At 48.4% G+C, this 45,060-nt stretch carries 46 protein-coding genes; 30 read left to right on the forward strand and 16 right to left on the reverse strand.

Going from position 1 to position 45,060, the window contains the following annotated elements:
- Window positions 1–493 precede the first annotated feature (493 nt).
- From ACJ2PR_RS19570 to ACJ2PR_RS19580, 3 genes are all read left to right on the forward strand, one after another.
- The gene (locus tag ACJ2PR_RS19570; protein WP_446878219.1) at window positions 494–2,116 is read left to right on the forward strand and encodes a cyclic peptide export ABC transporter; all 1,623 of its coding nucleotides are present in this window, start codon (window positions 494–496) and stop codon (window positions 2,114–2,116) included.
- A 156-nt stretch (window positions 2,117–2,272) separates the two neighbouring features.
- Window positions 2,273–2,602, forward strand: coding sequence for a hypothetical protein (locus ACJ2PR_RS19575; protein WP_446878220.1), 330 nt, complete (start codon window positions 2,273–2,275; stop codon window positions 2,600–2,602).
- A 13-nt stretch (window positions 2,603–2,615) separates the two neighbouring features.
- Entirely contained in the window at window positions 2,616–2,876 is a 261-nt protein-coding gene (locus ACJ2PR_RS19580) for a hypothetical protein (protein ID WP_446878221.1), read from the forward strand.
- Window positions 2,877–2,976: 100 nt separating this feature from the next.
- Here the strand turns inward: ACJ2PR_RS19580 and ACJ2PR_RS19585 are convergent, their stop codons facing one another.
- Window positions 2,977–3,174: a hypothetical protein gene (locus ACJ2PR_RS19585; protein WP_446878222.1), complete on the reverse strand. Its 198-nt coding sequence runs from the start codon at window positions 3,172–3,174 to the stop codon at window positions 2,977–2,979.
- A 177-nt stretch (window positions 3,175–3,351) separates the two neighbouring features.
- On the opposite strand from ACJ2PR_RS19585, the gene ACJ2PR_RS19590 reads away from it, so the two are divergent.
- The 8 genes from ACJ2PR_RS19590 (at window position 3,352) to ACJ2PR_RS19625 (ending at window position 8,636) form a co-directional block, all read left to right on the forward strand.
- Window positions 3,352–3,777 (forward strand): hypothetical protein, encoded by a 426-nt coding sequence (locus ACJ2PR_RS19590; protein ID WP_446878223.1) that lies wholly within the window; start codon window positions 3,352–3,354, stop codon window positions 3,775–3,777.
- A gap of 602 nt (window positions 3,778–4,379) precedes the next feature.
- Window positions 4,380–5,240: a ferredoxin:protochlorophyllide reductase (ATP-dependent) iron-sulfur ATP-binding protein gene (gene bchL / locus ACJ2PR_RS19595; protein WP_446878224.1), complete on the forward strand. Its 861-nt coding sequence runs from the start codon at window positions 4,380–4,382 to the stop codon at window positions 5,238–5,240.
- An 85-nt stretch (window positions 5,241–5,325) separates the two neighbouring features.
- Entirely contained in the window at window positions 5,326–5,724 is a 399-nt protein-coding gene (locus ACJ2PR_RS19600; RefSeq protein ID WP_446878225.1) for a DUF5331 domain-containing protein, read from the forward strand.
- 219 nt (window positions 5,725–5,943) lie between these two features.
- Window positions 5,944–7,350: a ferredoxin:protochlorophyllide reductase (ATP-dependent) subunit N gene (locus tag ACJ2PR_RS19605; protein WP_446878226.1), complete on the forward strand. Its 1,407-nt coding sequence runs from the start codon at window positions 5,944–5,946 to the stop codon at window positions 7,348–7,350.
- 80 nt (window positions 7,351–7,430) lie between these two features.
- Window positions 7,431–7,574, forward strand: a complete 144-nt coding sequence (locus ACJ2PR_RS19610) for a hypothetical protein (protein ID WP_446878227.1) — start codon at window positions 7,431–7,433, stop codon at window positions 7,572–7,574.
- Window positions 7,575–7,662: 88 nt separating this feature from the next.
- A complete protein-coding gene (locus ACJ2PR_RS19615) occupies window positions 7,663–7,905 on the forward strand; it encodes a hypothetical protein (protein ID WP_446878228.1) in 243 nt (80 codons plus the stop codon).
- A 286-nt stretch (window positions 7,906–8,191) separates the two neighbouring features.
- On the forward strand, window positions 8,192–8,389 hold the full coding sequence (locus ACJ2PR_RS19620; RefSeq protein ID WP_446878229.1) for a hypothetical protein: 198 nt from the start codon (window positions 8,192–8,194) through the stop codon (window positions 8,387–8,389).
- Window positions 8,358–8,636: a CopG family antitoxin gene (locus tag ACJ2PR_RS19625; protein WP_446878230.1), complete on the forward strand. Its 279-nt coding sequence runs from the start codon at window positions 8,358–8,360 to the stop codon at window positions 8,634–8,636. Before ACJ2PR_RS19620 ends, ACJ2PR_RS19625 begins: the two co-directional genes overlap by 32 nt.
- A gap of 39 nt (window positions 8,637–8,675) precedes the next feature.
- On the opposite strand, the gene ACJ2PR_RS19630 is transcribed toward ACJ2PR_RS19625, so the two are convergent.
- Together ACJ2PR_RS19630 and ACJ2PR_RS19635 are read right to left on the reverse strand one after the other, a co-directional pair.
- Complete coding sequence (locus ACJ2PR_RS19630) at window positions 8,676–8,918, reverse strand: hypothetical protein (protein WP_446878231.1); 243 nt, start codon at window positions 8,916–8,918, stop codon at window positions 8,676–8,678.
- A 103-nt stretch (window positions 8,919–9,021) separates the two neighbouring features.
- Window positions 9,022–10,110, reverse strand: coding sequence for a hypothetical protein (locus ACJ2PR_RS19635; protein WP_446878232.1), 1,089 nt, complete (start codon window positions 10,108–10,110; stop codon window positions 9,022–9,024).
- Between the two features lie 113 nt (window positions 10,111–10,223).
- Here ACJ2PR_RS19635 and ACJ2PR_RS19640 point away from each other — a divergent pair, with 113 nt between their 5' ends.
- On the forward strand, window positions 10,224–11,153 hold the full coding sequence (locus tag ACJ2PR_RS19640) for a metallophosphoesterase family protein (RefSeq protein WP_446878233.1): 930 nt from the start codon (window positions 10,224–10,226) through the stop codon (window positions 11,151–11,153).
- 4 nt (window positions 11,154–11,157) lie between these two features.
- Here ACJ2PR_RS19640 and ACJ2PR_RS19645 read toward each other — a convergent pair whose 3' ends face one another.
- Window positions 11,158–12,009: a DNA adenine methylase gene (locus tag ACJ2PR_RS19645; RefSeq protein ID WP_446861539.1), complete on the reverse strand. Its 852-nt coding sequence runs from the start codon at window positions 12,007–12,009 to the stop codon at window positions 11,158–11,160.
- 49 nt (window positions 12,010–12,058) lie between these two features.
- Between ACJ2PR_RS19645 and ACJ2PR_RS19650 the strand changes: the two genes are divergently transcribed.
- The 3 genes from ACJ2PR_RS19650 (at window position 12,059) to ACJ2PR_RS19660 (ending at window position 14,512) form a co-directional block, all read left to right on the forward strand.
- Window positions 12,059–12,256 (forward strand): DUF751 domain-containing protein, encoded by a 198-nt coding sequence (locus ACJ2PR_RS19650; RefSeq protein ID WP_446861540.1) that lies wholly within the window; start codon window positions 12,059–12,061, stop codon window positions 12,254–12,256.
- Between the two features lie 124 nt (window positions 12,257–12,380).
- Window positions 12,381–12,791 (forward strand): 30S ribosome-binding factor RbfA, encoded by a 411-nt coding sequence (gene rbfA / locus ACJ2PR_RS19655; RefSeq protein ID WP_446878234.1) that lies wholly within the window; start codon window positions 12,381–12,383, stop codon window positions 12,789–12,791.
- A 122-nt stretch (window positions 12,792–12,913) separates the two neighbouring features.
- Window positions 12,914–14,512 carry a glycoside hydrolase family 3 protein gene (locus ACJ2PR_RS19660; protein WP_446878235.1) on the forward strand — a complete coding sequence of 533 codons (1,599 nt, stop codon included), beginning with the start codon at window positions 12,914–12,916 and terminating at the stop codon, window positions 14,510–14,512.
- Window positions 14,513–14,671: 159 nt separating this feature from the next.
- On the opposite strand, the gene ACJ2PR_RS19665 is transcribed toward ACJ2PR_RS19660, so the two are convergent.
- Window positions 14,672–15,106 carry a hypothetical protein gene (locus ACJ2PR_RS19665; protein ID WP_446878236.1) on the reverse strand — a complete coding sequence of 145 codons (435 nt, stop codon included), beginning with the start codon at window positions 15,104–15,106 and terminating at the stop codon, window positions 14,672–14,674.
- Between the two features lie 225 nt (window positions 15,107–15,331).
- Here ACJ2PR_RS19665 and ACJ2PR_RS19670 point away from each other — a divergent pair, with 225 nt between their 5' ends.
- Entirely contained in the window at window positions 15,332–15,694 is a 363-nt protein-coding gene (locus ACJ2PR_RS19670) for a DUF4864 domain-containing protein (RefSeq protein ID WP_446861545.1), read from the forward strand.
- 362 nt (window positions 15,695–16,056) lie between these two features.
- Here the strand turns inward: ACJ2PR_RS19670 and ACJ2PR_RS19675 are convergent, their stop codons facing one another.
- The 3 genes from ACJ2PR_RS19675 to ACJ2PR_RS19685 form a co-directional block, all read right to left on the reverse strand.
- Window positions 16,057–16,194: a photosystem II reaction center protein K gene (locus tag ACJ2PR_RS19675; RefSeq protein WP_036531950.1), complete on the reverse strand. Its 138-nt coding sequence runs from the start codon at window positions 16,192–16,194 to the stop codon at window positions 16,057–16,059.
- Between the two features lie 58 nt (window positions 16,195–16,252).
- A complete protein-coding gene (gene tgt / locus ACJ2PR_RS19680) occupies window positions 16,253–17,362 on the reverse strand; it encodes a tRNA guanosine(34) transglycosylase Tgt (protein ID WP_446878237.1) in 1,110 nt (369 codons plus the stop codon).
- A gap of 110 nt (window positions 17,363–17,472) precedes the next feature.
- Window positions 17,473–17,925, reverse strand: a complete 453-nt coding sequence (locus ACJ2PR_RS19685) for a hypothetical protein (protein WP_446878238.1) — start codon at window positions 17,923–17,925, stop codon at window positions 17,473–17,475.
- Between the two features lie 131 nt (window positions 17,926–18,056).
- On the opposite strand from ACJ2PR_RS19685, the gene cobS reads away from it, so the two are divergent.
- Window positions 18,057–18,830, forward strand: a complete 774-nt coding sequence (cobS, locus tag ACJ2PR_RS19690) for an adenosylcobinamide-GDP ribazoletransferase (RefSeq protein WP_446878239.1) — start codon at window positions 18,057–18,059, stop codon at window positions 18,828–18,830.
- Here the strand turns inward: cobS and ACJ2PR_RS19695 are convergent.
- Window positions 18,804–19,622, reverse strand: a complete 819-nt coding sequence (locus ACJ2PR_RS19695) for an ion transporter (RefSeq protein ID WP_446861554.1) — start codon at window positions 19,620–19,622, stop codon at window positions 18,804–18,806. The two genes, cobS and ACJ2PR_RS19695, sit on opposite strands and share 27 nt — an antisense overlap.
- Window positions 19,623–19,756: 134 nt before the next feature.
- Between ACJ2PR_RS19695 and ACJ2PR_RS19700 the strand changes: the two genes are divergently transcribed.
- From ACJ2PR_RS19700 to rpoD, 4 genes are all read left to right on the forward strand, one after another.
- Window positions 19,757–21,043, forward strand: coding sequence for an FAD-dependent hydroxylase (locus tag ACJ2PR_RS19700; RefSeq protein ID WP_446878240.1), 1,287 nt, complete (start codon window positions 19,757–19,759; stop codon window positions 21,041–21,043).
- A gap of 541 nt (window positions 21,044–21,584) precedes the next feature.
- On the forward strand, window positions 21,585–21,980 hold the full coding sequence (locus ACJ2PR_RS19705) for a response regulator (RefSeq protein ID WP_446861556.1): 396 nt from the start codon (window positions 21,585–21,587) through the stop codon (window positions 21,978–21,980).
- A gap of 58 nt (window positions 21,981–22,038) precedes the next feature.
- Window positions 22,039–22,716, forward strand: coding sequence for a polysaccharide deacetylase family protein (locus tag ACJ2PR_RS19710; RefSeq protein ID WP_446878241.1), 678 nt, complete (start codon window positions 22,039–22,041; stop codon window positions 22,714–22,716).
- 1,127 nt (window positions 22,717–23,843) lie between these two features.
- On the forward strand, window positions 23,844–24,977 hold the full coding sequence (rpoD, locus tag ACJ2PR_RS19715; RefSeq protein ID WP_446861558.1) for an RNA polymerase sigma factor RpoD: 1,134 nt from the start codon (window positions 23,844–23,846) through the stop codon (window positions 24,975–24,977).
- A 235-nt stretch (window positions 24,978–25,212) separates the two neighbouring features.
- On the opposite strand, the gene ACJ2PR_RS19720 is transcribed toward rpoD, so the two are convergent.
- On the reverse strand, window positions 25,213–25,788 hold the full coding sequence (locus ACJ2PR_RS19720; RefSeq protein ID WP_446878242.1) for a TetR/AcrR family transcriptional regulator: 576 nt from the start codon (window positions 25,786–25,788) through the stop codon (window positions 25,213–25,215).
- 85 nt (window positions 25,789–25,873) lie between these two features.
- Between ACJ2PR_RS19720 and ACJ2PR_RS19725 the strand changes: the two genes are divergently transcribed.
- Window positions 25,874–26,302: an ester cyclase gene (locus tag ACJ2PR_RS19725; RefSeq protein WP_446878243.1), complete on the forward strand. Its 429-nt coding sequence runs from the start codon at window positions 25,874–25,876 to the stop codon at window positions 26,300–26,302.
- A 204-nt stretch (window positions 26,303–26,506) separates the two neighbouring features.
- On the opposite strand, the gene ACJ2PR_RS19730 is transcribed toward ACJ2PR_RS19725, so the two are convergent.
- Complete coding sequence (locus tag ACJ2PR_RS19730; RefSeq protein ID WP_446861560.1) at window positions 26,507–26,683, reverse strand: chlorophyll a/b-binding protein; 177 nt, start codon at window positions 26,681–26,683, stop codon at window positions 26,507–26,509.
- Between the two features lie 194 nt (window positions 26,684–26,877).
- Here ACJ2PR_RS19730 and ACJ2PR_RS19735 point away from each other — a divergent pair, with 194 nt between their 5' ends.
- The 3 genes from ACJ2PR_RS19735 to ACJ2PR_RS19745 all read left to right on the forward strand — a co-directional run bounded on the left by ACJ2PR_RS19735 (window position 26,878) and on the right by ACJ2PR_RS19745 (window position 31,037).
- Complete coding sequence (locus tag ACJ2PR_RS19735) at window positions 26,878–28,341, forward strand: folate/biopterin family MFS transporter (protein ID WP_446878244.1); 1,464 nt, start codon at window positions 26,878–26,880, stop codon at window positions 28,339–28,341.
- 54 nt (window positions 28,342–28,395) lie between these two features.
- Window positions 28,396–29,925, forward strand: coding sequence for a carotenoid oxygenase family protein (locus tag ACJ2PR_RS19740; protein WP_446878245.1), 1,530 nt, complete (start codon window positions 28,396–28,398; stop codon window positions 29,923–29,925).
- A gap of 191 nt (window positions 29,926–30,116) precedes the next feature.
- Window positions 30,117–31,037 carry a TIR domain-containing protein gene (locus ACJ2PR_RS19745; RefSeq protein WP_446878246.1) on the forward strand — a complete coding sequence of 307 codons (921 nt, stop codon included), beginning with the start codon at window positions 30,117–30,119 and terminating at the stop codon, window positions 31,035–31,037.
- A gap of 695 nt (window positions 31,038–31,732) precedes the next feature.
- On the opposite strand, the gene ACJ2PR_RS19750 is transcribed toward ACJ2PR_RS19745, so the two are convergent.
- The 3 genes from ACJ2PR_RS19750 to ACJ2PR_RS19760 all read right to left on the reverse strand — a co-directional run bounded on the left by ACJ2PR_RS19750 (window position 31,733) and on the right by ACJ2PR_RS19760 (window position 33,389).
- Window positions 31,733–32,464 carry a DUF4340 domain-containing protein gene (locus ACJ2PR_RS19750; RefSeq protein ID WP_446878247.1) on the reverse strand — a complete coding sequence of 244 codons (732 nt, stop codon included), beginning with the start codon at window positions 32,462–32,464 and terminating at the stop codon, window positions 31,733–31,735.
- A gap of 7 nt (window positions 32,465–32,471) precedes the next feature.
- Window positions 32,472–32,867, reverse strand: a complete 396-nt coding sequence (locus ACJ2PR_RS19755; protein WP_446861565.1) for a response regulator — start codon at window positions 32,865–32,867, stop codon at window positions 32,472–32,474.
- 123 nt (window positions 32,868–32,990) lie between these two features.
- The gene (locus ACJ2PR_RS19760) at window positions 32,991–33,389 is read right to left on the reverse strand and encodes a response regulator (protein WP_446861566.1); all 399 of its coding nucleotides are present in this window, start codon (window positions 33,387–33,389) and stop codon (window positions 32,991–32,993) included.
- A gap of 158 nt (window positions 33,390–33,547) precedes the next feature.
- On the opposite strand from ACJ2PR_RS19760, the gene gyrA reads away from it, so the two are divergent.
- Window positions 33,548–36,124 carry a DNA gyrase subunit A gene (gene gyrA / locus ACJ2PR_RS19765; RefSeq protein ID WP_446878248.1) on the forward strand — a complete coding sequence of 859 codons (2,577 nt, stop codon included), beginning with the start codon at window positions 33,548–33,550 and terminating at the stop codon, window positions 36,122–36,124.
- Between the two features lie 29 nt (window positions 36,125–36,153).
- On the opposite strand, the gene ACJ2PR_RS19770 is transcribed toward gyrA, so the two are convergent.
- Window positions 36,154–36,405 carry a hypothetical protein gene (locus tag ACJ2PR_RS19770; RefSeq protein ID WP_446878249.1) on the reverse strand — a complete coding sequence of 84 codons (252 nt, stop codon included), beginning with the start codon at window positions 36,403–36,405 and terminating at the stop codon, window positions 36,154–36,156.
- A gap of 113 nt (window positions 36,406–36,518) precedes the next feature.
- Between ACJ2PR_RS19770 and ACJ2PR_RS19775 the strand changes: the two genes are divergently transcribed.
- Both ACJ2PR_RS19775 and ACJ2PR_RS19780 read left to right on the forward strand, forming a co-directional pair.
- Window positions 36,519–37,769: an MFS transporter gene (locus ACJ2PR_RS19775; protein ID WP_446878250.1), complete on the forward strand. Its 1,251-nt coding sequence runs from the start codon at window positions 36,519–36,521 to the stop codon at window positions 37,767–37,769.
- 126 nt (window positions 37,770–37,895) lie between these two features.
- Window positions 37,896–39,107: a tellurite resistance TerB C-terminal domain-containing protein gene (locus ACJ2PR_RS19780; RefSeq protein ID WP_446878251.1), complete on the forward strand. Its 1,212-nt coding sequence runs from the start codon at window positions 37,896–37,898 to the stop codon at window positions 39,105–39,107.
- 5 nt (window positions 39,108–39,112) lie between these two features.
- Here the strand turns inward: ACJ2PR_RS19780 and ACJ2PR_RS19785 are convergent, their stop codons facing one another.
- On the reverse strand, window positions 39,113–39,895 hold the full coding sequence (locus ACJ2PR_RS19785; RefSeq protein ID WP_446878252.1) for a hypothetical protein: 783 nt from the start codon (window positions 39,893–39,895) through the stop codon (window positions 39,113–39,115).
- 968 nt (window positions 39,896–40,863) lie between these two features.
- Here ACJ2PR_RS19785 and ACJ2PR_RS19790 point away from each other — a divergent pair.
- Together ACJ2PR_RS19790 and ACJ2PR_RS19795 are read left to right on the forward strand one after the other, a co-directional pair.
- On the forward strand, window positions 40,864–42,189 hold the full coding sequence (locus tag ACJ2PR_RS19790; RefSeq protein WP_446878253.1) for an ATP-binding protein: 1,326 nt from the start codon (window positions 40,864–40,866) through the stop codon (window positions 42,187–42,189).
- An 83-nt stretch (window positions 42,190–42,272) separates the two neighbouring features.
- Window positions 42,273–44,921: a chloride channel protein gene (locus ACJ2PR_RS19795; protein ID WP_446878254.1), complete on the forward strand. Its 2,649-nt coding sequence runs from the start codon at window positions 42,273–42,275 to the stop codon at window positions 44,919–44,921.
- The last annotated feature ends 139 nt before the right edge of the window (window positions 44,922–45,060 follow it).

Below are 45,060 nucleotides of genomic sequence, written 5' to 3' on the forward strand. Positions count from 1 at the left end.
AAATGCATAGGCGAAATCGCACAGCCAAAAGCCAGCGTTCAATAAGCGCTCTGCCGTTGTCATTACTCCAAATTTAGGTCTCCAAAGAAACCCAAAAAACTAGCCGCCCCGATAAACATCACAAGTCAGAGCGGCCAAAGGAGTGATAAAATCCTCCATTAGCCCTCGAACTGGCTACAGCAGTCTCCTGGGTTAGCTGCCCTTCGTTGGTTCCAAGCAACTTTGGGCGGCGACAGACTAGATTTTTTGGGCGACCAGACAACCTCCCGGTAAAGAAAAGGTGTCCTTGATTTGAGAGAATATCTGGAATTTTGGTTCTCGTCAAGTAGTTAATTCAGCACTTTTTAATTAAGATTTTCGACAAAATGACGGCTACTCCAGAAATCAAAAATCACAAAATTCTGCAAAAAAATAGAGATTTGAGCAGTCATTTTTGCTGAAATTTGCACCATTCAACTATAAACTTTAAGGCTTAAATCCATTTTTCACCCGCATGAAACTGCTTTCTTTTTTGTTGCGTTCTGCTCGTGGCATGATGGCGATCGCCATTCTCACAGGCTTTCTCAGTGGTGTGAGTAGTGCTGGTCTGATTGCGCTGATCAGTCGAGTCATTGGGGCGGCGGGAACGGTAGCTCCAATCGTTTTCTGGGCTTTTATTGGGCTGTCGGTAGTGGCGCTGGTGAGCAGTATTTTGTCTCAGATTTTGCTGGTGCGAATTGCTCAAAATGCTGTGTTTGAGTTGCGGGTGCGGCTGAGTCGGCAGATTCTCGCGTCAGAGTTGAGTCAGTTAGAACAGTTGGGCAATGCTCGAATTACAGCAGCCTTGACGGAGGATGTGAACGCGATCGCTCAAGCGGTTTCTTTGTTTCCTTATATTTGTATTGATCTGGCGACGATCGTCGGTTCGTTTGCTTATATTTACTGGCTCTCGTGGCAAGTGTTTCTAATGGTAATGGCGTTGTTTGTTGCCGCCACTGCAACCACTCAATACTTACTGAATCGAGGGTACAAACTGTTACGATTTGCCCGCGAAGATCAAGATCAATTATTCAAACATTTTCGAGCAATTACTGACGGTGTTAAAGAGTTAAAGCTACACTATCATCGTCGGCAAACATTTTTATCAAATGATTTAGAAGCCTCTTCAGCAAGTTATCGACGGCACAATATTAAAGCATTCATTTTGTTTGCGATGGCGAGTAGCTGGGGTAAATTAATTTTCTTTTTTGCGATGGGCTTCGTTTTATTTTCCCTTCCTAAAATTTTTGCTATCCCCCTACAAACGATGTCTGGCTATGTTTTAATCTTCACCTATTTGATGATGCCGCTCGAAAAGATTGTGGCGAAACTACCGACATTGGGACAAGCTGATGTATCTCTACAAAAAATTGAATCACTAGGCTTATCGCTGACGACCCACTCAGAAACAAACGTCCCGCCCGCAAACATCAATCCTGATTGGCATCGATTAGAATTTCGAGGAATCACACACGAATACTTGAGGGCAGGCGAAGATAGTAACTTTACGTTGGGCCCGATCGACCTGACTTTTTACCCTGGCGAACTTGTCTTTATCGTCGGTGGCAACGGTAGCGGGAAATCAACTTTAGCAAAATTGTTGACTGGACTTTATATTCCAGATGCAGGCGAAATCTGTTTGGATAATCAACTCATTACCTCAACCAATCGAGAATGGTATCGACAACATTTATCCGCAATTTTTGCAGATTTCTATCTCTTCGATCGCCTCTTGGGTATTGATGCTGTCGATCGCGATCTTCAAGCGCAATCTTATCTAAAACAGCTTCAACTCGATCACAAAGTTCAAATCAATAACGGCAAACTTTCTACAACAGAGCTTTCTCAAGGACAACGCAAACGTCTCGCGCTCCTCACCGCTTATTTAGAAGACCGACCCATCTATTTGTTTGATGAATGGGCATCCGATCAAGATCCCGTTTTTCGAGAAGTTTTCTACACAGAATTTTTGCCCAAACTCAAGCACCAAGGTAAAACAATTTGGGTAATTAGTCACGATGATCACTACTTTCGAGTCGCCGATCGCATCATCAAACTCGACTACGGCAAAATTGAGTACGATCGCCTGAATTCATAGTCGGGTTACGAGAGAGAGATAGGTAGGGGTGTAATTCTGACTTCACCACCCGATTTTCCCTCCATTTCTAATTTAATGAGTTGATGCTGTCAAATATGCTGATCAATAGTTTTTGGTAAAGTGTCGTGCGTACATTCATTTAGATAGACTGCACTTGTGGAGAATATTTCAGACGAAGCGATCGTGATTCGAGGTGGACGAAATCGCCCAGAAGACATTCAACGCGGGACTGGAACCCATCCTTCTGGTGTGACTGGGATTTCAGTGGAATGTGGATTAGGATTGTCAATAGCGGAGTTGGCAGCGACGATTCCTCACGGACAAGTTGGTGTCACAACCGTTGGGGCAGTTCGAGAAGCAGGCGGAGATGTTATTCGTACCTCTGGAAGAAGTCCAAATCATGCCACGCTCACGGGTCTGACCCCAGAGAAGATAAGCCGCCTCTTAACCCCGACAATTGCTAATCCGTCCCAGCAAGAGTCCTAATTGGAACATTTCTATGAGCTATCCCAAAATCTTTGCAGATTTCCATAATGCCGACGCAGAAGGGCGACTACGCCTGAACTGTATTGGAACGATTGAGGACTTAGCTCGGCACAACATTGAATTGCAGCAGGGTCAGTTGTTGACGCTCTACAGTGAAGAGTTGGAAGTTGATGGAACTGTGCAATATTCTGAAGCAGAAAAGGTATGGGCCGCAGCAATTGATTGGAATCAAATCAGACCTTTTGAAGAGTGCGTCGCTCAAGCGAGGTCGTGATTGCATTGACGTATCCTTGCCCAATTCGGACAAACAAATTTCAGCATCGGGATGATGAGCCAGCAGCAGATCGGATGCAATGATGCTGTTTTTACCGACTTCAAAGGCTCCGGTTTCGATGTCGTTGCCTTCGGCTCACGCTTTGCGTGTCCGCCACAATCTTGCCGTGATTGCCTTCTTCGACCTGGGGACGCACCTGAGTTTCATAGATCTCATCGCCACGTCGAGCAAACTCTTCTTTGCTGTAGCAGGGTTGCCGAACGGTCATTGGTTCGTCGTGTCGATTGGACGCTCTCATTTTAACTCGGACTGCAATTAGCTCACTTAGAAAACTAAGTTGAACCTTTCTTGTAAAGCGACTGTCTAAGCTTGCGAAGCGACTCAAATGGGAACTGATGAATGGTGAGAAAGCGCAAATTCTGCCTTCGTCCCTGCCACTGAGTTCGTTGACTCAACTAGATAGGACACATATTCAATGAAGAAACTACTCTTTTTGCTACCCGGTGCCATTGCTCTGATCCTGGCTGCAACGCCGATCGTAGCCGTTAATGCCCAAAATTCTGCGCCTGCGCCCACAGGTGAGCGAATGCAGAACAAAAACCGACTTAATCTGTCGGCTGACCAAAAAGCCAAGATGAAAGCGATTCGCGAAACTACTCGCACTCAAATTGATGGCGTTCTCACTGACGCGCAGCGAACCCAACTCCAGTCTGAGCAAGGGCAAGGCATGAAGCGAGGCAGAGGGCTACGATCGCTCAATCTCTCCGCCGACCAAAAAGCCAGAATCAAAACCATTATGGAAGCAGCCCGCCGCGATCGCGAAGCCATCTTAACTCCCGCCCAACTTGAGCAAATGCGCCAATTTCAGTCTCAGCGTCGCGCTAACAGACCTGCTCGCTAAATTTCTGTCATTCAAATCAGTTCGTTGAGGTATCAGCAGGGCACTCTCCGGGGTGCCTTTTTTGCGAATAAGCGGATTACTTTTAGGGAACGACTAAAGTTTCATCATTCTTATTAATTGCAGAAGGTTGGAGTTGAGCGATCGCTGCATTCTTCACAAAGATTTTCGGCAGTCATCTTGATTTGGGTTACGCAAAGAGCAATTGAGGCTGAATTACCTACATTTGGGACTTCGCCAGCGAGTTGAGCGTGATTTTTGCCCGTGGAAAGCGGCGATCGCGAATTCATTTAGCAATCTTCAAGGTTTGTTTTTTGTCCCTGATTCTATAAATTAGTGACCCTAAATTTTGCTTTGACTCTATATTTAAACCTGTCGTCTCTTCTGAACAGTTCTCTTAACCTGGGGTGATTTTCTCTCACCCTGATGCGCTCTAGATATCTTACTTATTGTTATGACGGCTTCCAATTGGCTGAAACATCATCAATAATGCTTCTACAGACCAAACGAAATTTAGACACCTGGGCTTTAAGCTCCCAGTCACCTCGCTTCACAAGAGACAGTTCACAAGAGACAGTTCACAAGAGACTAGGAGAGAAACGATCGTGAAACTCGCAGTTTACGGAAAAGGTGGAATCGGCAAATCAACGACAAGCTGCAATATCTCAGTTGCACTGGCTCGACGCGGCAAAAAAGTCCTCCAAATCGGCTGTGACCCCAAACACGACAGCACCTTCACCCTGACAGGCTTTTTGATCCCCACGATCATCGACACGCTTCAAGAAAAGGACTATCACTACGAAGATGTCTGGCCCGAAGATGTGATCTATAAGGGATACGGCGGCGTGGATTGCGTAGAAGCGGGCGGCCCTCCGGCTGGGGCTGGCTGTGGCGGCTATGTGGTTGGCGAAACGGTGAAGCTGCTCAAAGAACTCAATGCTTTCGATGAATATGATGTCATCCTGTTTGATGTGTTGGGCGATGTCGTCTGTGGTGGGTTTGCGGCTCCGTTGAACTATGCCGACTACTGCATGATCGTCACTGACAATGGCTTCGACGCATTGTTTGCCGCCAATCGGATCGCCGCCTCTGTGCGCGAAAAAGCTCGGACTCATCCCCTTCGTCTGGCTGGCTTGATCGGCAACCGCACCTCCAAGCGTGACCTGATCGACAAATACATCAGCACCGTCCCCATGCCCGTGTTGGAAGTGCTGCCCCTGATCGAAGATATTCGGGTCTCCCGTGTCAAAGGCAAAACTCTGTTTGAAATGGCCGAAACTGAGCCGTCACTCAACTACGTCTGTGACTACTATCTGAACATTGCCGATCAGATTCTCGCCAATCCTGAAGGCGTGGTGCCCAACGACTCACCCGATCGCGAACTCTTTAGCCTGCTCTCTGACTTCTACCTCAATCCCTCTCCCGCTCGCTCCGAAGAAGAAAAGCTCGATCTGATGATGGTCTAAAGAGAGTTTTGAGTTTTGAGTTTTGAGTTTTGAGTTGTTAGACAATAATTCAGGACGCAAAACTCAGACTCTACTCAGGTGATTTGTGAATATCGAGCATCTCCGTCAATCTTTGCGAGAAAAGTGGCTTGGCTACTATCAAGAAAATCGATCGTGGCTGACCCGATTGGGCGTTTGGGTGAACTGTGAAGGCCAAAGACGACCGTCTTCCAGCTTTATTCTCTCTGCCCTGTCGATTTTAGAACCTGACCTGACAACACTTCTCCCACTTGTCGTAGACCTCAACAGCAACCCCGATCGCATCGTGATCGCTCTCGGACTCAACTTTAACCCTGATGAAACCTTAGACCCGCCTGCCAAAGTAGAAGCCGCGATCGAGGATGTCAAGCTACTCCCCGCGGGAAATAAGTCCCACCCGATCGCAACGCGCATTACGACCCGACGCGACGAAGAGTGTCAAGGATCAGGACGCGATCGCAAATAGCGTGAGGATGAAATGTTTGGCTGCGTTGTTGGTCACTTCTGCCCCCTAAATCCCCCATTCTGGGGGACTTCATGCCGAGATTTCCACTTCAAAGTCTCACATTGATGAGGGATTTGGGGGGCAACCCGGATTCGCAATCGTAGTGAAAAAGTTCATCAAATTCCCAATAAACCGCGTTCAACCATTAGCCAAATCCTTACTAGAGAGAACCTTCGACCCATGACTCTTGCTGACACAAAACCTCAAGCCCTAAACTTTGAGTGCGAAACAGGGAACTATCACACCTTTTGCCCGATTAGCTGCGTCGCCTGGCTCTACCAAAAAATCGAAGACAGCTTCTTTTTGGTGATCGGGACGAAAACCTGCGGCTACTTTTTGCAAAACGCAATGGGCGTAATGATCTTCGCCGAACCGCGCTACGCCATGGCCGAACTCGAAGAAGGCGACATCTCTGCCCAACTCAATGACTACGAAGAACTCAAACGACTCTGTACGCAGATCAAGCGCGATCGCAACCCCAGCGTCATCGTCTGGATCGGAACCTGCACCACGGAGATCATCAAAATGGATCTCGAAGGGTTAGCACCCAAGTTAGAAGCAGAACTGGGGATTCCGATCGTCACCGCTCGTGCCAATGGTCTTGATTACGCTTTTACCCAGGGAGAAGATACCGTTTTGGCGGCGATGGCTCAACGCTGTCCCGAAAAAGCGCCCGCGACTGAAACTGAGAAAGAAGAGCGCAACGCCATTTCTAAACTGCTCAACTTTGGCCGCAAAAAAGAAGAGGTCGCGATTACTGAATCTGAATACGTTCAACACACTCCGCTGGTGCTGTTTGGCTCTCTGCCTGATCCCGTCGTCACTCAGCTAACCCTGGAACTTAAAAAACAAGGTATCAAAGTTTCTGGTTGGCTGCCTTCTAAGCGCTATACCGAACTTCCGGTGATTGAAGAAGGCTACTTTGTATCGGGAGTAAATCCGTTTTTGTCGCGCACCGCTACCACATTGATGCGGCGGCGCAAATGTAAATTGATTGGGTCACCGTTTCCGATCGGCCCCGATGGCACCCGCGCCTGGATTGAGAAAATCTGTTCGGTTTTGGGAATCGAGCCGCAGGGATTAGACGAAAGAGAAGCGCAAATCTGGGCCAGTGTCGAAGACTATCTCAAAATCGTGCGCGGCAAGTCGGTCTTTTTTATGGGCGACAATTTGCTAGAAGTCTCGCTGGCTCGATTTTTGATTCGCTGCGGCATGACCTGTCCTGAAATTGGCATTCCTTACATGGACAAGCGCTATCAAGCTGCCGAGTTAGAACTGTTGGAGAAAACCTGTAAAGAGATGGGCGTTCCGCTGCCAACGATCGTCGAAAAACCCGACAACTACAACCAGATCCAGCGCATCAAAGACCAGAATATCGACCTAGTGATCACAGGCATGGCCCACGCCAATCCCTTAGAGGCTCGTGGCATCAACACCAAATGGTCAGTCGAGTTCACGTTTGCTCAGATTCACGGCTTCACCAACGCCCGCGACATTTTAGAGTTGGTGACTCGTCCGCTGCGTCGCAACACGTCGCTCAAAGATCTGGGCTGGGACAAACTGGTCAAAGAAGACGCAAAAGTTTAATCAAGCTTGAGACTCTTCTTCAGGGGCGCGACAACGTGCCCTTTTTTTGCATAATCTGAGAAGTAATCGTCAATCAAACTATGTTTGCAATTTGTGTGGAGAACGATCGCTGCGAAGACCTAGAGCGACTCAAACTATATCGAGTTCTTCCAAATAACATTGCTGCTCAAAAGAATTTTGTTCGGGTCATTGATGAGTCTGGAGAAGACTATCTCTATCCTTAAAGCCTATTTATGTTTTTTGAATTCCCTAAGCCGTGGAGAAAAGTTTATAGTACAATTATTCTACAAAAATAAGGTGGAACGAGAAGCTATGACACAGGAGAATTCTGATATGGAAGGCGATATTCCAGAAGCTTGGAAGTTGGTATTGCAGCAGCAAGAGCAAAATCGTGCGGAGTTCAGAGCTAAGGATTTGAGCCACGAAGAACTAGTAGCGGCATATATGAAGCAATCCAAGAGTTTAGCTCTCCTTAAGGCAGAGATTAAAAGCAAGGATAATCAAATAAAAACGCTTGAGACAGAAATTGCAGAACTAAGAGCAAAAGGGTCTTAATTGTTCAACAAGCTTAATAGACCTGTTGCTTTTTAAGCTAAAAAAGCCATGAAACCCAGCTCAGTTAAACTTTTAGCCGATTTCTGAATCAAGGGCTGCATCCATTACAAAGTAAGCCTCTTGGCGATTTTTCCGTTAAAAAGCAACAGGTCTAATGTCTGGTGAAAGAGGTAGTTTGAAGTTTGGAGATAGGATTTAGTTAGAAATCTTCGATCTAATTTGGCTAGACAGCATCGTTGAGGAGATCGATCGCAAACACAACGTTCAGCTGCTAGAAGTCAGGGAAGTGTTTGAGAAATGTCCAAATTTTCGGTTTGTTGAGAGGGGCAATCGCCAGGATGAGGATGTCTATGCCGCCTCCGGGAGAACAAATGCTGGACGCTACCTGATTGTTTTCTTCATCTACAAACAAGATGGAGACGCTCTAATCTTATCTGCAAGGGACATGGACAATGCTGAACGAAAGCGGTATCGAAGAAAATAAAACCTCTATTTCAAATGCAAACTCTTACGAAGAAATTGGAGAGTTTTGGGATACTCATAGCCTTGACGATTACTGGGAACAGACGCAGCCTGTCGAATTTATTGTCAACTTAGGATCGAACAAAACCTATTACTCTCTAGATGCTAATTTAGCAGAACAAGTTAAAGCGATCGCCCAGCGTCAAGGCATCTCCCCAGAAAAACTTTTAGCTTCGTGGATACAGGAAAAGCTGAGAGAAACTGCTTGAAACCGCCAGAAGAGAGTTTGTCAAATAGGTTTTGAGAATCTATCCTGCTGAGATGTTGGTCACAATATTCTGACGATGAGCTAACTCATTAGCTTCAGACAGCGAATCAAGCGGGTCAGCACCTTCTAAGTTAGGGTCAGACTCCGCTTCACCGAGTTGTTCTTTGGCCGCTTCGAGTTTTTCTTTAGCAGATTCACCACCTGCATTTGGGTTTAGCGCTGTGGGATCAGGTGTTTGAAAAACAGGTTCTTTCGCGTTAGATTCAGCGTTGTTAGAAGTCATTTTTTTGATAGCTTTAACATTAACACTTTTGATCTTTCATTAGTTATCAAAGTGCTGCATCGCTCGATCGACAGACTTCTCGCTCGTTTAGTTTAAGCTTGGATTAAGCTATCTCTTCAGTCAATAATTTGCGTTTCAAAATCACCATCGACGAACCGACTACAGGGCTTCTCGCTAACACAGTTCCGTCTGAATCCGTGATCTTTAACTGACTGAAATCCAGCGATTGAGAACGATTCAGCAGTTTGTCGGCCAATTCATTTTGCTGAGAAGCACTGAGCGTATACCAATTAGGATTAACCTGCACGGTTAGGCGACTGCTGCGAAAATTGGGCTGCACCGATCGAATCAACTCACTCACGTAAGGATCAGCCACTTCCACCACGCCGTTTTGAATGGAAGCAATCAGCTTTTCTTCGGGAGTCAGCTCAGGTAAGGGGGCGACGGGTTCGGGGCTGGGTTCCGGTGTGGGTTCTTCGGCGGCGATCGCTTCAGCAGGCTCTTCGGCAACAGGAACTTCAGCAGGCTCTTCAGAAATAACAGCTTCGGGAGTCGCTTCAGGCACTGCTTCGGTGATCGGCTCTTCAGTCGGAACTTCAGGAATCGGCTCTTCAATCGGAACTTCGGCAATCGGAACTTCAGCAACAGGAACTTCGGCAACCGTGGTGGGAGCAGGAACTTCTTCAACAGGGGCGCTGAGTTCGGTGGGGAATGATGTGGGATCGGGAATCACGCGATCGGGCGCAAGCGTCTCGACTGGAGGATTTTTAGGAGGAGTCGCTTTAACCAGCGCAACTTCGGCAGGCTTTGAAGAAAACAAGCTGGATGTCACCCAAAACAGCCCGATCGCCACACTCACCACCATTCCACTTAACGCCCGATCGCCCAATTTCTGACTGACATCTCCGGGAAGACGAGTGCGAATTTGCCCCAAAAGCTTATTCCAGACGGGGAGAAAACGCTGCCAGAGCGATCGCGCCTGATTCTGAAGTTTGGGCGACACAAAGGGGAGGGAATCGTCCGGAGTCGCTTCGACTTTTGTGGCAATCGTTTCTAGAGCGCGGCTGGTTGATCGCAGCACTTTGATACTGGTCGATCGCACCCGTTGCAGGCTGGTTTGCTTTGAAGATGGGGGCTGTGTCACACTGGGTTGGGATTTGGAATCTGATGGGTTGGGGTTGTCTTGAGACATGAATGGCTCCTCTCAGGCAGCACCCAAATCACAATTTACAAGCGCTGCTTACCGAGGATCAATCTACCATTTCTTGATTCAACGTCTTTGTCAACACTACAGAATTTATTGTCATGAGCTTGAAACGCCGTCGATTTCTCATTCTGGGTGGGCTGAGTGGATTGGGGTTGACCGTTGCGGGAAAGACGCTCTTTGATCGAGCAACCGCCTCTTCTCAACGAGTGATTTCTCAACCAAAACCTGTTATCAGCGAAGTGTCACAATCTGCCAAAGATTTGGTGTTGCGATTTGTGGCAGTGGCGGATACGGGGGCAGGCGATCGCAATCAGTATGCAGTTGCCGAAGCAATGAATCGTCATTACGATCGCGCTCCCTATCCGATCGTGCTTTTGGCGGGCGACAACATCTATACCAATGGCGAATTTGAGAAGATCAAGGACGTATTTGAGCATCCCTACAGCAAGTTACTCAAGCAGGGCACCCAGTTCTACGCGGCACTGGGAAATCACGATATTCGCTACCAAAATGGCGATTTACAGGTCAAGTATCCCGGCTTTCGCATGAAGGGTCGTCGCTATACGTTTCGAGAAAAGTCGGTGCAGTTTTTTGTGTTAGAAACGAATCCGAGCGCCGATTGGAAAGGACAAGTTACCTGGCTCGATAAAGAGTTGATGCGAAGCGATGCACCCTGGAAAGTTGTGGTTGGACATCATCCCATCTATTCGTCAGGCGTTTATGGCACAGATCAAGGATTAGTCTCGCTGTTAACACCGCTATTCAAAAAACATGGCGTTCAACTTTATATCAACGGCCATGAACACAGCTACGAGCGAACCCAATCGATCGACGGCACCACCTATCTAATTACTGGAATTGGCGGGGCCCATCTGCGTCCCGTGGGTCGATCGCTCTGGACAGAATATTCAACCTCTCAGTTTGGCTTCTCGTCAGTTGCAGTGTATAAAGATCGTCTAGAAATCTCCGGCATTGGCACCGATAGTCAAATCTTTGACCAAGGAATCGTGCCCCTCAAGTCTGCTTAGAACATTAATAAGAAGTCACCAAAACTTCAGTAATTTTGCCCCGCTTTTCAGCATTGCAGTTAATGTTTCGAGTAGCCTGAATGGTGCGAATGTTGAAGTTTTGGTATAGATCTCGGACAAACGGACAGTCTGAATTAGAGAGCATCACTTTCACCCCGCGATCGCTCAACTCCACCATCACATCTCGCAGCCTGATCTGATCCGCTTCACTAAACGAATAGCGATTGTAAGCTGTAAACTTACTCGTCGGACTAATCGGATAGTAAGGCGGATCAAAATAAACAAAGTCGTCAGCAGACTTAGCAAACTCTAAAACGACATCAAAATATCCATCCTTAATTTGAGCCGACTTGAGCACCACAGCGTCCGATCGCAAGGTGACAGGATCATAAATTAAAGGCTTTTTATAACTGCCGATCGGCACATTGAAATGCCCTTTAGAATTTTCTCGATACAGGCCATTAAAACAAGTCTTATTTAAATAAATCAGTCGCGCCGCTCGGTCTAAATGATTGCCCTGATGAAACCAATCATCTGAAGTCGTCAACTGAGACCTCACCTGATAAAAGTGGTCAGGACAATGCTGATCTTGATGCGCTTCTAATAACTCAATCAACTCCTCAACCTGGTCACGCACACACCGATAGACATTTACCAACTCAATATTGATATCGACTAATAGGGATTGTTTAGGCTGAAGGTGAAAAAAGATAGCTCCACCCCCCACAAATGGCTCATGGTAATGTTGAAAACTCTCCGGAAAGTGAGGGAGATATTGTTGAATCAGTTGATTCTTTCCACCCGCCCATTTGAGGAAAGGACGAGGACAAATTGCGTCTCGAATTTCTGTGATCATTCAGATATCATAAAAGAGAATTTGTAGTTTGAAGCTGTAAATTAAAGCAATGCAAGAGTTCTGGAATACGATTTCTAAATACCCCATTTTTTTGGTTGGCATCATCGGCGGCGTGATTCTCAATGCCTTTAGGCCGCTCGTGCCTCTGTTTAAGAAGCCTGTAACGGCGATCGCGCTCATCGGGTTTTTCGTGGCAGCCTTTGCCTGTCTGAGTTTTACCCTACAAGCCATGTTGGGATTGACCTAAAGCGGTGAGGTGAGAGGCGTGAGGCGGATTTTTAACCTTGAGTCTTCTTCCTCTTTCTAGATGCTCGACTGAATCACAGTGTTAAGATCGAACATCTTGACCATACAAAAAGGGACAGATTGATATGGCGACCGATCGGCGCATGGCACGAGTTGCCGAGCAGATTAAACGCGAAGTGAGCCTGATGCTGATGAACGGCATTAAGGACGATCGCGTAGGCACAGGGATGGTTAGCGTCACAGATGTCGATGTGTCTGGCGACTTGCAACATGCCAAAATTTTTGTCAGCATCTATGGCACTGATGAAGCCAAAGCCGAAACAATGGCAGGCTTAAAATCCGCAACAGGCTTTGTCCGCAGCGAGTTGGGGCACCGAGTCCGATTGCGTCGCACCCCCGAAGTGATTTTTGTCGAAGACCGCTCGATCGAACGTGGCGATAAAGTTCTCAATCTGATCAGTCAACTGAGCGCCGATCGCAAACCCGACTCAGAAATCGAACCTGTAGAAACCGAAGCCGCAGAAACCGAGGAATAAGCCCACGAACCTTTAACTCATCAACCCGTTGCCAGAAAAGCAAGAGAGGTCGAGGATGGTGAAGGACGATCGACCTATTCCTTTCATCCCTTATCCCTCCTCCCTCCTCCCTCCTCCCTCCCATGCTCCCCTCTCTCACGCTTGCCCAAAAAGTCGCTCAAATGTTGGTGGTGCGGGCTTCTGGCTATTTATTTGACCATCAGATTCGCTATCCAGCTTGGGAGCCACCTGCGGCAACGTTGAGACATTGGCTAGAAGATTTGGGCGTGGGCGGCGTGATTTTGTTGGGTGGAAGTGCTGGAGAATTGGCTCTGCGAACTCAACAGCTTCAAGATTGGGCAACGATTCCTCTATTAGTCTGTGCCGACGTAGAAGAAGGCGTAGGGCAACGATTCTCTGGGGCGACCTGGTTTCCGCCGCCGATGGCGCTGGGTGCGATCGCTCACTCTGATCTCCCAACCGCCTGTCACTATGCTGAACAAATGGGGGCTGTCACCGCTAAAGAATCATTGGCGATCGGTCTCAATTGGCTCCTGTCTCCCACGGTTGATGTCAATAACAATCCAGATAATCCGGTGATCAACGTTCGGGCCTTTGGAGAAACGACGCAAATTGTCAGCGAGTTGGCGATCGCTTTTATTCGAGGGGCCCATTCTCACTCTATTCTGACGACCGCGAAGCACTTTCCAGGTCACGGCGATACGGCGATCGATTCTCATTTAGAGCTACCAATTTTGGGACACGATCGCCCTCGTTTAGAGAAAATCGAGTTTCCCCCGTTTCGAGCGGCGATTCAAGCTGGCGTGGATGCGGTGATGAGTGCCCATCTGAAAATTCCGGCCCTCGACGCTCAGTATCCAGCAACCCTTTCGCCCAAAGTCCTGACTCAAGAACTGCGCCAGCGAATGGGATTTGAGGGTCTGATTGTCACGGATGCGTTGGTCATGGGCGCGATCGCCAACCGCTATGGCACCGAAGAAGCTGCCGTGTTGGCCGTCGAAGCGGGGGCCGACATTCTCTTGATGCCGCTCCACCCAGAAAAAGCGATCGCGGCAGTTTGTACCGCAGTTGAGTCGGGACGCATTGCTTTAGAGAAAATTGAAGCTGCGATCGGGCGCATTTGGTGGGCTAAACAGAAAGTTTGCGCTCCTAATCTCCAATCTGATACGCCTCACGCCTGGGAGATGCAGCCTGTTCAGCCGATCGAGTTATCTTCACTCGGTCAGTCAGAGGCGCTTTGCACCGAAATTCTCAAAAAGTCCCAGAAAGTCCATCGTCCAACGCCTTCTCGCCTCGATCGTTTGCCTAATGCGGGACGAAATCTAATCTTGGTAGATGACCTGATCGACTGTGACTTTTTGACCCGAACGGCTCCCGCGATCGCCTTCCCCACAAAATTTGGATTTACGCAAGTGGAAGTGGTCGATCGACACACGCCTCACCTTCAACTGGTTAATCAAGACTCCCCAACGCTACTGCAACTGTTTATTCGCGGAAATCCCTTTCGAGGCAGTGCAGGCTTGACTCAAACGGCACGCGATTGGTTCGATTTTCTGCTGAAATCTGGACAGCTACAGGGTTTGATGATTTACGGCAGTCCTTATATGTTGGAGCAGTTCGTTTTAGCGTTGCCCTCGGATGTACCTTATGGATTTAGCTACGGACAAATGCCACTAGCGCAAGCGATCGGGCTAAAAGCTTTGTTTAAGGTCACGAATTAAATAAAATCGTTATCTCGCACATGGACAATCTGAGATTTAGCTTGAAATTTAACGTCAAAAAAAGAGACGCGAATAATTCAACGTCTCTTGACAGGAGCATTTGCACGACACAAAACAAAGAGAATTGCTGGTATTCCAGAAACTTAGTATTTCAGAAACCTAATATTCCAGGAATAACGTATTGAATGAAGCCACATCGGGAACTGCTTGTTTAGCGATCGGATAATTTACTCTAGGCGCTTGAGTTCCCAATCTCTCAGCACTTTTTTCGAGTTCTGCAACTTGACTATCTAGAAATGCCAATCGCTTTTCAATGCGCTGACGACGCTGCTCGATCGTTTCTAGCTCATATTGGAGCCGCTTTTTCTCAACCGAAAGCTTATATAAATTTAAGTACGCTGCCGCTTCAGTTTGTTGTCGGGGCATCGTGCTGATTCTAGGACGGGTTTCTGTTTGAGAAGCATAAGGACGCATATGAGTAACCTGTGAACTGGGTAGTTTGAATCTCACGCAGACGTTGCTACAAGTAATCCGCCAAACATTCCACATCGGACGGCGGGCGGGCAGACCTGAGTAAAAATCTTTGGCAGACATTTTGCAGTCTCAAACTGAGTCCAAAAGGGCGATCGGAGTGGTGAGGTGCATCCCCCGACCAGATGGCAATTCTGTCCGGAAGTGTGATGAACGCTCCAATGGCGCTTAAAATCTGAACAAGCTTGAGGGCGTTGCGTCAATCCTAGTTTGAGAATGCCCAGCTTTTTAAAGGAGTAACACTTAAAGCTTCATTCTGTCTTAACAATCGAACCCTTCGCTAGTTCCATGAATCTCAGTGATCTCGATCGCGCTACAATCCGTTCTGTAATTGAGTTTCAGCTTCAAGCCTTTCAGCGAGACGATGCCGATGCTGCGTTTGAGTTTGCCAGTCCCGGCATTCAATCGATGTTTGGCACGGCAGGAAACTTTATAGAAATGGTGAGACTGTCCTATCCGCCTGTCTATCGTCCCCGCTCGGTTTTATTTGAGCAGCTTACCCAACTTCAGGGAATGCCGGCCCAGCCTGTTTTGTTGTTGAGCGAGAGCGGCGTTCCGGTGAGAGCCTTATATCTGATGGAGCAGCAAGCCGATCGCCAATGGAAAATCAACGGTTGCTATCTCGTTCCGGTCGAAGAAAGACGAGTATGAGGTCGATCTCTTCGAGTTACCTACAAGGGGTCGGCTTTAATTGGTTGTTTAGCGCTTCTGCCCCCAACCCCTCAATTTTTGGGAAGATCAGAATTTTTTCTCTCAAATTCATTGGCGGGGAATTTACAAGGATTCTCAACCTGCAACCGAAGTGAAAAAATTCATCAAACTCACAGCAATTCAAAATCCATCCCTCATCCCTCCTCGCGAAGCGGATTACACCCAGAGGGAGAACAGATCATCGAAGTTCTCCCTCATCCACTCCTTACGAAGCAGAACAAAGTTCTCTCACTCCTCCCCACAAAAAAGGGGCAGTCTCAACCACCCCTCTCACATCATTAAGATTCGTTTGATATTGAGAATTATCTAAAACCGACCGCTGCCTGCCAAACGAAAGCCAGCAACAAGAAAAAGACAGGAATCACAGGTAAAACGTCAACCAGGGGATCAAAAATCGCGTAAGCTTCGGGCAGTTTTGCCAAGAGCAGGGCTGCTTCCATACTTGTTTGCCTCTCCAACACAGAACTCATAATTGAAACGTATTTTAACACGATCGCTTCACTCAATTGGCACTAACCACTGAGCAAATTCTTGCTTAAAGGTGCCTTTCAAGATCGCGGCTCGAATTCTCTGCGTAAAGCGTACCAGTTCCGTGATGTTATGAATCGAGAGTAAGGTGTAGGCCAAAAGCTCTTGCGATCGCAGCAGATGGCTCAGATAAGCGCGAGAAAAATTTTGACAGGTATAACAGGGGCAAGACTCATCGAGCGAAGTGAAATCTTCTCTAAATCGGGCATTTTTGAGATTCCAGCGATCGCCCCTTACCAAAGCCGATCCATGTCGCGCCAGACGAGTCGGAATCACGCAGTCAAACAGATCCATGCCAGCAGCGATCGCTCTGACCATTTCTCGATACGTGCCCACGCCCATCAGATAACGCGGCTTATTTTCGGGTAAAAGGGGCGTAGTGGCTTGTACGACCTGATCAATCACTTCGGGCGCTTCTCCGACGCTGACCCCGCCGATCGCATATCCCGGCAAATCCAGATCCGCCAACATCCGAACGGCTTCTGCTCTGAGATCCAAATATTCGCCACCCTGGACAATGCCAAAAAGGGCTTGATCTGATCGTCCATGTGCTTGAATGCAGCGTTTTAGCCATTCATACGTGCGATCGGTAGATTTCTCGACAGCATCGCGACCCACTCCAGGCGGCGGACATTCATCAAACGCCATGATCACATCCGCACCCAGCGCATTTTGAATCTGAATCGATCGCTCTGGCGTTAAGTGAATCATCTGCCCATCTCGCGGCGATCGAAACGTCACTCCCTCATCGGAAATCGATCGCATTTCGCTCAAGCTAAAAACCTGAAACCCGCCCGAATCCGTCAGCATCGGCTGTGACCAATTCATAAATCGATGCACGCCACCTGCCCGTTCTACAATGTCTTCTCCCGGTTGCAGATGCAGATGATAGGTATTTGCCAGCACCATCTGCGCCCCCGTTTCGTTTAGCTGTGCAGGCGTGACAGTTTTGACGTTTGCCAGAGTGCCCACGGGCATAAAGCGCGGCGTTTCGACAATCCCATGAGGGGTAGAAAAGATTCCCGATCGCGCATGAGTATCACAACACTGAGCCTGGCGCTGAAAAGAAAAATTACTCAAAGTCAATTTGGCAGTCAATTTGGGACAATTCGACAAGATCCCATTCTAGTCGTTCCTCAACTGATGACTCACGAAGGTTACTGGGAAGCTTTCCACTCATCCCTCATCCCTCAAAAAGACTCTTCATCGTCGAGATGTACATCCCAACTCGCCGAGAGAACTTCGGCCACCATCGCCTCTAGTGCGGCTGCGTTCAACGTTCTGCCTGACTGGTCTTGGAGCGGATTGGAAAGGGGAATCAATCGAAGCTGACGAGTCTCTTGAATCAAATCAAAAAACGCCTCATGCTCCTCAGACTGGCTTAATTCTAGATAATCAAAGCTGTGGACGTTGAGATAAAGCGCATGGTTGGCAATCAGCGTCGCTCTACAAGGGTCAGCAAAAACCTCTAAAATGCAGCCTTCACCCTCACTCGTGGGTTTGCCATCTTGAGAGTGAATGTAGCGAACCCGATTGAGGTCAGCCAGCAGACGATGCATGTCGCGCTTATCGACGATCGTGCCTGTATCGATGATGCAAGGTGCTGGCAAACCAGCGTTTCGGGAGGGTTGTTCGTGACTCATAGCAAGAAAAGCCTTCTGTTTCGCAGACCCTGGTGATAACTTTCTACCGTCATTATGGCTGGAAAATCAGATCTCCAGCTTTAAACAGAATATGAAGAGTTCAAATTCTATAAAAGGGGGGATGTGGAAAAATGTGGACAGCTTGCAGCAGATTTCTTCAACAAACGGCCGCTGGAATTGCCTTCTACACTTGTTTACCTGTACCAATTTCTTGGACACTCGAATTTGACGGTATCGCCAGAATTGCACCCTTGATTGGTCTCCTAATCGGCGCACTGCTGGGACTTTTGGACTGGGGACTGAGTTGGGTTGGGATGCCATTGTTAACTCGAAGCGCGATCGTCGTCGCAAGCTGGATCGCCCTCACGGGAGGGTTCCATCTAGATGGGGCAATGGATACCGCAGATGGGCTGGCTGTGACGAATCCAGAACGTCGGCTCGAAGTGATGGTAGACAGTGCGACGGGAGCGTTTGGGGCAATGGCGGCCTGTGTGCTGGTGGTGCTAAAAACGGTTGCGTTGAGCGATCTAGGGGGTGACTTGGGCTATCGCACTTTTATTTTAATGGGTGTGGCAGGGTGGGGACGTTGGGGGCAGTTGGTCGCGATCGCTCGATTCCCCTATCTCAAACCTACCGGAAAAGGTGCCTTTCATAAAGCCTCGATTCGATCAATTTGGGCGGCCGTTCCGACGCTCGTCATCCTGTTGGGATTGAGTGGGATAGAACTCTTTTTGCATCCTGATCGCCTTCTGCTGTCTGTAGGAATGGCGCTGGGTGGAGGAACGATCGCGCTGTTAACAGGAGCTTGGTTTAACCACAAACTAGGGGGACAAACGGGGGATACTTATGGGGCGATCGTCGAGTGGACGGAGGCATTTCTACTCAGTTTGCTGACGGTGTTCTAGCGGTTTGTCTGCGATCATAGAAGTCGAGATAGCAGTGCCGCAGACTTTGCAATACTGAGCATCTGAATCGTGAAAGGATAGCCCGCAGTTTGAGCAAGTGATCTCCGTTTGGGCGGCTGTTTTGACCAGGCGTTTCACCAGATCACCCAACTGCCACGGGATCAAGACAATTCCAGTTACCATCATCAAAACTGTTAAAAAGCGCCCGATTTGAGAAGTAGGGGTGATGTCTCCCAGTCCGGCAGTCGTAATCGTAGAAACTGAAAAATAAACTGCATCCAAAAAAGTGCTGAATTTGAGATTGACAGAATGTTCGACCTGATAAATTAAGCCTGAATAGACAAATACGATCGAGAACAACGTAAACAAAATTCTCGTAAAAATGGCACTATCTTCGCTGCTGACGTAGCCAAAAATAGTCCTGCCACCAATAAAGCGAATCAGCCTGAGAATCCGAAACCACCTGAAGATTCTTAGAAAGCCAACGTTTGCAGCCCCCAGGAGAAAAGGCAGGATTGCAACCAGGTCAATGATTGAATATAAGCTGAAAAAATATTTAATTTTGTTTTGAGCTACCCAAAAGCGCAGCAGATATTCCACCACAAAGATGAGCAGGATTCCAGCTTCTAGACTGTTTAATTGTTCTCTTAGATTAGGAGAAATTTGATAAGTATCTACTACAAAGATTGCAGAGGACGTGAGAACCAGTCCAGTGATAAAAAGATTAATGCCTCGACCGATCGGGGTTTCAATATCTTCTAAATAAAAGGCAATTTTTTCGGGTATTGACATAAAGAATGAACAATAAATTGCTCAAGATTTTGAACAGCAAAGGTTAAATTAATCCAGATTTCGCCCCACGATCGCTTGATCCCCCCGATGCTTCGCGTAACAATGGATGTAAAGTTTCGTATCTGCTTTTAACCATGACGCTGAAGCCAATCAACAGAGGCGCACCGCTCAAAGCCGCTTCCTATCAAAAGAGCGAGAATTCTGACCCCTATGATTATGACCTGGCGATCGTGGGGGGCGGTGTGGTTGGCGCTACGTTAGCCTGTGCGCTGAGAAACTCTGGCTTGAGTGTGGTTTTGATTGAGGCTGAGGCGCGATCGCTGGCTACCGCTAGAGGGCAGGCCTACAACATTTCGCCGCTTTCCAGTCGCATTTTAGACGGCATCGGCGTTTGGGATCAGATTCGTTCTCAGCTCGGCACCTATCACAAAATTCGTTTATCTGATGCAGATCATCCCAATGTGGTGCAGTTTGTGCCACAAGACTTGGGCGCTGAAACCCTTGGATATGTTGCAGAACACCGCGTTTTACTGACAGCCTTACAAAAAGCTCTGCACCAGAGTCACATCACCTGGTTGTGTCCTGCAAAAGTTCTCAAAACTGACTTTCAGCCCAATGGCGCGAGGCTAGAAGTTTTGGTCGAGGGCGAAGTTCGGCAGATTTGGACTCGATTAGTGGTGGGAGCCGATGGGGCCCGGTCGCCCCTCCGCCAACAAGCTGGAATTCGTACCCACGGATGGCAATATTGGCAGTCTTGTGTCGTCGCCACGATCAAACCAGAAAAACCTCACAACAACATTGCCTATGAGCGGTTTTGGTCAAGCGGGCCGTTCGCGATTTTGCCGTTGCCCAATAATCTATGCCGAATTGTTTGGACGGCTCCTCGACTTGAAGCAGAAGCGATCGCTCAACTCGACGATTCTCAATTTATCGAGCAACTCACTCGCCGCTTTGGAGATCAGATGGGCAAATTGTCTATCCAGGGAGAGCGCTACGTGTTTCCGGTGCAGCTAATGCACAGCAGTCATTATGTGTTGTCTGGGTTGGCGTTGATTGGAGATGCGGCCCATTGTTGTCATCCCGTTGGCGGACAGGGGATCAACATGGGAATTCGCGATGCGGCGGCTCTAGCGCAAATTCTGCAAATCGCTCACCAACAGGGAGAAGATATCGCCAGTCTCAAAGTTTTGAAGTGCTACGAACGCTGGCGTAAGTGGGAGAATTTGGTGATTTTGGGCTTTACTGATCTACTCGATCGCGTCTTCTCAAATAATATTTTGCCGATCGTACTGGTTCGTCGTCTCGGTCTAATGGCGCTACAGCATATTTTTCCGCTCAAAGCCTTTGCCCTGAGATTGATGACGGGCCTTACTGGAAAAACCCCACAACTGGCACAAGTCCAAAAACTGGTGGTGGATTAAAAGTCACAGATAAAGACGGATTAAATCAAATTTGAAATTAGCGCGATCGCTGACCCTTTCGTTAACAAAACGCAAAACAAATCTAAAGCAAATCGATAGTCTTCTACTGTTTCATCAAAGTGGAAAAATGAAACCGAAATAAATCTGTAGATTGATCTCCAAATCACTATTCTTTAGCGGATAGTTTCAGTCTATTTTCCCTTCGTCCAGTTGCTTCTAAAGTTTTTTCAAAAATGACGAAATGCTTGACTCGAAAATGTTTTCTTGATGACAAAATGACTTGAAATGCCTGCTGCATAAAGTTCCTATAGACAATCAATGACTTTTTTATCTTAGTAATTGATGGAAACGATCACAGGTTATCTCCTTAAAGAGTCAAATAATATAAGTAACTAAAATACAAACCCTAAGAAATATGGAAGCAAAGAATGAGCAGCCAGATCTTACAAATGCAAGGTGAGAGAGCTGTTGATGAATTTAGCATCCAAAAAATGCAGTTTTTACAACCGCTATATTAGCGAGTGACTTGGTATTTTACGCCATGAAATTCGCGTCGAGTTATATTCTGCTTTTAGTTGATCAGACCGAAGATTTTCACGGGCTAGAGTCGCTCTTAGGACGGTTGAGATGCCCAGTTGAAATTGTTAGCTCACCTGATCGAGCGGTCGATCGCGTCCGCCAAAACCCGCCTTGCCTGGTGATTGTTCAAGGAAACCACAGCAATTGGTCGCAGAGCTTTGTTCGTCAATTGAGAACGATCGCCGACGCGGACAACATTATGCTGGTTGCTCTGAGTGATTCCCACGCTCCAAGCTGGCTCCATCAAGAAGAAAATCCAGGGTTTGACGGCTTCCTGGTGAAACCGCTCAGCTTTGACGTGTTATTTTCTCTGATTCAGTCAGCTTCTGCTCGTCAACTGTGTCGATCGATTGTTTGAACTAGACTTGGAGACTGAGACCCCAACTTTAAGAGCGCTCAATCCCCAAAAACTAGCTATGCAATTCGCTCCTCTTTATCCCCTGATTCATCGGGTTTTAAAGCCCAGATTTCCCGACTGTCTCTGGGCCGGATGTCAAGAAACGCCTAAAATTGCCCTGACATTTGACGATGGCCCCTACCCCCAGCACACGTCTGCTCTGCTAGAGGTTTTACAGCGACATCAAATCTCAGCGAGTTTTTTTTGCCTGGGGGTGTGCGTCGATCGCGCTCCTCACCTCGCTCAGGCGATCTATGAAGAGGGGCACTGGCTCGGACTGCACGGCTACGATCATCGGTCTTTTGCAGCAATGCAGCCCTCCGAACTCAAACAAGAATTAGAGAAAACCCAGAGAGCCATCACACAAGCCTGTCAAATTTCTTCTGACAAGCTGATTGATGTTCGCCCGCCCAATGGCTTGTTTACGCCCAAAACTATTCGTCGGTTGACCGAGTGGGGCTATCGACCCGTCATGTGGAGCGTGGTGCCAGAAGACTGGGTGCATCCTGGCGTTTCGACTGTGGTGCAACGGGTGCTGACTCAGGCGCAAAATGGCTCGGTGATTGTACTTCATGATGGATACTTTGGCGGACGAGACGTGGCGGAGACGGTCGATCGCTTGATTCCAGCATTGAGAGAGCAGGGCTATCAGTTTGCGACTATTAACGATTTGTGGTGCGCTGCATTGCCTCGATAATTCTTTGCCCCACGTTGTTTGCAGCGTCCTTGATCGCAGCTTGAAATCTTGGAAGATCTCCCCTAACTCCCCCTAAAAGAAGAAAAAAGTCAGTCGATCGCTTTATCTCAAGTCAATACTTCAGGGGGTGACACTCTATCAATTCCCTGCCTTTTGAAGCGGGATAGACGCTAACGGCCGACTAAAAATGTTGATTTGCGATCGACTGAACCTGTAATTTTGGTTAGCGGCTCAAACCCCGGCTAGAAGAGTCTGCCTTTACAAAGCCTTTACAAAATAGAGGAGCACCTTAATCTGTAAAGGTCAGTTTTGTTTTCATAGGTACAAATCGATTCGTCAGGCTTATCTAATCCATGACCCTAGGACATATTTTTTGATGAATTGAAATCTGGTTCATCAAAACTTCTAATCGCATATCGCCCACCCGGTTACAGCTTGTATACTTCCAAGAATGGAGACCTGACGGCATTGAGTAGGATGAAATGATTAAGGCGGATCATTTTTCCACCACAGAAGTTCAAAAAGATCATCTAACTTAATGAATAGGCTGGATCAAACTTATGAAACTGGGCTAACGTTACATTAAGAGCCGTAAATTCACAGTTTCGCGATCGTTAAGTTGATGTGGGGGTGGTACTTGAGCGAGACTTAATACACAGGCAGAACTTCCTGCTGAAGCACCTGGAAACAGCGATTATGCCCATTAATCTTTGTCTCCTTGCAGGAACCTTAGTCCCATTGGCACCTGCCTTCTTGTCACTGCAACAGCGTGGAGCAAGTAAGATTTGAATCCGTTATTCTCTCAACTTTGCAGATGAAGCAACAGAAAAAGGGTGCAACTTTTGTGAGAAAAGCTACAATCGGGGAGACATTTAAAACACTTGACAATAGCGAACTGTGCATCGGTGCCTCTACCCAGCAACAGATATTTGGTTGGGGAAGCAGTGTACCTCCACTTTCTCATGGTCAACAAAATGGGTTGCTCAAAGCTACGTCCCCGCGTACCTTGCAACCAGTCAAAGCAGGGAACAACTGACAGCCTTACCGCAGTTAGAATTGAACGACTATCGTTCTCCAATGCTTAATTTTTTCCACTTTCACTATCTAAGGAGCATGAGGAACGCGGCATGACCCAGGCCAACGACGTACTCGAAGCACTCGGCATCACTAGTCCTTCTGATGAAGCCCTCGACACCGAGGTTGAGCTTTATGACCTAGAAGACGACTCTGACGACTCTGACGCGCAAGCTGATGATGACGGTAAGTCAGGCAAGGCCCAGACCGCCCGCCGACGAGCGCAAGCCAAGAAAAAGCACTACACCGAAGACTCAATTCGACTGTATTTGCAGGAAATTGGTCGGATTCGCCTCCTTCGGGCTGACGAAGAAATTGAACTCGCGCGCAAAATCGCAGATCTGCTAGAACTCGAAAGAATTAGAGTTCGGCTGGCTGAAAAGTTGAACCGTGATCCTCAAGATAAAGAATGGGCTGTGGAGGTGAACATGCCTCTGACTGCCTTCAGACATCGCTTGCATCTGGGTCGTCGGGCCAAAGATAAGATGGTGCAGTCTAACCTGCGATTGGTGGTGTCGATCGCCAAGAAGTATATGAACCGGGGTCTGTCCTTCCAGGATTTGATTCAAGAAGGCAGTCTGGGGCTAATTCGGGCGGCTGAAAAGTTTGACCACGAAAAGGGCTACAAGTTCTCAACCTACGCCACCTGGTGGATTCGTCAGGCGATCACCAGAGCGATCGCAGACCAGTCTCGGACGATTCGCCTTCCGGTTCACTTGTACGAAACCATTTCTCGCATCAAGAAGACGACCAAGCTGCTGTCTCAAGAAATGGGTCGCAAGCCGACAGAAGAAGAGATTGCAACTCGCATGGAGATGACGATCGAGAAGCTGCGGTTCATCGCCAAGTCTGCTCAGTTGCCGATTTCGTTGGAAACGCCGATCGGGAAGGAAGAAGATTCTCGTTTGGGTGATTTCATCGAGTCAGACGGCGAAACTCCTGAAGATCAAGTGTCCAAAAATCTGCTGCGCGAAGATTTGGAAGGCGTTTTGGCAACCCTCAGCCCTCGCGAGAAAGATGTGCTGAGATTGCGCTACGGTCTGGATGACGGTCGCATGAAGACGCTAGAAGAAATCGGACAAATCTTCAATGTGACTCGTGAGCGGATTCGCCAAATAGAGGCCAAAGCCCTCCGTAAGTTGCGTCACCCCAACCGCAACAGCGTTTTGAAGGAATACATCCGATAATTTTCAGTTCACAAATTTGAGAGATCCAGTGGCGACAAAACTACTGGATCTTTTATTTTTGGAAGATCCTGGATAGTGAAAAAAGTAAAGATTGAGCAGTTCATGACAATCGAACAACCTACAGAGATTATTCTTCAGTTTTATCAGGCTGACGATCGCAACCTTGACTCTCATTTTAAGGATGATGAAGAATCAAATTGCGGAGCCTTTGATTTCGAGATTCTTAGGTTAGCAATTAGGGCATTGCTTCAATATTATTTGTTTGAGTCAAGATAGTGTGAATGAGTCTAATTTCCGTCAAACGCTCTGATGCATAGCTTGAAGATGCCATAACAAACCAACCTAGCCTTACAGAGTAAGCGATTTGGGCACGTACTTTGGAGTCTATCTCTGAAAATCCAAGCTGTAGAAACAAATTCTGGAGATAATCTAATCGCTGTTTGTCAACGCGCGCGATCGCTGCTGCCGCCTTAACATCGTTGAATGACCAAACTCGGACAGCCTTTTCTAAGAAATTATTGTCTTCGGCAGCAACCTCCAACAAACTCAATAACTTGGCGTTAGGAGAACTGTTTAAGCCATCAATCTGCTCGATAATGCTTTTGGTATTACGAGCTTCCCACTCATGCAATATTTCTTCCAAGAGGTCGTCCCGGTTTTTAAAGTGCCAATAAAAACTGCCTCTGGTCACATTTAATAATTTGGCTAAAGGATCAACCCGAACTGCCTCAATCCCTTTTTCTATGAGGGTTTGGATACCGATCGTCAGCCAGTCTTGCCGACCTAGTTTTGATCCAGTCTCTTTTTCCATACAGTAGTGTATTGACACTCTCTAATGAGGTTGCTACAGTTCTACCATACACGACTGCATGGTAAATCAAAAGAGGAAAAACATAATGACCCAAACTGAACAAAATAAGTCGATCGCGCTACGCTTCGCTCAAGATGGGTGGGGCACAAAGCCTAATTGGACAAGAACCTGGGATGAATTAGTGAGTGTGAACGTTGTGCATTATTTCAACAGTGCAGCAGAACCAATCGTCGGATTAGAAGCAAACAAAGTATTCAACAAGACTCTCTTTCAAGGATTTCCTGATATTCATCACACGATGGAAGATGTGATTGCTGAAGGCGACAAAATTGTCTATCGCACGACTATCCAGGGAACCCACACAGGCATGTTTTTGGGAACTCCGCCAACAGGTAAATCTGTCAAAGTTAACGATTTCACTTTGCTTCGGATTGCTGACGGGAAGATTGTGGAGTGGTGGTACGAGTGCAATTTGCTGGAAGTGATGCAGCAGCTTGGGCTTATGCCAGCCTAGATTCAGGTAGTTGCCAGTCAGCTAACAACTCTGCTGGAGCGGAGTTATTAGCTAATTGGCTCGTAGGGGCTACTTGCAGTCCCTCAGCAGGAACGGTTGGGCAACTCTAACCTGACCACTATGGCCATAAAAAAACGGGCCCTTCGTGAGAAGAACCCGATCAACTAGCTTTTAAGGTTGACCAAAACTTAACTGAAAGGAAACCTACATCAGACCTAGGAAGCGAAGCACACCTTCGTGAGAGAAATATTCAGTGATGAGAGCAGCGACGAAACCGATCATGGCAAACCGACCATTCCAAAGCTCTGCTTGGGGAGTGAAACCAAATTTCCAAGCATTGCGGTCTTCGACAACGGGAGCAGTTACTTTGTTTGTAGTCATGACTGTTACTCTTGAACGCATTAGCTTTCTCTAATGTAAAGCAATATTACAGAAAGTGTCAAAGTATTAACTCCAAATCTCTGAAGTCTGTGATAAGTTTCTCTTATATATGACGAGATGTACGGGGTTTTCAGCTTCTCTGGCATATGCCGCTATCATGGGAACTATTGATTGATATTTGTAACAAATCATCAATGATTGTATCCTCCTCCAGTTTAACCAAGCTCAAAGACTCGCTGATAGAGAAACTCTTCTTTGGTCACGAACCCTCAACCGAGCTGATCGCAATCCTGCTGGTCTACTTTGTACAAGGAATCGTTGGATTGTCGCGTCTGGCAGTCAGCTTTTTCTTGAAAGACGAGTTGGGGCTGAGTCCAGCGGATGTATCTGCCCTGTTGGGGATTGTCGCCCTGCCCTGGATGATCAAGCCGCTGTTTGGCTTTGTCTCGGATGGGTTGCCCATTTTTGGCTATAGACGGCGGCCTTATCTGGTGCTATCGGGCTTTTTGGGCGCAGCTTCCTGGGTTGCATTGGCGACGATCGTTCACTCCCCCTTAGCGGCCACCTTGACGATCGCGCTTGGCTCCATGTCGATCGCCATTAGTGATGTAATTGTCGATTCTTTGGTGGTCGAACGGGCGCGAAATGAATCGGTCAGTGGGGCAGGATCGCTGCAAGCCCTTTGTTGGGGGTCGTCTGCGGTGGGGGGCTTGATGACTGCGTACTTTAGTGGTGCGTTGTTACAACAGTTCGACACGCGGACGGTGTTTGCGATTACGGCGACCTTTCCGCTGATTGTATCGGCGGTAGCCTGGCTGATTGCCGAAGATCCCGTTAGTGAGAAGCCAGATTGGGCGATCGTTCGGAATCAATTGGGGCAACTCAAACAGGCCGTCACTCAAAAAGCGATCTGGATGCCAACGGTTTTTCTCTTTCTCTGGCAGGCGACTCCCACAGCAGAATCAGCCTTTTTCTACTTCTCGACGAATGAGTTGGGATTTGAGCCTGAGTTTTTGGGACGAGTTCGGTTAGTGACGAGTGTGGCAGCCTTGATGGGAATTTGGCTCTATCAGCGCTTTTTGAAGGCCGTTCCATTTAGAAAGATTTTTGGCTGGTCGATCGTCCTTTCTTCTGTCCTGGGAATGACGATGTTGCTGCTGGTGACCCATGCCAATCGAACGATCGGAATCGACGATCGCTGGTTTAGTCTGGGTGACAGTTTGGTGTTGACGGCTCTGGGACAGATTGCCTACATGCCTGTGCTGGTTTTGGCAGCGAGACTCTGCCCTCTGGGAGTAGAAGCGACACTGTTTGCTTTGTTAATGTCAGTCGTGAATCTAGCGGGGTTGGTTTCCTACGAGTTTGGTGCAGTGTTGACTCACTGGCTGGGCGTGAATGAGTCAAACTTTGACAAGCTCTGGGTGTTGGTGGTGATCACCAATCTAACGACGCTGTTGCCGCTGCCGTTTTTGGGGTGGTTGCCTGCGGCGAACGACGAACTGAGCGAATCGACTCAAGCTACTCTCGCGATCGACTCCGATCCGTCGGCCTCCAAGCATTTGGCACAGCCATTTCTGCCGGATTTGGTTTCAGAGTTGTCGCGCCCCTTGGCGGGTAAGTCGAAGAGACCAAGGGCTGTCGAGGAAACGATAGAATAGATTGTAGATTGCTTGTTTGATACGTCGGTAAAAAGAATTTAAACGCGAAGGGTTATGCAAGGGTTTCAACTTTACGAACACGCTTCTACTATTCCAATTACGTCCTACAACACAGAAGAGTGGCAAAAGGGCTATCGCTCTCTAGAACAGGAATATGATTACTGGATTGATGACATAGAAGGCGAAATTCCACCTGAGTTAGAAGGAACGCTCTATCGCAATGGCCCCGGCTTATTGGATGTCAATGGAGAGCGAATTCAGCATCCGTTTGATGGAGATGGAATGATTTGCGCGATCGCTTTCAGAAACGGTCGGGCACACTTTCGCAATCGCTTTGTTCGCACTGAGGGATACGTTGCTGAACAGAAAGCCGGAAAGATTTTGCACAGAGGTGTGTTTGGCACCCAAAAGCCTGGGGGCTGGCTGGCAAACATTTTTGATACCAAGATTAAAAACATTGCGAATACTCAAATCCTTTACTGGGGCGGCAAACTACTCGCCCTGTGGGAAGCCGCAGAACCGCATCGACTCGACCCGCGATCGCTCGAAACCCTGGGGCTAGAGTTCTTTGACGGTGCCATTCAACCCGGTGGATCGTTCGCAGCACATCCCTGGATTGATCCGTCTTCACAGTTTGACAACGGCGCACCCTGTTTGGTGAATTTCTCGATCAAAGCGGGACTGTCTTTCACGATCAATATTTACGAATTGGATGTCGAAGGTCAAGTGGTGCGTCGTCATGACTACCCGGTGCCGGGATTTGCCTTCATTCATGACTTTGCAATCACGCCCAACTACTGCATCTTTTTCCAAAATCCGGTTAAGTTCAATCCGCTGCCGTTTTTGATGGGGACGCGATCGGCGGGGGAATGTATTCAATTTCAACCTGACCAGCCGACTAAGGTGATTTTGATTCCTCGCGATACGACATCTCGCCCCAAACCGATCGTTCTCGAAACGCAGTCTGGGTTTGTTTTTCACCACGCCAACGCTTACGAGCAGGGCGACGAAATTATTATCGATTCTGTTTGCTACGACAATTTGCCCTCTGTTGAACCGGGTGCTGACTATCGGGAAACCAAGTTTGAAGCGCTCGCCCCTGGTCAGTTGTGGCGGTTTCGCATGAATTCAGAGACGAAAGAAGTTCAGCGTCAGCTATTAGAATCTCGCTGCTGTGAATTTCCGTTTGTGCATCCGGCAAAAGCAGGACGTAAACATCGCTATGCCTATCTAGGAGCGGCTCACCCATCAGAAGGCAATGCGCCCCTTCAAGCCATTCTCAAAGTAGATGTCGAATCGAACAATCGTCAACTCTGGAGCGCTGCGCCCAATGGCTATGTGGGAGAACCTGTCTTTGTGCCGCGTGGAACTGCCAACTCGTCAGGACTTTACACCGAACTTCAAGGCGATGAAGATGACGGCTGGTTATTCACAATGGTTTATGACAGCGAACACGATCGTACCGATGTTGTCATTCTCGATGCCAAAGACCTAGAAAAAGGCGCGATCGCTCGTCTCCATCTCAAACACCACGTTCCCTACGGACTACACGGCAGCTTCACGCCAAATTATTTTGAGTCTTAAAGAATGGATGTCTGAAAACTGTCAGTTCTCTAGCTCAAACACTGACATGGTGAAAATACCAGAAGTCCGGCTCGGCAATCGGTTTGACCTGATCTGCTATGCGGTCTAATTTGGATAAAGTCAAGAGATTGTGAACTAAAGCACATGAGGGTATAATTTCCTCAAAGGAAAGTATCTACTCAAAAGCTAAAATGGTGGGAGAGTCCATCCAGGTTTTTTTCTCCTACGCTCATCGAGATGAGGGTTTAAGGGATGAACTGGCGAGTCATCTTGCAGGTTTGAAGAGGCAAGGTGTGATTTCAGCTTGGCACGATCGTCAGATTGGAGCAGGAACGGAGTGGGCGAATCAAATTGACGAGAACCTGGGCACAGCGGACATTATTTTGCTGCTAGTTAGCAGTGCTTTTATCAACTCCAATTACTGTTGGGGCATTGAACTTAAACGAGCAATGCAGCGTCATGAAGCAAAGGAAGCTTGTGTCATTCCAATTATCCTGCGGCCCGTTGATTGGCAGAATGCTCCATTTAGCAAGCTTCAAGCTCTTCCAAAAAATGCAAAGCCAATTACAACTTGGGACAACTTGGATGAAGCTTTTTATGATGTTGCTCAAGGAATTCGGGCAATTGTTGAAAGACTCATTGAAGAACGTAATGAGAATCAACAACAAAACAGAAATCAAGCTCAAGTCAAAGATGGACAGATGAGATTAAAGCGACTTGAACAAAATATTTCTGACATTGAGCGTCAGATGATTGGTGATCTGTCCCCTGACTATAAGAAGGTTTTGGATTGGCTCACGAATAGAAAGCTTTTAGCTCAAAAAGTAGGTCAGCAAATCATCGCCCGAAAGAGTGAATTGAGCGAACTAGAAATGTCTATGATCGAGCAGTTTTACTGGGAAATTGAGAAATATTTAGAGTTGCTTTACTACAGTTTTTATTCTGAAAGTCGCACTTTACTCACTGAACCTCCATTTTCTCCATCGTTACCAATTAGCGCTTACAGTTCAGCATTCACATTGATTAAAGACAGAATTCCTGAAGAAATTTCTAGAGAAGTTGCCACAGAAGTCAGAGAACGCTTTGACTATCTAATCCGTCGGCTCTCCTAGAAATCTCGCCTTTACCCGCCTAACTGCCTTTCAATTTCGTTAATTTTCTGCTGTAACTGTCTAATACGATGCTCTAGGGTTAACTTTTCCTTCACGTATTGATCCAGTTTTTTAAGCAATCTATCCTTAGACATGTGAAGAACCTTAACTAGCAGTTTTCATTCACCTGTACTGGTTGGATTCAAAACATCCGGAGCTAGTAATAGAAGTGGCGTAATGAATTCAGCCTTTATCCTTACTTTGCTCTGGCTGTACACTATTCTGAGCTTGTCGAAGCTGTAGTTCTTCCTGTTGCTTTTCAACAACAAGTTGATTCAACTTCTCGCATAGTTCTACTTTTGAGGATGGCTTTGATTCTTCAGAGTTAGACATGATAGATAGCAATTCTTTTTAGAGTCAACTATCTAAATTTCACAGACGCAATCAGACAACCCGGAAATTTCCGGAGAACACTTGAAAACATGACAATTTCATTTAAGAACAAATCTTAGAATTCAGAGATCAAACATATTCCAAATTTGCTCTACTTTATCCAAAGGCTAGAAAGCCAAAGTGAAGGCAGTTCTGGTGTCTCAAATCCACCTTTGACTTTTTGCAATCCTGGTTTGTAAGCCGAAGCTCCCAAAAGTTTGAGCGATCAGTTGCTCTTCCAATAGGCTTTAGAAGCCTTCTACTTTCAAATAGATAAAGTTGAGTTAATTGCTTGGACTGGGTGAATTTTTGGGGGTCGGGGAACTGGTCGGGCTGGACGATGCGCCGGGGCTAGAGATGGGCGAACTGGTCGAAGTTGGAGTGGGTGAACTGGTCGGACTTGCAGTGGGAGACGGGGAAGCGATCGGAGTCGGACTGGCTTTTGGCTTCTCTTTGAGTTGCTTCCATTCGGCGATCGGTCGGTCAACAGCACTTTGAAACTCGATCGGCACCAGCAGCACGTTCAAATCCTGATCCGGTTTTGCAGGAGGATCGACCAGGGCGTAGAGAAAACTGCGGTTAAAATTGGGCTTGCCGAGGAGCAGGCGATGAGTTTTTTGGTTACCAAGTCTAATCTCGATCGTGGAAGCAGCAGGTTCCAATCCAAATTCTGACTTGCGAGTGACAGGCGTGGGAAGGGTACGATCGCTCCGACTCGTCGCTATCAAATTCAGCAAAAAGGCAACCGATCCAGCATCCGCAAGGGTCTTCTCTGGTGCGGTCATTTGCCAAGATGTCCCCTTCTGACTGACAGGAATTTTCTCAAAACTGAACGTCTGCTTTGACGTTTGAATGGTGAAAGCCTGAACGTCTTCTTCTTTGAAGGCAAAAATAGGGCTGGATTCAGATTGAGTTTCGGTTGACGGAGGCTCTTTTTTGAGTTCGTAAAAGTAGACAAAACCACCCAATACCAGGGCGCTAAACAGCAGAATTAAAGGCGTTTTTTGAAATTTCATAGCAAAATTACGAGGGCAATAGCGCCATGATCTCATCCACAAAAACTTGATGATCAAGGACAGGCTTGGAAATGTAGCCGTCTGCGCCGCTTTGCTGGAGAAATTTTTCGCGATCGCCATCCATCGCATGAGCCGTCAGCAAAATCACAGGTAGGTCAGAGGTTTGCGGATCGTTCTTCAACATTTGAGTGATTTGAATGCCGTCCACCATTCTGCCCTGATAGAGACTGCGCGACAGCGACACATCCATCAAAATCAAATCCGCCGATCGCGCCTGGGCAATCTGCAACACTTCCTCAACATTCTCAGTAAATTTGACCGCCAACCCGCCCCGTCTTTTAAGAACGGCAGAAAAAACCCGTACATTTCCTGGATCATCGTCCACAATCAAAACTGTTGCCATCTGGCTGTTCTCCGTACTTTTGGCGACTGACCCAACCAAAATATATAAAGTTGGACTTGCTAAAATGAAAATAAAGTAGTACGAGTGTATCTACATAGCCCTGCGTTTGCACCCCTCATGAACTCACCCACCCGGCAACAGTGCCACAATCTGATCGACAAACGCCTGGTGATCGACCACTGGCTTCGAGATGTAGCCGTCTGCGCCACTTTGCTGAAGGAAGGTTTCGCGATCGCCCTCCATCGCGTGGGCTGTGACCAAAATGATCGGCAGCGTCGAAGTTTGGCGATCGGCCTTCAGCAGTTGGGTGAGTTGAATGCCATTCATCGATTTGCCCTGGTAAACACTGCGCGACAGCGACACATCCATCAAAATAATATCCGCTTCTCCCGCCTGGGCAATCTGAATCACCTCTTCCACATCTTCGGTATGCTTGACCGCCAACCCGCCCCGCTTCGTCAAAATTTTGGAGAAAACACGAGCATTGATCAAATCATCCTCCACAATTAAAACGGTTTTCATACGCGAATTCCTCTTTGGGAGTCAGACGAAAAAATTACTCGATAGGTTGCGTTGTCGCTCAACAGGGATAAGACCTTTAAGGGTGCAAGCATGGTAAGTGTGATTACACTGAAGTTAGAACAAAGATTTGTAACGTTCGGAACGAAGGGACAAGGCTCATGGCGCGACGGATAGACACGACTCAGTTAAACATTCTCCCAACAGGACAGGTTATCACGACTGCCCTACATACGGAGATGCAACAATCGTATCTGGAATACGCCATGAGCGTGATTGTGGGTCGAGCGTTGCCCGATGTGCGGGATGGTCTCAAGCCAGTTCATCGTCGGATTTTATACGCAATGCATGAGTTGGGGCTAGTCCCCGATCGCCCTTACCGTAAATGTGCGCGGGTAGTGGGGGATGTGTTGGGTAAGTACCATCCTCACGGGGATCAATCTGTTTATGATGCCCTGGTGCGTCTGGTGCAGGACTTTTCGAGTCGTTATCCTTTACTGGGAGGTCACGGAAATTTTGGCTCGGTCGATAATGATCCTCCGGCGGCGATGCGGTATACCGAGACGAGGCTGGCCCCGATCGGCAACGAAGCTTTGCTCACCGAAATCGGAGAAGCCACCGTCGAATTTATCGGCAACTTTGACAATTCACAACAAGAACCGACCGTTCTCCCCGCACAGTTACCCATTCTCCTGCTCAACGGCAGTTCCGGAATTGCGGTGGGAATGGCCACGAATATTCCGCCTCACAATCTGGGCGAAGTGGTGGACGGGCTGATCGCGCTGATCGATAATCCTGACCTCTCGGATGAGAAATTATTTGCGCTGATTCCGGCTCCCGACTTTCCAACGGGGGGCGAAATTATTAGTACCGAAGGGGTACGAGATGCCTACACCACTGGTCGAGGCAGCATTCCGGTGCGAGGCGTGACCAGCATCGAAGAAGTGAATGTGGGTCGCGGCAAGCAAAAACGCACGGCGATTATTATTAGCGAACTGCCCTTTCAAGTGAATAAGGCCGCCCTGATCGAGAAGATTGCTGAACTGGTCAACCAGGGAAAAATCGACGGGATTGGGGATCTGCGGGATGAAAGCGATCGCGATGGTATCCGAGTCGTAATCGAGTTGCGGCGAGATGCAAATCCTCAAAAAGTTCTGAATGCGCTGCATCGACAAACTGCCCTGCAAAGCAATTTTGGCGTAATTTTGCTGGCTTTGAGCAACGGTCAGCCCAAACAACTGACCCTGAGAGAACTGCTCCAAGAATTCCTCAGCTTTAGAGAATCGACGCTGACTCGCCGTTATCGACACGAGTTAGACCAGGCAGAAAATCAAAGTCACGTCGTCGAAGGTCGGCTGAAAGCCTTGTCTAATTTGGACGTGGTGATCGACATTCTTCGCAATGCGCCCGATGGCAGTACCGCAAAACTTCAGCTTCAAGAACGGTTGGATCTGAGCGATCGTCAGTCTGATGCGATTCTCTCGATGCCGTTGCGCCGATTGACTGCGATGGAGCGCCAAAGTCTGCAAACCGAATTTGATGAACTGACCGTGCAGATGAAGGAGTTGCGGAAATTATTGGGCGATCGCCGCGAACTGCTCAAGGCGTTGAAGAAAGATCTGCGCGCTCTGCGAAAAAAATATGCCGACGATCGCCGCACCAAAATTCTCACAGGAGAACAGCCCGTCAGCCTAGAAGAGTCAACACCGGATGCTCAACGCTCAAAACCCAAAGCTCAGAATGATTTTTCGTTAGCGATCGAACTCGAAGAAGCCCAAGAAACAGTCGTCGAAATCACACAGCGGGGATACGTGCGGCGATACTCTCCCAAAGCCTACGACAAACAGAGCCGAGGTCGAAACGATCACAGTGCGACAAATGGTTTAGAGGACGGTGAAGACTTTGGTGTGCAAACGCAATATACAACAACCAATGAAACGCTAGTTGTGATGACGCGCAACGGAAAAGCGTATCCGGTAAAAGTGTCTGAGATTCCTCAAGCGTCGGGTAGATCGCGCGGCACTCCTTTAGTGACGTTGCTTCCAAACTCGGCTCAAGGGGAACCAGACTCGATCGCAGGCAGCTTTATTTTGCCCGAAAGTTTGGACGATCAGTTTCTCTTATTGCTGACGCAACAGGGACGAATCAAACGATTGGCGCTGACCGAATTTGCAGACCTGACAGGTCGCGGTTTAACAGCGCTCAAACTCAAAGATGATGACCAACTACAACTGGCAAGCTTAACGCAGATTGGTGAACAGGTAATTTTGGCCACGTCGAGCGGTCGAGTGCTGCGCTTTGAAGTGAATGATCTACAGCTTCCGATCGCCACTCGCACGTCCCAGGGCAGTTCTGGAATGCGGGTCAGCAAAAAAGAAAAGATTGTTGGCTGGGCGATCGCGCTGTTAGAAGATACATTCCTAATGGTGTCTGAGCAGGGGTATGTCAAGCAAATGCCTGTTCGTGCGCTGCGTCGGGCCAATCCTGGCGAACTCGGTACACAGGTCTTCTCGTTTACCAATCGCACAGATGCACTCGCAGGAATCGTAGCAGCGTTGCCCGAAGCGTTGGTGTTTCTATTGACGAATGAGAATCATCTGGCGCGCATTGATGTCGATGAGATTGAAGTGAAGGGCAAAGACGAGAAGGGCGATCGCTTGGTCAAACTTGACAAAACAGAGCGAATTATCAGCGTCAGTTTGCCAATTCTACTGAGCGATCAGATGGAGGATGAGTGACCTGAATTCGCAATTATGGTAGCCAAAGCCTATCTTTGTGCAACTGGTAAAATTGGTTGAGTGTGCAAAGGCAGGCTGATAGCTGCGAAGTTATTCACCAGGTTGAGGCGGGCGTTGCTGATTGAAGGGATGAATGTGTGGGAGTTGTTAATCTTTTCGCCCCCTAAATCCCCCAAAATTGGAGGAGTTTGAACATTTAGTTCCCCTTTGCATTTGGGCAATTCATCCCATGATTCAGCAACGCCTTGAGGAGTTATGCAGGAAGTCGGTTCATCGTTCATGAATTTTTTCCTGTCGTAGGCAAGATGTGTGAGGAAACGATCGCACGATAGGTATGAGGAGCAACATTTCAGTAGAAACTGGAACCTTGCACAAGTCCCCTCTTTGTTAGTTCATGAAACTTTCTCTGCCTGCTTTTCTGCCTCGTCTCCCGGCTCAGGTCTGGATTTTGGCCCTCGGTCGTCTGCTGTCTCAAGTTGGAACAGGATTTACGCTGTTCTACGCCCCCATTTTTTTCGTCAATCAGGTCGGATTGTCTGCCACACAGGTCGGACTGGGCATCGGGAGTGCTTCGATTTCTGGCGTGATCGGACGGGCGCTGGGTGGCTCATTCGCGGATTCTGCTTTTTGGGGAAGAAGACGAACACTGTTGTTGTCGGCGGTGATTTCGGCGATCGCCTCCTTTAATCTGGCGTTTGCCAACAGTTTCCCCGCTTTCGTGATCGGCAATCTGCTCATGGGGATGGGCATGGGACTATATTGGCCCGCCACCGAAGCCGTTGTTGCTGACTTGACCACGCCGGATCAACGCAACGAAGCCTACTCGATTACGCGCTTATCAGATGCGCTGGGCTTAGGACTGGGCGTGGTTTTTGGCGGTCTGGTAATCAGTACAACCGGAGTCTATCGATCGCTCTTTATCGTGGATGGCATTTCATTTTTAGTCTTCTTTGCTGTCATCTATCGCTCAATTGCCGAAACCAATCCGTCTCACGAAAAACAATCTACTCAATCGGGTTGGAAAACGGCTCTAAGCGATCGTCGCCTGCTGATCTACGCGATCGTCAACATCATGTTTACCAGCTATATTGTGCAAGTTGACAGCACGGCTCCACTTTACTTCACCAATTTTTTGCGGATGGGTGATGCTCAAAAAGGATTTGCCCCCGCCACCATCAGCGCGTTGTTTGCCTGGTATCTAGTCTTTTCTGTGGTGTGCCAACTTCCGATCGCCCGCTTTCTTAATCGGTTGCGTCGTCCCCAAGTGTTGATGCTGTCTGCCTTGATCTGGGGGTTAGGATTTTTTCTTATTAGCATTACAGGCAGCGCTTCTAGCTTTCACCTCATTTGGGCGGTCTTAGCGTTGAGCGTGTTGGCGATCGCAACTGTTACGTACACCCCGGTCGCGTCTGCCCTCGTCGTCGAACTCGCTCCCGAATCGCTGCGCGGCGTTTATCTAGGTGTCAATTCTCAATGTTGGGCGATCGGCTACTTTATCGGGCCGCCTCTAGGGGGTTGGGCATTGGATCAGTCTCCTACCGTGGCCAATCATTTTTGGCTGTTCCTGTCCCTAAGTGTTATCCTCGCTATCTGGATCTTGCAGGTCTTCGATCGCTTACTCAAAAAGGCAAATCAACCCGGCTAATTTCAGCAGCCAACTTCCACCCAAAAAATCAGAACGATCGCCCCTCACCCACCCATCAAGCAATTCTTTCCTCCCTCCTCCCTCCTCCCTCCTCCCCCTTCCCTCCTCCCTCCGAAGCCGATCGCCATGTTCAAAAGCCGCCTTCTCCTCAGTTTCATCGCCCTGGTGGTCAGCTTTTGTCTCAGTTTGCTGACCGGGAGGGACTTTGGTCGAGCCGTTTCCACGGGACTGATTACCCTGGTTGCCAGTCTGGTTGGGGCGGCGGTGTCAGAACGTCGTTACCAGCGTCTCTTTCAGCAGCGGGCCGAGGAATTGATGATGCACATCCGCAGTTTGCAGCGGCGACGAGCAGAGACTTATGACGAACTGACGGTTTTGATGGAGGAACGCGATCGTCTTGCCACCCTTCCTCCTCCCCAAGCGGCAAATTCAGCGTTACCATCCTGGCAGCCTCCGCGCGTCAGTTGGAATCTTGCCGCCCCTCAAACTCAGACAAAATCGCCGCAAAATCCAGCTTTTGGCCTGCAAACCAAAATTCAGCAGCTTGAAACTCAGGAGGCAGCGTTAAATCGTTCTCTCGCGGCCACGCTAACCGCCAAACAGCGCGCCGAACTCAGCCTCACCACCACTCAAGCAGAACTCAACCAGACCCAGGCACAAATTCTAGAGCAAAGAAATCTCAAAGAACAGATTCTGCAAGACATCCACCACTTAACGACCCAAAAACAACAGTTTGAAGCAGATTTATCAAAACTCCGCCCCCAACTACAAGAACTAGAGCGCTATCGATCGGAGCTTAACCAATTTCTCAGCGCCGCCGAACCCAAACGTCAACAGGTCGAAACCGGATCAAAATCGTTGCAGACGGCGATCGAGCAGCTACAGCTACAAATTTCTTCGCTCCACGTTGAGTTAAGCCAGCTAGAAACCCAAATTCTCGATCGCCGCAGCGAAAAAGACTCGCTTGACCAGGCGATCGCCCTTCTGCAAAACGAACTCAACGCAAAATCCTCGCCGCTCAAGCCATCCTCTTCTCGCCTGCGGTCTGCTGCACCGCCTGACGAATGGACACAGATGATTACCGGGCTTCCAGAGTTTGAGTTTCAAGCATTGAGAGCGATCGCCGAGCAAACCAATCCCAATCCTGCTTTAAAGAAAATTGCCGAAGCCAATCTGACCATGCCCGAACTGCTGATCGACTCGATTAACGAACGGGCTTTGGATACGATCGGCGACATGATTCTCGAACCTGGATCAGGCTCAACCCTGCCGACGATCGCCCAGGAATATCTCAAAACTGTTCAGACGCTCATCATCGCCCGCATCGCCAAGCGATAGAAACTTTAGTTATTCTTTCGCAATTTGCGCTTGAGTACGGCTCCCGTTCCTAATGCACCGATCGCCAACAGACCGATCGCCGGATTCGACTCCGGGACTGATTGAACGGGAGGATTTGGATTTTTAGTGCTGTTGGCCCGCAGCAGCCAGTTTCCCTCAAATTTACTAATCGTGTTTAGGGGAAACGAACCGTCAAAGTTGGGTTGAGGAGGAGTACCCGGAAGAGGAAAACGGCTATTAAAGCCAAGCCACGATTGACCCTTTAGAACAGTTGTATCAAACGCTGCTGGAAACTGCCCCGCAACCTGATTGGGAAGCAGTGCGCCAATAAAGAAACGCCCTTTCACCTGCGTGGGTCGGTCAAAGTCGATCGTGTCAAAGACATCTGTCCCCAATGCCTTCGCGGTTGTCTCGACTTGAGTCAGCAGATTCAGCGTTTCTGTCGCCTCGTCAAATTGATATAGAGACAGTTTGGCGGGTTGAGCATCAATGCTGACTAGTGGCTGACCGAGACAAGGATTTACAGCGGGCATCCCCCAAGAGATCGAGACTGATTTAATCCAATCTCCGTTTGGCTCAGTATTAAACTCATTGAGCCACGTTAGGTCGCCTAACACTTGGCCCGACGTTACTGAGGCACAATCGTTTAACCCAATGGTGCCATCAGTGGTGCCGTCATCGACTTGATAAACAGGATTCACAATGACTGCGTTGGCAGTGGCAGTCGTAACGATCGTAATGACAGCAGCCCCAATGGTTGCCAGCGCAGGTTTAAATTGCTTGAGCATGAGGCTTCCCTCGGCGAAAGTGCGATATAAATTCAGGAACTAATCGGTATGGAAAAAGACTCCGACGGTGAAGTCAAACGGTCTGGAGAAGCTTTATAAAACTTTCACCCGTATTACTTAGTCATTACTACTCAAACTTTGACGACATCCCCGGATAAAATGCTCCCTGTTTGCGGGTTTTAACTGAGATGTTTTACCCAGCGAGTTGAAAAAGTAAAGATGATTGAATGATCGAGTCTCCAATCCCCTGAGTTGATTCCAAACACCCTGAAGTGTTGGCGCACAAGATTGCTTCTTCTGTCTGCTACAAGATAGTTTTAATTTATTGAAAGTGTAAGTGGTACCCGGAAAAGTTTATGAGGAAATCGTAAATCTATGGATTTTTAATGAATTTCTCTAAAGTTTTTGTGAAACTCCTGATAAGTCAGTAATGCCGCTATTGTTAGTTTTTTGGAATAATGCTGTAGCAAAAATTAGCAGCATAGACAGACAATTCATTTAGTTTTTTCCGCCTTTCATTGATTGCTTTTTTATCTATTTAACGCTTAATCACCTAACGCGATCGCTCCGCTTTTCCGCATTGATCAGTCTCCGTCGATCGCAAGTCAATATTTTTGGTGAGTTACTGGCTGTCGGCTCCCCCTAGCTTCTCTTAAAAAGGGCGAAACCCGAATTCAAAGCTAATCTTGGAGATTGAGAGACACTAAGATGCGGCGTTTCCAGAACATAAAGCCACTTAGCAATTTACTGACTTTTCTCTCTTTTTAAGAGAGGTTAAACAAGGATCTCCAAATTTCTCAGGGTGCGATCGAGGACACTTCAAACGATCAAGATGCGACGATCCCTTAAATAGCGTCACTTTGCGATCTGGTTAGTCTGTTGCAACGGACGATCGCGATTAAAATAACAGGCGAGTGATACGCTAGTGGCGACTCAGCTTCACGTTCTGATCTTTTTCTAAACATCCTATGGCACCGCTCAAATCAAAACGAGTCTCGACTGCTCTAATGAATGCATTGGGCGCAGGCGTTGTGCCACGATTGGGACTCGACCAAATCGCCGTAGGGCGAGAAAAAGAACTGGCAACCCTTCAGCAGGATCTAGACAACATTGCCGCTGGAGGAGCCGCCTTTCGGTTTGTGATCGGTCGCTATGGGGCAGGAAAAAGCTTTACGCTGCAATTGTTGAGAAGTAGTGCCATCGAGCAGGGGTTTGTCGTAGCAGACGCAGATATTACGCCCGATCGTCGCCTCTCTGGAGGAAATGGAGCCAGCATCGCCACCTATCGAGAGTTGATGCACAATTTAGCAACCAAGAGCCGTCCGGATGGTGGGGCGCTGTCCACAATTTTAGAACGCTGGATTGCCGCCATTCAAACTCAGGTGGCTCAGAAGACAGGGTTGAAGCCAAACGACCAGGGCTTTGATGCTCACGTAGAAGCCAAAATTCGAGAAGTGACGCAGGATGTCGCCGACCTGGTAAATGGATTTGAATTTGCCAACGTGATCATCGCTTACTGGTCAGGCTATCGCAACGATGACGACACCCGAAAGGAATCGGCCCTACGCTGGCTTCGAGGAGAATTTTCAACCAAAACAGAATCTAAGGCGGCGCTGGGGGTGCGGGTGATCATTGATGATGAAACCTGGTACGACTACATCAAGCTGCTGGCGCGATTTGTAGCGGACATTGGCTACAAGGGATTGATCATCGTTTTAGATGAGGTGATTCACTTATTTAAGATTACGACGACGGTTTCGCGGCAAAATAACTATGACAAGCTGTTGGCGATGTTTAACGACACCATGCAGGGGCGCGTCGGACATCTGGGAATCTTGATCGGCGGCACTCCTCAGTTTCTAGAAGACCCGCGACGAGGACTATATAGCGACCCGGCTTGGCAACGACGCACCGCAGAAAGTCGGCTAACTCACCAATCTGGTCTGGTCGATACGATCGCTCCCGTAATTCGTCTAGAACCGCTGACACGATCGCAAATATTACAACTGCTCCAGCGACTCACCGAGCTTCATAAAACTCACTACAACTACGCTAAAGGAATGTCCACCCAGGATTTACAGGAATTCTTAAAAGTGATGGGCGATCGCATCGGAGCCGATAAACTGATCACACCCGGCGAGATTGTCCGCGACTTTATGACCGTCTTGAATCTGCTGTATCAAAATCCTCACCTGTCGATCGCTCAACTCCTCCAAAGCACCCAGTTTCAATCGGTCAAGCCCAAACTGCCCCAAGCCGACCCCCAAGGAGAATTTGCCGAGTTCACTGTTTAGCGCGCCGCAAAAACCAACTATCGTAATAGCAACAGACTGACGGAACGCTTCATTTTCCCATCGTCCCTCTTTCTCTTTGCGCTATGCGGCCTCTTCTCTCTTCCTCGTTCGTGCGGCTTCTTCAGCCCAAGCAGCTTGCGATCTTTGAGGCCTGTCTGATTGGATTGATTTCGGGTCTGGCGGCAGTTTCGCTCAAACAAGGAGTCGCCTGGATTAGCGGCTGGCGGTTACAAATTGCCCATGAGTATCCGGTCTGGGTGGTGCTGCCTGCGATCGGGCTTTTGGGCAGTTTGTTCGCAGGCTTGCTGATCGAACGGGCAGCCCCCGAAGCGTCAGGAAGTGGCATTCCTCAAGTCAAAGCGGCCCTGGGTTACGCTCCGGTTGCGCTCAATGCACGGGTGGCGCTGGTCAAACTTCTCAGCACGCTTTTGTCACTAGGATCAGGACTCACGCTGGGACGACAAGGGCCCACAGTGCAAATCGGAGCGGCGATCGCAGCCCAACTCAGCATTTGGGTGCCCACGTCTCCCGACCATCGACGACAACTCATGGCCGCAGGCGCAGCCGCCGGATTAGCCGCCGGATTTAATGCACCGATCGCAGGCGTTCTCTTTGTGGTCGAAGAACTGCTGCAAGATGTATCTGGGCTGACTTTGGGGACGGCAATCTTAGCCTCATTTATCGGGGCTGTGGTGTCTCGATTGCTCGGCGGACAAGGGCTGAATGTCAATGCAAGTGGGCTGATTGAGTACACCAATTTTGCGGTAGCAGAAATTCCCATTTTCATGGTGTTGGGCGTTTTGGCGGGGCTGTTGGGGGCGCTGTTTAGTCGAGGAATTTTGTTGAGTTTGGCGCTCAATCGGCAACTGATGCCCGTCGGACTGCCTTTGAGAGTCGCCTGTGCGGGGTTAATTTCTGGGACAGTTGTGGCTTTGTTGCCTGCTGCGATGCGAGACAACGCCAGTCTGCAAGAAGTGTGGCTGACCAGCGAACTGGGCTGGAAGATGACCGCCGTGATTTTTGTGATGAAGTTTATTCTGACGCTGGTGGCGTTTGGGTCGGGTGCGCCAGGGGGACTGTTTGCTCCATCGCTGATTCTCGGATCGGCGCTCGGCTATCTAGTCAGTACGGCGGCTCAAACTTTGCAAGCGGTGTCAGGACTTCCTCTGGGACTGGGGGTGGGAGATGGATTGGTGACAACCTGTGCGCTGGCGGGCATGGGAGCCTTTTTTAGTGCGGTGACGAGAGGGCCCATTACGGCGATCGTGATCGTCTTTGAGATGACCACCGATTTCAATCTCGTTTTGCCTCTGATGATCGGGTCTGTCACTGCTTATCTGGTGGCCGAAAGCATTTATGGCGGCTCGATCTACAAACATCTGCTCGATTGGAATGGGATCAGCTTGCAAAAAAGTGAAGCGATCGACCATCGATTATCCGGTCTGACAGCAGCCGACATTATGCAGCGTCGGGTTGAGACGTTATCCAGTCAAATCAGTTTAGACGAAGCGATTCAGGCATTCTCACGATCGCACCATCGAGGCTTTCCGGTTGTGGATGACGGCAAACTCGTCGGGATTGTCACCCAAACCGATCTCGCCAACATTCACGAACGGCAAGTCGGCGATCAGCTTCTCGAAACGGTGATGACTCCGCAGCCTGTAACGGTGACTCCAATTGACCCGTTGACGCAGGTTCTCTATCTGCTGAATCGCTATAAAATTAGCCGCTTGCCCGTCGTCGATCGCCGCAAACTAATCGGGATCATCACCCGCGCCGACATCATTCGAGCCGAATCCGACAAACTCAGCGGCACGACCCAACAGACTGGCCCACAACCAGAACCCTCCTACGTGGTGTATCAAACCCGTTCTCCGGCGATCGGTCGGGGTCGATTGTTGGTGCCGATCGCCAATCCTCAGACCGCAGAATCTTTATTACAAATGGCGGCGGCGATTGCTCACGATCGTCACTACGAGTTGGAATGTCTGCAAGTAATTCTCGTGCCCCGCTATCAAGCCCCTGCGGAAACTTCTGTTTCTACAACCATCAGTCGTCGCTTGCTCAAACACGCTTCTCGGCTGGGCGAAAAGTGGCAAATTCCCGTTCACACTCAGGTTCGGGTGACACATGACATTGCCCACACGATTTTAGAAGTGATCAAAGAGCGCCATATTGATCTGATCATCATGGGCTGGAAAGGGCTTACGACAACTCCCGGTCGTGTCTTTGGTAACGTCGTCGATACGATGATTCGGCAAGCTAGTTGTGATGTCATCTTGATCAAATTTGGCAGTGGAGAATACAGAGGGAGTCATCAAAAACTGAAGAACTTCCCCTGCGATCGCTGGCTTGTTCCCACAGCGGGCGGCCCCAATTCTCGTCAAGCGATTCGTCTGTTGCCTGCGTTGACTCAGTTAGCTCACCGTCCCGAAATTTGTCTGTGTCAGGTGCATTACCCCGATCGCAATCTGCCCGATGCGGCGGCGCTCGATGATGCGATGACTTACTTAGGCACTCGCTTAAATTGTCCGGTTGCGCTGACTGCGGTTTGTGCCAATTCGGTGTCTGAAGCGGTGATCGACCTGGCCCAAAAAGATCAGTGCGATGTGATCGTTTTGGGTGCCACTCGCGAAGGACTGCTGCAACAAGCGATTAACGGCAACATTCCCGAAGAGATTGCTCGACGCTGTGACTGTACGGTGATTTTGGTGAGAGGAGCGATCGGGTGAGGGGTTGTCTTCGACACGCTTTGCGAGAGGGGTGAGATTCTCGTTGGGTCAAGCCAGAAATCTGTCGGTTCGGTGATTTTGTGGAGGGGATGAGCATATTTTTGGGGTTGCGAGAGCGAGTTCAATTGAGCAGGGTTTC

It is taken from the genome of Phormidesmis sp. 146-33 (assembly GCF_052939515.1).

What these genes read in the sequence shown, in the direction of transcription:
- ACJ2PR_RS19705 (WP_446861556.1), top strand. Translation starts at nt 21,585, where the DNA reads ATGAAATTCGCGTCGAGTTATATTCTGCTTTTAGTTGATCAGACCGAA.
- ACJ2PR_RS19750 (WP_446878247.1), bottom strand. Translation starts at nt 32,464, where the DNA reads ATGAAATTTCAAAAAACGCCTTTAATTCTGCTGTTTAGCGCCCTGGTA.
- cobS (WP_446878239.1), top strand. Translation starts at nt 18,057, where the DNA reads ATGTGGACAGCTTGCAGCAGATTTCTTCAACAAACGGCCGCTGGAATT.
- ACJ2PR_RS19710 (WP_446878241.1), top strand. Translation starts at nt 22,039, where the DNA reads ATGCAATTCGCTCCTCTTTATCCCCTGATTCATCGGGTTTTAAAGCCC.
- ACJ2PR_RS19650 (WP_446861540.1), top strand. Translation starts at nt 12,059, where the DNA reads ATGCAAGAGTTCTGGAATACGATTTCTAAATACCCCATTTTTTTGGTT.
- ACJ2PR_RS19665 (WP_446878236.1), bottom strand. Translation starts at nt 15,106, where the DNA reads ATGTCTGCCAAAGATTTTTACTCAGGTCTGCCCGCCCGCCGTCCGATG.
- ACJ2PR_RS19775 (WP_446878250.1), top strand. Translation starts at nt 36,519, where the DNA reads ATGAAACTTTCTCTGCCTGCTTTTCTGCCTCGTCTCCCGGCTCAGGTC.
- ACJ2PR_RS19670 (WP_446861545.1), top strand. Translation starts at nt 15,332, where the DNA reads ATGAATCTCAGTGATCTCGATCGCGCTACAATCCGTTCTGTAATTGAG.
- ACJ2PR_RS19780 (WP_446878251.1), top strand. Translation starts at nt 37,896, where the DNA reads ATGTTCAAAAGCCGCCTTCTCCTCAGTTTCATCGCCCTGGTGGTCAGC.
- ACJ2PR_RS19725 (WP_446878243.1), top strand. Translation starts at nt 25,874, where the DNA reads ATGACCCAAACTGAACAAAATAAGTCGATCGCGCTACGCTTCGCTCAA.
- ACJ2PR_RS19625 (WP_446878230.1), top strand. Translation starts at nt 8,358, where the DNA reads ATGCTGAACGAAAGCGGTATCGAAGAAAATAAAACCTCTATTTCAAAT.
- ACJ2PR_RS19640 (WP_446878233.1), top strand. Translation starts at nt 10,224, where the DNA reads ATGAGCTTGAAACGCCGTCGATTTCTCATTCTGGGTGGGCTGAGTGGA.
- ACJ2PR_RS19720 (WP_446878242.1), bottom strand. Translation starts at nt 25,788, where the DNA reads ATGGAAAAAGAGACTGGATCAAAACTAGGTCGGCAAGACTGGCTGACG.
- ACJ2PR_RS19695 (WP_446861554.1), bottom strand. Translation starts at nt 19,622, where the DNA reads ATGTCAATACCCGAAAAAATTGCCTTTTATTTAGAAGATATTGAAACC.
- ACJ2PR_RS19735 (WP_446878244.1), top strand. Translation starts at nt 26,878, where the DNA reads ATGATTGTATCCTCCTCCAGTTTAACCAAGCTCAAAGACTCGCTGATA.
- ACJ2PR_RS19605 (WP_446878226.1), top strand. Translation starts at nt 5,944, where the DNA reads ATGACTCTTGCTGACACAAAACCTCAAGCCCTAAACTTTGAGTGCGAA.
- rbfA (WP_446878234.1), top strand. Translation starts at nt 12,381, where the DNA reads ATGGCGACCGATCGGCGCATGGCACGAGTTGCCGAGCAGATTAAACGC.
- ACJ2PR_RS19685 (WP_446878238.1), bottom strand. Translation starts at nt 17,925, where the DNA reads ATGAGTCACGAACAACCCTCCCGAAACGCTGGTTTGCCAGCACCTTGC.
- ACJ2PR_RS19755 (WP_446861565.1), bottom strand. Translation starts at nt 32,867, where the DNA reads ATGGCAACAGTTTTGATTGTGGACGATGATCCAGGAAATGTACGGGTT.
- ACJ2PR_RS19585 (WP_446878222.1), bottom strand. Translation starts at nt 3,174, where the DNA reads ATGAGAGCGTCCAATCGACACGACGAACCAATGACCGTTCGGCAACCC.
- ACJ2PR_RS19770 (WP_446878249.1), bottom strand. Translation starts at nt 36,405, where the DNA reads ATGAACGATGAACCGACTTCCTGCATAACTCCTCAAGGCGTTGCTGAA.
- ACJ2PR_RS19700 (WP_446878240.1), top strand. Translation starts at nt 19,757, where the DNA reads ATGACGCTGAAGCCAATCAACAGAGGCGCACCGCTCAAAGCCGCTTCC.
- ACJ2PR_RS19675 (WP_036531950.1), bottom strand. Translation starts at nt 16,194, where the DNA reads ATGGAAGCAGCCCTGCTCTTGGCAAAACTGCCCGAAGCTTACGCGATT.
- ACJ2PR_RS19645 (WP_446861539.1), bottom strand. Translation starts at nt 12,009, where the DNA reads ATGATCACAGAAATTCGAGACGCAATTTGTCCTCGTCCTTTCCTCAAA.
- ACJ2PR_RS19760 (WP_446861566.1), bottom strand. Translation starts at nt 33,389, where the DNA reads ATGAAAACCGTTTTAATTGTGGAGGATGATTTGATCAATGCTCGTGTT.
- ACJ2PR_RS19630 (WP_446878231.1), bottom strand. Translation starts at nt 8,918, where the DNA reads ATGACTTCTAACAACGCTGAATCTAACGCGAAAGAACCTGTTTTTCAA.
- ACJ2PR_RS19740 (WP_446878245.1), top strand. Translation starts at nt 28,396, where the DNA reads ATGCAAGGGTTTCAACTTTACGAACACGCTTCTACTATTCCAATTACG.
- ACJ2PR_RS19790 (WP_446878253.1), top strand. Translation starts at nt 40,864, where the DNA reads ATGGCACCGCTCAAATCAAAACGAGTCTCGACTGCTCTAATGAATGCA.
- gyrA (WP_446878248.1), top strand. Translation starts at nt 33,548, where the DNA reads ATGGCGCGACGGATAGACACGACTCAGTTAAACATTCTCCCAACAGGA.
- ACJ2PR_RS19730 (WP_446861560.1), bottom strand. Translation starts at nt 26,683, where the DNA reads ATGACTACAAACAAAGTAACTGCTCCCGTTGTCGAAGACCGCAATGCT.
- ACJ2PR_RS19795 (WP_446878254.1), top strand. Translation starts at nt 42,273, where the DNA reads ATGCGGCCTCTTCTCTCTTCCTCGTTCGTGCGGCTTCTTCAGCCCAAG.
- ACJ2PR_RS19615 (WP_446878228.1), top strand. Translation starts at nt 7,663, where the DNA reads ATGACACAGGAGAATTCTGATATGGAAGGCGATATTCCAGAAGCTTGG.
- ACJ2PR_RS19660 (WP_446878235.1), top strand. Translation starts at nt 12,914, where the DNA reads ATGCTCCCCTCTCTCACGCTTGCCCAAAAAGTCGCTCAAATGTTGGTG.
- rpoD (WP_446861558.1), top strand. Translation starts at nt 23,844, where the DNA reads ATGACCCAGGCCAACGACGTACTCGAAGCACTCGGCATCACTAGTCCT.
- ACJ2PR_RS19570 (WP_446878219.1), top strand. Translation starts at nt 494, where the DNA reads ATGAAACTGCTTTCTTTTTTGTTGCGTTCTGCTCGTGGCATGATGGCG.
- ACJ2PR_RS19590 (WP_446878223.1), top strand. Translation starts at nt 3,352, where the DNA reads ATGAAGAAACTACTCTTTTTGCTACCCGGTGCCATTGCTCTGATCCTG.
- ACJ2PR_RS19610 (WP_446878227.1), top strand. Translation starts at nt 7,431, where the DNA reads ATGTTTGCAATTTGTGTGGAGAACGATCGCTGCGAAGACCTAGAGCGA.
- ACJ2PR_RS19635 (WP_446878232.1), bottom strand. Translation starts at nt 10,110, where the DNA reads ATGTCTCAAGACAACCCCAACCCATCAGATTCCAAATCCCAACCCAGT.
- ACJ2PR_RS19745 (WP_446878246.1), top strand. Translation starts at nt 30,117, where the DNA reads ATGGTGGGAGAGTCCATCCAGGTTTTTTTCTCCTACGCTCATCGAGAT.
- ACJ2PR_RS19785 (WP_446878252.1), bottom strand. Translation starts at nt 39,895, where the DNA reads ATGCTCAAGCAATTTAAACCTGCGCTGGCAACCATTGGGGCTGCTGTC.
- ACJ2PR_RS19580 (WP_446878221.1), top strand. Translation starts at nt 2,616, where the DNA reads ATGAGCTATCCCAAAATCTTTGCAGATTTCCATAATGCCGACGCAGAA.